Source organism: Aeromonas sp. QDB23, from assembly GCF_027707745.1.
GTDB lineage: Bacteria > Pseudomonadota > Gammaproteobacteria > Enterobacterales > Aeromonadaceae > Aeromonas > Aeromonas allosaccharophila.
Genome location: NZ_JAPCJA010000028.1, coordinates 1 through 57,671 on the forward strand (window position 1 = coordinate 1; position 57,671 = coordinate 57,671).

47 protein-coding genes (1 of these 47 running past the window's edge) are annotated in these 57,671 nt (G+C 59.4%); 25 read left to right on the forward strand and 22 right to left on the reverse strand.

The window, feature by feature from the left end:
* Positions 1-73 precede the first annotated feature (73 nt).
* The 24 genes from zorA (at position 74) to PG888_RS13100 (ending at position 26,855) form a co-directional block, all read left to right on the forward strand.
* Positions 74-1,573: an anti-phage ZorAB system protein ZorA gene (zorA, locus tag PG888_RS12985; protein ID WP_270693512.1), complete on the forward strand. Its 1,500-nt coding sequence runs from the start codon at positions 74-76 to the stop codon at positions 1,571-1,573.
* Between the two features lie 11 nt (positions 1,574-1,584).
* The gene (zorB1, locus tag PG888_RS12990; protein WP_024946483.1) at positions 1,585-2,328 is read left to right on the forward strand and encodes a type I Zorya anti-phage system protein ZorB1; all 744 of its coding nucleotides are present in this window, start codon (positions 1,585-1,587) and stop codon (positions 2,326-2,328) included.
* Positions 2,328-4,088: a type I Zorya anti-phage system protein ZorC gene (gene zorC / locus PG888_RS12995; protein ID WP_041999544.1), complete on the forward strand. Its 1,761-nt coding sequence runs from the start codon at positions 2,328-2,330 to the stop codon at positions 4,086-4,088. Before zorB1 ends, zorC begins: the two co-directional genes overlap by 1 nt.
* Positions 4,085-7,324: a type I Zorya anti-phage system protein ZorD gene (gene zorD / locus PG888_RS13000; RefSeq protein WP_201296179.1), complete on the forward strand. Its 3,240-nt coding sequence runs from the start codon at positions 4,085-4,087 to the stop codon at positions 7,322-7,324. The genes zorC and zorD overlap by 4 nt, the downstream gene beginning before the upstream one ends.
* Positions 7,325-7,880: 556 nt before the next feature.
* Positions 7,881-8,603 (forward strand): tRNA (cytosine(32)/uridine(32)-2'-O)-methyltransferase TrmJ, encoded by a 723-nt coding sequence (gene trmJ, locus PG888_RS13005; protein WP_182937704.1) that lies wholly within the window; start codon positions 7,881-7,883, stop codon positions 8,601-8,603.
* 92 nt (positions 8,604-8,695) lie between these two features.
* Positions 8,696-9,199, forward strand: a complete 504-nt coding sequence (iscR, locus tag PG888_RS13010; RefSeq protein WP_042063444.1) for a Fe-S cluster assembly transcriptional regulator IscR — start codon at positions 8,696-8,698, stop codon at positions 9,197-9,199.
* Between the two features lie 53 nt (positions 9,200-9,252).
* Positions 9,253-10,467, forward strand: coding sequence for an IscS subfamily cysteine desulfurase (locus tag PG888_RS13015; protein ID WP_058053760.1), 1,215 nt, complete (start codon positions 9,253-9,255; stop codon positions 10,465-10,467).
* 41 nt (positions 10,468-10,508) lie between these two features.
* Entirely contained in the window at positions 10,509-10,892 is a 384-nt protein-coding gene (gene iscU, locus PG888_RS13020) for a Fe-S cluster assembly scaffold IscU (protein WP_040094674.1), read from the forward strand.
* Positions 10,893-10,907: 15 nt separating this feature from the next.
* Positions 10,908-11,231 (forward strand): iron-sulfur cluster assembly protein IscA, encoded by a 324-nt coding sequence (gene iscA / locus PG888_RS13025; protein WP_005333812.1) that lies wholly within the window; start codon positions 10,908-10,910, stop codon positions 11,229-11,231.
* Between the two features lie 109 nt (positions 11,232-11,340).
* A complete protein-coding gene (gene hscB, locus PG888_RS13030; RefSeq protein ID WP_182937703.1) occupies positions 11,341-11,859 on the forward strand; it encodes a co-chaperone HscB in 519 nt (172 codons plus the stop codon).
* 28 nt (positions 11,860-11,887) lie between these two features.
* Positions 11,888-13,735 carry a Fe-S protein assembly chaperone HscA gene (gene hscA, locus PG888_RS13035; protein ID WP_182937702.1) on the forward strand — a complete coding sequence of 616 codons (1,848 nt, stop codon included), beginning with the start codon at positions 11,888-11,890 and terminating at the stop codon, positions 13,733-13,735.
* A 1-nt stretch (position 13,736) separates the two neighbouring features.
* Positions 13,737-14,075, forward strand: coding sequence for an ISC system 2Fe-2S type ferredoxin (fdx, locus tag PG888_RS13040; protein ID WP_005333808.1), 339 nt, complete (start codon positions 13,737-13,739; stop codon positions 14,073-14,075).
* 173 nt (positions 14,076-14,248) lie between these two features.
* Positions 14,249-15,553 carry an aminopeptidase PepB gene (gene pepB, locus PG888_RS13045; protein ID WP_182937701.1) on the forward strand — a complete coding sequence of 435 codons (1,305 nt, stop codon included), beginning with the start codon at positions 14,249-14,251 and terminating at the stop codon, positions 15,551-15,553.
* Positions 15,550-16,833 carry an aminopeptidase PepB gene (gene pepB, locus PG888_RS13050; RefSeq protein WP_182937700.1) on the forward strand — a complete coding sequence of 428 codons (1,284 nt, stop codon included), beginning with the start codon at positions 15,550-15,552 and terminating at the stop codon, positions 16,831-16,833. The genes pepB (PG888_RS13045) and pepB (PG888_RS13050) overlap by 4 nt, the downstream gene beginning before the upstream one ends.
* A gap of 268 nt (positions 16,834-17,101) precedes the next feature.
* Positions 17,102-17,530, forward strand: a complete 429-nt coding sequence (gene ndk / locus PG888_RS13055; protein ID WP_033136074.1) for a nucleoside-diphosphate kinase — start codon at positions 17,102-17,104, stop codon at positions 17,528-17,530.
* A 167-nt stretch (positions 17,531-17,697) separates the two neighbouring features.
* Positions 17,698-18,801: a bifunctional tRNA (adenosine(37)-C2)-methyltransferase TrmG/ribosomal RNA large subunit methyltransferase RlmN gene (locus PG888_RS13060; RefSeq protein WP_033136073.1), complete on the forward strand. Its 1,104-nt coding sequence runs from the start codon at positions 17,698-17,700 to the stop codon at positions 18,799-18,801.
* An 11-nt stretch (positions 18,802-18,812) separates the two neighbouring features.
* Positions 18,813-19,604, forward strand: a complete 792-nt coding sequence (gene tapF / locus PG888_RS13065) for a PilW family type IVa pilus biogenesis/stability lipoprotein TapF (RefSeq protein ID WP_270693518.1) — start codon at positions 18,813-18,815, stop codon at positions 19,602-19,604.
* Entirely contained in the window at positions 19,594-20,562 is a 969-nt protein-coding gene (rodZ, locus tag PG888_RS13070; RefSeq protein WP_182937699.1) for a cytoskeleton protein RodZ, read from the forward strand. Before tapF ends, rodZ begins: the two co-directional genes overlap by 11 nt.
* Positions 20,563-20,572: 10 nt before the next feature.
* Positions 20,573-21,688: a flavodoxin-dependent (E)-4-hydroxy-3-methylbut-2-enyl-diphosphate synthase gene (gene ispG, locus PG888_RS13075; RefSeq protein ID WP_182937698.1), complete on the forward strand. Its 1,116-nt coding sequence runs from the start codon at positions 20,573-20,575 to the stop codon at positions 21,686-21,688.
* A gap of 138 nt (positions 21,689-21,826) precedes the next feature.
* On the forward strand, positions 21,827-23,104 hold the full coding sequence (gene hisS, locus PG888_RS13080; protein WP_033136069.1) for a histidine--tRNA ligase: 1,278 nt from the start codon (positions 21,827-21,829) through the stop codon (positions 23,102-23,104).
* 3 nt (positions 23,105-23,107) lie between these two features.
* Positions 23,108-23,758 (forward strand): YfgM family protein, encoded by a 651-nt coding sequence (locus PG888_RS13085; RefSeq protein WP_182937697.1) that lies wholly within the window; start codon positions 23,108-23,110, stop codon positions 23,756-23,758.
* A complete protein-coding gene (gene bamB, locus PG888_RS13090) occupies positions 23,751-24,935 on the forward strand; it encodes an outer membrane protein assembly factor BamB (RefSeq protein ID WP_058053749.1) in 1,185 nt (394 codons plus the stop codon). Before PG888_RS13085 ends, bamB begins: the two co-directional genes overlap by 8 nt.
* Before the next feature lie 74 nt (positions 24,936-25,009).
* Complete coding sequence (gene der / locus PG888_RS13095) at positions 25,010-26,506, forward strand: ribosome biogenesis GTPase Der (protein WP_042063432.1); 1,497 nt, start codon at positions 25,010-25,012, stop codon at positions 26,504-26,506.
* 124 nt (positions 26,507-26,630) lie between these two features.
* The gene (locus PG888_RS13100; RefSeq protein WP_005344872.1) at positions 26,631-26,855 is read left to right on the forward strand and encodes a zinc ribbon domain-containing protein; all 225 of its coding nucleotides are present in this window, start codon (positions 26,631-26,633) and stop codon (positions 26,853-26,855) included.
* A gap of 372 nt (positions 26,856-27,227) precedes the next feature.
* Here PG888_RS13100 and mltF read toward each other — a convergent pair whose 3' ends face one another.
* Positions 27,228-28,712, reverse strand: a complete 1,485-nt coding sequence (gene mltF, locus PG888_RS13105) for a membrane-bound lytic murein transglycosylase MltF (protein ID WP_182937696.1) — start codon at positions 28,710-28,712, stop codon at positions 27,228-27,230.
* A gap of 149 nt (positions 28,713-28,861) precedes the next feature.
* On the opposite strand from mltF, the gene purL reads away from it, so the two are divergent.
* Positions 28,862-32,791 carry a phosphoribosylformylglycinamidine synthase gene (purL, locus tag PG888_RS13110; protein ID WP_182937695.1) on the forward strand — a complete coding sequence of 1,310 codons (3,930 nt, stop codon included), beginning with the start codon at positions 28,862-28,864 and terminating at the stop codon, positions 32,789-32,791.
* Positions 32,792-33,033: 242 nt separating this feature from the next.
* On the opposite strand, the gene nuoN is transcribed toward purL, so the two are convergent.
* The 21 genes from nuoN to PG888_RS13215 form a co-directional block, all read right to left on the reverse strand.
* Positions 33,034-34,497: an NADH-quinone oxidoreductase subunit NuoN gene (gene nuoN / locus PG888_RS13115; protein WP_139408725.1), complete on the reverse strand. Its 1,464-nt coding sequence runs from the start codon at positions 34,495-34,497 to the stop codon at positions 33,034-33,036.
* Complete coding sequence (gene nuoM, locus PG888_RS13120) at positions 34,494-36,038, reverse strand: NADH-quinone oxidoreductase subunit M (protein ID WP_182937694.1); 1,545 nt, start codon at positions 36,036-36,038, stop codon at positions 34,494-34,496. Before nuoM ends, nuoN begins: the two co-directional genes overlap by 4 nt.
* A gap of 98 nt (positions 36,039-36,136) precedes the next feature.
* Positions 36,137-37,984: an NADH-quinone oxidoreductase subunit L gene (gene nuoL / locus PG888_RS13125; RefSeq protein ID WP_182937693.1), complete on the reverse strand. Its 1,848-nt coding sequence runs from the start codon at positions 37,982-37,984 to the stop codon at positions 36,137-36,139.
* Positions 37,981-38,289 (reverse strand): NADH-quinone oxidoreductase subunit NuoK, encoded by a 309-nt coding sequence (gene nuoK / locus PG888_RS13130; RefSeq protein ID WP_005337247.1) that lies wholly within the window; start codon positions 38,287-38,289, stop codon positions 37,981-37,983. Before nuoK ends, nuoL begins: the two co-directional genes overlap by 4 nt.
* Positions 38,286-38,837 carry an NADH-quinone oxidoreductase subunit J gene (gene nuoJ / locus PG888_RS13135; RefSeq protein WP_111808375.1) on the reverse strand — a complete coding sequence of 184 codons (552 nt, stop codon included), beginning with the start codon at positions 38,835-38,837 and terminating at the stop codon, positions 38,286-38,288. The genes nuoK and nuoJ overlap by 4 nt, the downstream gene beginning before the upstream one ends.
* A gap of 10 nt (positions 38,838-38,847) precedes the next feature.
* Positions 38,848-39,390, reverse strand: a complete 543-nt coding sequence (gene nuoI, locus PG888_RS13140; protein WP_182937692.1) for an NADH-quinone oxidoreductase subunit NuoI — start codon at positions 39,388-39,390, stop codon at positions 38,848-38,850.
* 10 nt (positions 39,391-39,400) lie between these two features.
* Complete coding sequence (nuoH, locus tag PG888_RS13145) at positions 39,401-40,369, reverse strand: NADH-quinone oxidoreductase subunit NuoH (protein ID WP_005337244.1); 969 nt, start codon at positions 40,367-40,369, stop codon at positions 39,401-39,403.
* A complete protein-coding gene (gene nuoG / locus PG888_RS13150) occupies positions 40,366-43,122 on the reverse strand; it encodes an NADH-quinone oxidoreductase subunit NuoG (protein ID WP_182937691.1) in 2,757 nt (918 codons plus the stop codon). The genes nuoH and nuoG overlap by 4 nt, the downstream gene beginning before the upstream one ends.
* Before the next feature lie 41 nt (positions 43,123-43,163).
* The gene (gene nuoF / locus PG888_RS13155) at positions 43,164-44,549 is read right to left on the reverse strand and encodes an NADH-quinone oxidoreductase subunit NuoF (RefSeq protein ID WP_182937690.1); all 1,386 of its coding nucleotides are present in this window, start codon (positions 44,547-44,549) and stop codon (positions 43,164-43,166) included.
* On the reverse strand, positions 44,546-45,088 hold the full coding sequence (gene nuoE / locus PG888_RS13160) for an NADH-quinone oxidoreductase subunit NuoE (RefSeq protein WP_163129866.1): 543 nt from the start codon (positions 45,086-45,088) through the stop codon (positions 44,546-44,548). The genes nuoF and nuoE overlap by 4 nt, the downstream gene beginning before the upstream one ends.
* Positions 45,089-45,168: 80 nt before the next feature.
* The gene (nuoC, locus tag PG888_RS13165) at positions 45,169-46,974 is read right to left on the reverse strand and encodes an NADH-quinone oxidoreductase subunit C/D (protein WP_182937689.1); all 1,806 of its coding nucleotides are present in this window, start codon (positions 46,972-46,974) and stop codon (positions 45,169-45,171) included.
* A gap of 2 nt (positions 46,975-46,976) precedes the next feature.
* Complete coding sequence (locus tag PG888_RS13170) at positions 46,977-47,651, reverse strand: NuoB/complex I 20 kDa subunit family protein (protein WP_005344917.1); 675 nt, start codon at positions 47,649-47,651, stop codon at positions 46,977-46,979.
* Positions 47,652-47,680: 29 nt separating this feature from the next.
* Positions 47,681-48,085 carry an NADH-quinone oxidoreductase subunit A gene (locus tag PG888_RS13175; protein ID WP_005344919.1) on the reverse strand — a complete coding sequence of 135 codons (405 nt, stop codon included), beginning with the start codon at positions 48,083-48,085 and terminating at the stop codon, positions 47,681-47,683.
* A gap of 377 nt (positions 48,086-48,462) precedes the next feature.
* On the reverse strand, positions 48,463-49,032 hold the full coding sequence (locus tag PG888_RS13180; RefSeq protein ID WP_182937687.1) for an Lcl C-terminal domain-containing protein: 570 nt from the start codon (positions 49,030-49,032) through the stop codon (positions 48,463-48,465).
* Positions 49,033-49,045: 13 nt separating this feature from the next.
* Positions 49,046-49,342, reverse strand: coding sequence for a hypothetical protein (locus PG888_RS13185; protein WP_270806531.1), 297 nt, complete (start codon positions 49,340-49,342; stop codon positions 49,046-49,048).
* Entirely contained in the window at positions 49,330-49,860 is a 531-nt protein-coding gene (locus PG888_RS13190; RefSeq protein ID WP_270693522.1) for a hypothetical protein, read from the reverse strand. Before PG888_RS13190 ends, PG888_RS13185 begins: the two co-directional genes overlap by 13 nt.
* A 59-nt stretch (positions 49,861-49,919) precedes the next feature.
* Entirely contained in the window at positions 49,920-52,367 is a 2,448-nt protein-coding gene (locus PG888_RS13195; protein WP_182937685.1) for a proprotein convertase P-domain-containing protein, read from the reverse strand.
* Positions 52,364-54,370: a prolyl oligopeptidase family serine peptidase gene (locus tag PG888_RS13200; RefSeq protein ID WP_270693524.1), complete on the reverse strand. Its 2,007-nt coding sequence runs from the start codon at positions 54,368-54,370 to the stop codon at positions 52,364-52,366. The genes PG888_RS13195 and PG888_RS13200 overlap by 4 nt, the downstream gene beginning before the upstream one ends.
* On the reverse strand, positions 54,370-56,508 hold the full coding sequence (locus PG888_RS13205) for a TonB-dependent hemoglobin/transferrin/lactoferrin family receptor (RefSeq protein ID WP_182937683.1): 2,139 nt from the start codon (positions 56,506-56,508) through the stop codon (positions 54,370-54,372). The genes PG888_RS13200 and PG888_RS13205 overlap by 1 nt, the downstream gene beginning before the upstream one ends.
* 162 nt (positions 56,509-56,670) lie before the next feature.
* Positions 56,671-57,549 carry a flagellar motor protein MotB gene (locus PG888_RS13210; RefSeq protein ID WP_182932494.1) on the reverse strand — a complete coding sequence of 293 codons (879 nt, stop codon included), beginning with the start codon at positions 57,547-57,549 and terminating at the stop codon, positions 56,671-56,673.
* Positions 57,524-57,671 carry the end of a flagellar motor protein gene (locus tag PG888_RS13215; RefSeq protein WP_042658429.1) on the reverse strand. Its footprint extends 611 nt past the window's final position, so the window shows 148 of its 759 coding nt (coding positions 612-759); its start codon lies off the right edge, out of view — the gene reads right to left on this strand; it ends in the stop codon at positions 57,524-57,526. Before PG888_RS13215 ends, PG888_RS13210 begins: the two co-directional genes overlap by 26 nt.

The window sequence follows — 57,671 nt, forward strand, 5'->3', positions numbered from 1 at the left end:
TGCGATTAAATCAGATCACAAACGAAGCCTTTTTTCTATCTATTTCAATTGGTTGTAGCTAAAGATCCTGTACATGAAGGCCAGCAATGAAAGTGCAGTTAATGCACGACAACTGAAAGACAGCTTGGTCAGTGATCTACGCACCATGATGCAAAATCTGGTTGATACCCAGGTTCAGGAAAATCTCAAACTGGCCAATACCCTCTCAACCTCTTATCAAGAGGTTGGCACATCTTTGGCTACCCAGATCGGTCGCTCCATCGAAGATAGTCTTAAAGATCCCTTGGAAAAAATTGCTGGTTCAGTGAAGCAGGCAAGTGGCGATCAGTCAGGCCAAGTTCAGCATCTATTGACGGATGTACTGAGTGCCTTCATGAGCAAACTAGATGCATCTTTCGGTCAACAGTTCAGCGGTTTGCATGAAATGCTCGGTCAGTCAGTAACTGCAATGCAGTCCATGCAGCAAGGCTTTGTGGCATTGGTGGACGATATGCGGCGAGCTGGCGAGTCCTCTTCTCAGCAAAGTGCCACAGTCATCGCGCAACTGCTTACAGACATGCAGGCTGGTCAAGCCAGTATGCAGAATGGCATGAACGAGATGTTGTCAAAAATGCAGGCGGCGGTAGAGCGAATGGGAAGCTCGGGCGAGGATGCCAGTGAACGCATAGCTCACCAATTGGAGAGATTGTTTGCCGAGAGTGAGGCCCGTCAGCAACAGATAGCCGAACACCTGAATAGCTTTATTGAACAGAGCCAGCGGAGTATTGGCCAAGGGCAAGAAGAGGTCATGACCAACATGTCCACAAACTTGACTCAGCTGGGCTCACAACTTAATCAGATGTTCCAGACCTTTAACGCTAACCAAGAAGGAATGGATGCACAGCATCGCTTGGCACAGGCGGATATCAGGAATACAACTGAAACGGTTATTGGTGGGTTGGATAAGCAGCTTAGAGAGACGCTGCAATTGGTCGAGCAGCAGCGCAAAGAGGCACAGGAAGTCATTGACCTTCTTGGCTTGCAAACTAGAGAGCACTTGCAGCAAATGGCACAAGGGGCAGACAAGATGCGCCTTGCTGCGGATCGATTCGACACCGCGGGCAGCAGTGTGGTGCAAGCGGGTGAGACCACTGCCAAAGTATTGGGGTCGGTGCAGCAAGTCGGTGGAGAGCTGGCGGTAGCTTCCCGTGAGCTCACAACCATTATTGGTGAATACCGCAATCATCGAGAGTCTGCGGCCAAAGTTTTGGCCACCATCGAGTCCGTAGTCGCCGGAGCGCAGAGCGAACAAAGCCAGCGAGCACAACTAATTAACGATCTCAGGCAACACGGTGAGCGGATGCGTGACCTTAATCGTGAGGCCACAGAATATTTGGACCAGATTGGCAATGCCCTAGCGAAAGGGTTCAATGAGTTTGCCGATGGGTTGAATCGTAATCTGGTCAAGACCATGGGAAGTCTCGATAGTGAGCTAGACAAAGCGGTGAAGGGGCTTGCTGGTGGTATCGTTGATATGAAGGAAGGAATTGAGGATCTTTCCGAGTTGTTTGAGTCTATCAAGGTGCGGCGCTAAGGGGCTAACTTATGTTCGGGATGAAAGGCGCTCCGGCCTCGCGTCGCAACGATGAGGCGGAAAAGCCGTTTTGGATATCTTATGCCGATCTGATGACTGCCATGATGGTGTTGTTCTTGGTTGTCATGGTTGCTTCACTTGCGTCTGTGACCCAGCGTATTCGCGAAGTTGAGGCTGGAGAAAAGCAAAGAGGGCAGGATATTGCCCGTATCTGTCAAAGCTTGGAGATACTGGCGCGAAAGAAGAGCAACATCATTAAAGTTGACTGTCGTGACAACCGGATTAGCTTTGGGGAGGCCGGTCGCTTTGGTCACAACCAATATTTTCTAGACCCACAGGGTCAGCAGGCATTGCAGGACGTGGTGCCGTTGATCCTGGATGTTACCGATAGCCCAGAGGGGCAACGTTGGATGAAACAGGTGGTGGTTGAAGGTTTTACCGATACGGATGGTTCTTACCTCTATAACCTCCACTTGTCGCTACAGCGTTCCGAGTGGGTAATGTGTGCACTGCTTGACGGACGGAGCCAGTTGCAGCAATCCCTTTCTGCCGAACACCAGCAGCAGATCCGTAGCCTGTTTTTGGCTGGCGGTGTTTCTTTTAACAATGCCAAGGACAGCAAAGAGGCAAGTCGTCGAGTGGAGCTGCGCATGCAGTTTTATGGGCTCAAGGAAGACAAGCAGCAGGCGGCGGAGAGCGCACCTCAGTTTTCTGGTCTGATGACGGCTGAACGTTGTCAGTTGGAGATGCGCTGATGGTGGATGCAATTTCCCGTCTTACGGCGATCTTGGAGTCCAGTGTGGAGCGGGTCAATGGTCGCTATCAGGAGAGGACTCTGCATTCCTTTTCGGCTTTGAAGCGAGCTAGATCTGAGGTTGAGGCTAGGTTTGACCAAGCGGAGGCAGCTCCAGAACCACCGAAGGAGAAGCGTCATGCCGCTCTGGCGGCCTTCCTACGTAATGAACCGCTCACCCGGCGGCAGTGGCGGTTGGTATATGCAGGGCTTGTTGACTGCGTTGAAGCAGGCAAGCAGTTGCTAGATGATGAAAAGGTCTTTCCACGAGTGAGTAGGCATGTATCTGCTCACATCGATAGCCGTGAGTTGGTTCGCCGGGATTGGACTGCTCTCTGCTTCAGCTATTTTGGCTATGAGGCAATAGAGCCTGAGAAGAGCCAAAACTGGCAACAACTGCGCACTTATATCCGGGATGGTTATCGTGTACTACGGAATCCGGAGAAGCTTAAAGCTTGGATGCGGGTAGTTGATGAGCATCAAGAACTTTTTCAGAGTGAAGCAGGTTTACGGTTAGGACAGCAGGTATTTGAGGGGACAGTAACAGATCTTACTCAGCTACAGACTCTTGCCCAAATCCCAGCAGAAAGTTGGCTTTGGCATCAAGTTATCGCGGTCGTGCAGAAAAAAATTGCCGAACTTGATGAAGCTACGTTTTTAGACCGGTTATCAGAGTTGTTAGCGCTGATGGCTATCAATAATCGGCGTTATTCCGACGAGATCATGGCTGCTTGTCTCACTCGATATCATGGTTGTAGCTGTCATGTGCAGCCACAAGCCAACTTGATACAAGCTGGTCTGGAGATCTGGGGGAACCCCCAGTTGAAATCCGATCAAAATCGCTGGCGTCACCATGTGGATAAACCGGTATGTGACATGGTGGGGGCATGGCTTGCCAAGCAGGATTTACAGCACTTTTTTAGTTTGCTGAAAGGTGAAGGCGAGGTTGATCAGGCGCGTCTCTTCTATTGGCTCCGTTTTGCCGATCAGATGAGTTATACCCGTATCGTGATGGGACGTGATGCTCAATTAAACCGAGATGGAGAGTTTGTCCGTTTTCGTGATCAAAATAAGGGCCGCCTAGGAGATTTATCTGGGGGCTCGCCAGCTGATAACGCAGTAATCATGCAGATTGGCGATTACATCTTTGTCGAGTTTTCGCACACAGGAAACGCCTGTTATGTATATCGAGCTAACTCCTGCGGATTTAATCCTGATGCCAGTACATTGCACTTAACTCATGATTTGAAACAAAAAAACCTCGCGAAGGGGCGTTGGATACATGTTCCCAAACCATTAAAGCCCGATGCGATGGAGGGGTGGCAGCAAAAATATGATGATGAGTTACGGTTGCTTGGTATTGTTCCAAACCCACAGGGAGCCAATCAATTATGGAATCGTGTAGTTAAACCAAAAATTGTCAAACCAAGCGTTCCATCATTTCAAGCTCCCCTTGGCAACAATTCTGAATCAAAGAGCCAAGTTGTGAACACACCTGCTGATCGGACCGTTGTGATTCATTCAGGCGGTAAGGGGAAAGTTGATTTTGCTCTGTTGCTCGAACAGTTAGGCGAAAACCTGCGACATTATACGGATCATCGTGAAAAGGGCGGTGCTTTCCATATAGAGATCAAGCAGCGCAATACAGATGACATTTTGCTTCTGAGGCGCAATGGTTTTGTGGTCAAAACTGGCAGCCCGTTTATGTTTTGGAAAAAATGATGCTTGGACGTTGGTTTAGCAAATTTGGGAAAAATAAGCATGATCCGGTTGATCTCAGCCCATGTTGGCAGGCGGATGAGAGAGGGATCGTGTTTGCCGAACGTATACAGAGCGAGCCTGAGCGATGGGCCTTGGTTGCCTATCTGGAGCAGCTTGCCGAGGAGGAGTACGTTGCGGTGCTTAGCGACCGCTGGCTCCTGACATGGCGTGATATGTATCGATTAATGGCCGACGCCGATCATGAAAGTAGTCTGGCGTTGTTGTCGCTGCCTCACTGTACTGATCTACGCCCCAAATTGGAATGCAGAGGCAGCTTGGTCGATCCTCAGTTCACCGTTGCGATTACTCACTGGAGTGATGAAGTAACGGGAGAACATGTCGAGTTAAAACGTCAGGGGGCGTTGGTAACAACGAAGAAGGGACAACGTCTACTGAACGAAGCCAGCTGGCAGCTCTGTGAGTCTCTGCGTGACCTTGCTCGTTGTCAGAGGGATGAGCCGGGTGAGGCGACCAACTATGAAGGGTGGGCCGTTATTCGCAGTGTTGCCAAAGCGGCTAATGCCGACATGGATGGTTTTCTTGCCAAGACAGTGGTAGTTAAACCTCAGCGACTGGCTTTGCGACCACGTAAGGCAGAGATCGACTCTTGTCCTGTCATTGAGGTTGGCGTTGATTTTCCTGAACAACCAGTTGGGTTCCTTTCCTCATTTGATGCTACCCAACGGGTACAGGACAGATACCGTATCACGCAACCAGATGGCACCATCGCTCATGTGTTGATAGAGCCTGAGATCAAGCAAGTACTCGAAGCCATCAAGGCGATACCGGGGAGAAGGGTGGCTGGGGATTCGGCGTTGTCCCTGTTGCGCAATCCCTATGCCCTGCTGGGAGAAGTGACCAGCGTGGTACTCGATCCAGAGCAGCACGAGCAATCGCTTGTCGATGCGGGGATCTATTTTCATCATTTTCGTCTGGAACCTAAATGCGAGGCCGAAAGTGGGAAGATCGCCACCGTATTGCTGCATCTCTCCCCTATAAGCCGAGAGCCACTCCCTGATGAAACACTGAGTTTCAATTCACCTGGAATATTTGCGCCTTTTGTACAGGAGCTGCGCTTTAAGCTGGCTGCTGGTATGAGCGCAGGTTTCTGGCAGGGTTTTGAGCTGGAGTTAGGCGACTTTGACGAGCAGCAATTGTTGGACATCGAAAAGTTGCTAGATCGCTGGCAACGAGAGGTGTCCGGAGAGTTGTTCGATTCTTTGTTTGAACTCTCTCGCTATGGTGATCGCATTATCGGTCTCGGCGAGGTAGTGCCAGTATCATCTCCTTTCCTGACCCGAACAACCGGTCAGGATTGGCTTTCGAGCGAATCGAATGGAATTGAGGAGTCAGTGGGTGATGTTGTCGCACAGATCAATTTTGACGATGCAGCGGCGCTGGATGAGTTATCAAAGCGTATTGACGAGGCGTTTGCAGAGGGAGCAGGGCATCTTTGTTTGCCAGGATCTGAGCAACCCGTGCCATTGCGCTTGGCTGAGCAGATACAAAAGGAATGGCGAAAGCAGATCCGGAGCGAAGAGCCAACAGTTCAAGAATCCATGAGGAAAAACAGCATTGGTTTGCTGGTGGAAGAAAATATCGACGAGGTGGGTTATGCCAAGTGGCGACAAGATGCGATTCAACAGGCGCGTCTTTCCTCCCCGTCATTACCGGAGAGGCTTAAGCCAGAAATCTCGCTGCGTGAGCACCAATTACACGGTGTGGCATGGTTACAGCATCTGTTCGAGCTGTCACCAGAACATGTATCGGGTTGCCTCTTAGCTGATGACATGGGTTTAGGAAAAACGATCCAATTGCTTACCTTTGTGGTTGATTATCTGGAACGTCAACCAAGTGGTGATCCTGTACTTATCGTAGCCCCGGTTTCGTTATTGGATAACTGGGAAGCAGAATTGCGTAAATTCTTCTATGCCGATGACATTGCAGTCATGCGGCTCTACGGTGATGCTCTATCAGAGGCAAAGTTTCGCAGCTATGAAATCCCAGAATCATTGCGTCAGCAGGGTGTAACAAATCTGTTGCGTCCCGGTTGGTTACAGGAGGCTCGTATCGTGTTAACCACATACGAGACGCTGCGTTCCCAAGAGATCTCCTTGGGTCGTCAGTCATGGGCCATGGTGATCTGTGATGAAGCCCAAAAAATCAAAAATCCAGCAGCTATGGTGACTAGGGCTATTAAAGCCATGAAGTCCAGGTTTCGCATTGCTTGTACTGGTACTCCAGTAGAAAACACCTTGATCGATCTCTGGAGCCTGTTTGATTTTGTCCAGCCAGGTTTGCTTGGGGCCTTAAACCAGTTTGGTCGTGAATACCAAAAACCAATTGAAGAGGGGGAGTGCAAGGATCTAGAAGCTCTGGCTCGATTACGTTCCTTGATTGAGCCCCAGACCTTGCGGCGGACCAAGCAGGATGTGGCTAAGGATTTGCCTTCCAAGATAGAAGATCGCACTTGCCGCAATCTGACCATGGTTAGTCGGCAGCGTTCCCTCTATAACCAGCAGATTGGTGAATATCGACAGCGACAATTGGTGCAGGAGGCCGCAGGGAGTAAAGAGAGTTTCATCCTTCCTGTGTTGCATAAACTCAAGCTGGTCTGTGCTCACCCCTATTGTGTGGAGCCTGACCTTTGGTTACGTGAACATTCCCCTAAGATGAGGTGGCTGCTAGAACAACTGGATAACATCCGTTGCAGCGGGGATAAAGTTATCATCTTCACCGAACTACGGGATGTTCAGCGTGAAGTACAGCACGCGGTTAAGGTCCGTTTCGATATATCCCCAACAATCATTAATGGGGACACCAGTACAAGTAGCGATAGCCTGAATAGTCGCCAACGTCTGATTGATCGTTTCCAGGCAGTGTCCGGCTTTAATGTGATTATTCTTTCCACCGTGGCGGTGGGGTTTGGTGTCAATGTGCAGGGAGCAAACCATGTGATCCATTTCACCCGGTGCTGGAATCCGGCCAAAGAAGATCAGGCGACCGATCGAGCATACCGTATCGGCCAGACCAAGGATGTATTTGTCTATTATCCAACTATACGCGATGCTGACATTCAGACCTTCGAGGCAACGCTCGATGATTTACTGGACCAGCGTAGATCGTTAGCGAGCGATATGTTGCAGGGGAAAAATGACTTACAACTGTCGGAGTTTGATGGTGTGCTTAACAAATGATGTCATTACAAGGGGAGCTGCTAGGCTGACTTCCCGTGGTGTCATATACCTACAGCCACACCTTTCAACACCAGCATGTAGCCTCTCTGCTAACTGCGGACAAATGACATGCGTCTGCCTGCCACTGCTCATAAGAGGTAATTAGCTGTTTTGTAATTTAGTTACATGGTCACTATCATGGCAAACAGAGCTTGGTTTCCAACTTCAATGTCCTGCTTGTTCGTTGAGCAGGCGGAGGATTGCTATCGAGTTTCCAACTTAAATGTCACTTGTGGTGTCGCTAAGTTACTGAATCGATTGATCAGCTAGTTTCCAACTTAAATGGTCATGATCACGTGCTGATCACGGCCATTTAAGTTGGAAATTAAAAGGCCCTGCAACAGCAGGGCCTTTTAATTTTGTGCGGTGTCTAGGGAAGTGGGGGCGATTCAGTTTTATAAATCAATGCAGCTTGAATAGAATCAACTGAGGGCGATTCACTCAGCTTTTACGGTGCCAAAATAGCGTTCTCCTATGTTATAATTGCGCGCTATTTTTGACTGAAGATTGACTGGGCATGTTGGATCAGATTCGTATCGTTTTGGTAAACACCTCTCATACCGGCAACATGGGGTCTGCGGCGCGTGCCATGAAGACCATGGGGTTGACCCAACTGGTTCTGGTTGATCCGCAAGCCTTGCCGGATGACAATGCCTTCGCCCTGGCGGCAGGTGCCAGCGATGTGCTTGCCAATGCCCGTATCGTCCCGACGCTGGACGACGCGATCGCCGATTGTGGCCTGGTGATTGGCACCAGCGCCCGCTCCCGTACCCTGAGCTGGCCGATGCTTGACCCCCGTGAAGCCGGCGAGAAGGCGGTGGTTGAGGGGATGCAACACCCGGTCGCGCTGGTGTTTGGCCGTGAACGCACCGGTCTCACCAATGACGAGCTGCAAAAGTGCCACTACCACGTGGCCATTCCGGCCAATCCCGATTACAGCTCCCTCAATCTGGCCATGGCGGTGCAGACCCTCTGCTACGAAGTGCGGATGCGCTGGCTGCAGGGGCAGGCCGCCGAGCCTGAAGAGGAGATGGCCTATCCGAGTGCCGCCCAGCTGGAAGGGTTCTATCAGCACCTGGAACAAACCCTGATGAAGACCGGTTTTATTGCCGATGACCATCCGGGTCATGTGATGAGCAAGTTGCGTCGCTTGTTCAATCGGGCTCGGCCGGAAGCAGCTGAGCTCAACATTCTGCGCGGGATTTTGACCTCGGTGCAGAGAGCGCGCGTACCGGATTAATCCGACTGATTTACTCAACCATATACTTGACTGATTTGGTCGGGTATGTGACCATGTGCCCCATTAAATTGCTTCGCAAGACGGTAAGGCACATGAGACTGACTTCAAAAGGACGTTACGCTGTAACCGCCATGCTCGACGTGGCGCTGCATGCAGAGCAGGGGCCCGTCCCCCTTGCCGATATTTCCGAGCGCCAGGGCATTTCGTTGTCCTATCTCGAGCAGCTCTTTGCCCGCCTGCGCAAACATGGTCTGGTGAGCAGCGTGCGTGGCCCGGGTGGTGGTTATCGCCTCGGTCTGGCGCCGGACGAAATCTCGGTCGGTCAGGTGATCACCGCGGTCGATGAGTCGGTCGATGCCACCAAGTGTCTCGGCAAGGGCGGCTGCCACGGCGGTACCCAGTGCCTGACGCACTCCCTGTGGCGTGATCTGAGCGAGCGGATTTCCAGTTTCCTCGGGGATATCACTCTGGCCGAGCTGGTACGCCAGGCCGATGTGCGCCGGATTGCCGGCAAGCAAGATGAACAAATGAAGACCGTGTTGTCCCTGGTTGAACGGGCAGAACACGGCGATGTGAGCTTGAAAGTCCAACTATAAACGTGCTTTCCACAGCGGGATTCTGTATGACCCGGACTGTGACGGAGAAAAACATGAAACTGCCTATTTACCTTGATTATTCGGCAACCTGTCCGGTGGACCCGCGTGTCGCAGAAAAAATGATGCAGTGTCTCACCATGGATGGCCTGTTCGGCAATCCGGCTTCCCGTTCTCACCGCTTTGGCTGGCAAGCCGAAGAGGCGGTGGATCTGGCCCGTAATCAAGTGGCAGAGCTGATCGGTGCCGATCCCCGCGAGATCGTCTTCACCTCCGGTGCGACCGAATCCAATAACCTGGCCATCAAAGGTGTTGCCCACTTCTATGCCAGCAAGGGCAAGCACCTCATCACCTCCAAGACCGAGCATAAAGCGGTACTCGATACCTGCCGTCAGCTGGAGCGTGAAGGGTTCGAAGTGACCTACCTCGAGCCGATGCCCAATGGTCTGTTTACGCTCGAGATGATCGAGAATGCCATGCGTGATGACACCATTTTGGTGAGCCTGATGCATGTGAACAACGAAATTGGCGTGATCCAGGATATCAAGGGGCTGGGCGAACTGTGCCGCTCCCGCAAGATCCTGCTGCATGTGGATGCCGCCCAGAGCGTTGGCAAGGTAGAGATCGACGTCGAAGCGATGAAGATTGACCTGCTCTCTCTCTCCGCCCACAAAATTTATGGCCCGAAAGGGATCGGCGCGCTCTATGTTCGTCGCAAACCGCGCGTGCGTATCGAAGCCCAGATGCACGGTGGTGGTCACGAGCGCGGCATGCGTTCCGGCACCCTGCCGACTCACCAGATCGTCGGTATGGGCGAAGCCTTCCGCATCGCCAAGGAAGAGATGGTCAGCGAGGGTGAGCGTGTCATGGCACTGCGTCAGCGTCTGTGGGATGGCCTCAAGGATATCGAAGCCGTTTACCTCAACGGTGATCTGGAACATCGCGTCTGCGGCAACCTCAACGTCAGCTTTGCCTATGTGGAAGGGGAATCCCTCATCATGGCGCTGAAAGATTTGGCGGTCTCTTCCGGCTCGGCCTGTACCTCTGCCAGCCTGGAACCCTCCTATGTGCTGCGCGCACTGGGTCTGAACGACGAGCTGGCACACAGCTCCATCCGTTTCAGCATCGGTCGCTTTACCACCGAGGAAGAGATTGACTACGCGGTCAAGCTTATTCGTGACTCCATCGGTCGTCTGCGCGAGATGTCCCCCCTGTGGGAGATGTACAAAGACGGCGTCGATCTGAACACGGTCGAATGGGCTCATCACTGATCCACCGGGTCAGTGAGCAACAGAATTAGCAGGAGTGAGATATGGCTTACAGTGAAAAAGTAATCGACCACTACGAGAATCCTCGCAACGTCGGTGGTTTCGACAAGAATGATCCCAGCATCGCGACCGGCATGGTCGGTGCGCCTGCTTGTGGCGACGTGATGAAGCTGCAATTGAAGATCAGCGACGAAGGCATCATCGAAGATGCCAAGTTCAAGACCTACGGCTGCGGTTCTGCCATCGCCTCCAGCTCCCTGGTGACCGAATGGGTCAAGGGCAAGACCCTGGACGAAGCGGCTGGCATCAAGAACACCGATATCGCCGAAGAGCTGGCCCTGCCACCGGTGAAGATCCACTGCTCCATTCTGGCCGAGGACGCCATCAAGGCCGCCATCGCCGATTACAAGCAGAAGAAAGGTCTCTAAGCGCCGGAGAGCAGTATGGCTATTACCATGACAGATGCCGCCGCGGCACGGGTTTCCTCTTTTCTGGCTAACCGGGGCAAGGGCATTGGCCTGCGCCTCGGTGTCAAGACCACCGGCTGCTCCGGTCTGGCCTACGTGCTTGAGTTCGTTGATGAACTGACCGATGAAGATCAGGTGTTCGAGCAGCAGGGCGTCAAGATTATTGTTGATGCCAAGAGCCTGATCCATCTGGATGGCACCGAGCTGGATTTCGTCAAGGAGGGCCTCAACGAGGGCTTCCAGTTCAACAACCCCAACGCCAAAGGCGAGTGTGGTTGCGGCGAAAGCTTTAGTGTCTGAGATGTTTGATCCTTCGTCTGTGGTTGAGCGGGTCGCCCATGACCCGTTCAACCACATCTCATTTGCCAAGGGCGAGTGAGGTTGTGGCGAACGTTTCCAAGAGGTTTGCATGAATCATTTCGAGCTGTTTGGGCTGGTTGAAGGCTTCGAGCTCGATACCCGTCAGTTGGCTGATACCTACCGCCAGCTGCAAACCCAATTCCATCCTGATCGTTTTGCCACCGCCCCCGAACGGGAGCAGCTGGCTGCGGTGCAACGTGCCGCCCAGATCAACGAAGCATTCACCACCCTCAAGGCGCCGCTGCGCCGTGCCGAATATCTGCTCTCCCTGCGTGGCACCGATATCCGTGGTGAACAGCAGACCCTGCAAGATACCGCATTTCTGATGCAGCAGCTGGAGTGGCGCGAGCGTCTGGCCGATCTGAAAGATGACGCTGACCCTGAGCGCGCCATCAAGGATTTTCGCAGCGAGATCAGGCATGATCACCAGATGTTGATGCAGCAGCTGACCGAGTCTCTTACCGCCGGTAAAGATCTTGTTGCCGCTGATTGCGTTCGCAAACTCAAGTTTGTCGACAAGCTCCTCGAAGAGCTGGAACGATTCGAAGACTCGCTTCTCGAGTCTTGATCCTTTAACGCTGGAAGTTTCATTACCCATGGCATTACTGCAAATCGCCGAACCCGGCCAGAGCGCTGTACCTCATCAGCACAAACGTGCCGTCGGCATCGATCTCGGCACCACCAACTCTCTCGTCGCTGCGGTTCGCAGCGGTCACGCCGATACCCTTTGCGATGAGCAAGGGCGCGACCTGCTCCCGTCAGTGGTGCACTATCAAAGCGACGCCATTCGCGTGGGGATTGATGCCAAGCGTGAAGCGGCACTCGATCCTCACAACACCATCGTCTCGGTCAAACGGATGATGGGCAAGGCGCTGGCGGATATCGATACCCGCCAGCAGCCTTATCAGTTTGTTGCCGCCGACAATGGCATGCCGCAACTGCAAACCCGTCAGGGGCTGGTCAATCCGGTGCAGGTCTCGGCCGAAATTCTCAAAAAGCTGGCCGAGCGTGGCGCCGCCTCGCTCGGTGGCGATCTCGACGGCGTGGTCATTACCGTGCCCGCCTATTTCGACGATGCCCAGCGTCAGGGCACCAAGGACGCGGCCCGTCTGGCCGGTCTGCACGTGCTGCGGCTGCTCAATGAGCCGACCGCAGCCGCGATTGCCTATGGCCTCGACACCGGTCAGGAAGGGGTGATTGCGGTTTACGATCTGGGGGGCGGTACCTTCGATATCTCCATCCTGCGGCTGCACCGCGGCGTCTTTGAAGTGATGGCTACCGGCGGTGATTCGGCCCTCGGCGGCGATGACTTCGATCACCTGCTGGCGGACTGGATCAAGGAACAGGCGGGCCTATCCGGCGATCTGGATGCCCATCTGCAGCGCGAGCTGCTGGATGTGGCTGCTGCCGTCAAACACGGCTTGACCGATACCGACAGCGTTCCCTGCACCTTTGCTGGCTGGCAGGGTTGCGTGACCCGCAGCCAGTTTGATGAGCTCATTACCCCGCTGGTGAAACGGACCTTGCTGGCTTGCCGCCGCGCCCTGCGCGATGCGGGCCTTGAGCAGGTGGAAGTGCTGGAAGTGGTGATGGTCGGTGGCTCCACCCGGGTGCCGCTGGTGCGTGAACTGGTGGGCGAGTTCTTCCAGCGTACGCCGCTGACCAGCATCGATCCGGACAAGGTGGTCGCCATTGGCGCCGCCATCCAGGCCGATATTCTGGTGGGCAACAAGCCCGATGCCGAGATGCTGCTGCTGGACGTTATCCCCCTGTCGCTGGGTCTGGAGACCATGGGGGGCCTCGCCGAGAAGGTGATCCCGCGCAACACCACCATTCCGGTGGCCCGCGCCCAGGAGTTCACCACCTTCAAGGATGGTCAGACCGCCATGGCCATTCACGTGGTACAGGGTGAGCGCGAGTTGGTGGCCGATTGCCGCTCCCTGGCCCGCTTTACCCTGACCGGTATTCCGCCGATGGCTGCCGGCGCCGCCCATATTCGCGTCACCTTCCAGGTGGATGCGGATGGTCTGCTCTCGGTTAGCGCCATGGAGAAATCCTCCGGCGTGCAGGCCGAGATCCAGGTCAAGCCCTCTTACGGGCTGGCGGAGCAGGATATCCTCACCATGCTGAGTGCCTCCATCGAGAACGCCCAGCAGGATATGGATGCCCGCATGCTGGCCGAGCAGCAGGTTGAAGCCGACCGGGTGGTCGAGAGTCTCAATGCGGCGCTGGCCGCCGATGGCGATGCCCTGCTGAACGCAGCCGAGCGAGCCGAGATTGATGCCGCCATCGCCCATCTGCTGACCATGCGCAACGCAGGCTCAACCCATCAAATCAAAGAAGCCATTGAGGCGGCAGATGCTGTCAGTGGCGAGTTTGCAGCCCGCCGGATGGATGCCTCCATTCGCAAGGTGCTGACCGGACAAAACGTCAACAAGGTGTAATATGCCAAAACTGATCATTCTTCCTCATCCCGTACTCTGTCCGGATGGCGCCGCCCTCGAGGGGCAAAGTGGTGAGACCATTCTGGATGTGGCGCTGCGCAACGGTATCGAGATCGAGCACGCCTGCGAGAAATCCTGTGCCTGCACTACCTGCCATTGTGTGGTGCGCGAGGGCTTTGACTCTCTCGAGCCAAGCGACGAGCTGGAAGACGATATGCTGGACAAGGCGTGGGGACTGGAGCCGGAATCGCGCCTCAGCTGCCAGGCAAAACTGGCGGACGAGGATCTGGTGGTGGAACTGCCCAAGTACACCCTGAACCTTGCCTCAGAGCGCCATTAATTACACATGAGTGAATTGCACGTGCAGCATCCTGTGGTGCTTCGGTGATATGGTGGAAGGCCGTGACCCTCGGGGGCACGGCCTTTTTTGTATTCGTTATTCTCGCTTTGCCAATAAGCTCTTTCCCATAAAGAGTGCTTATAAATAGTGCCAGTAAAAAGGAAGCAAACACGATGGCTGACATGATGAAGGTAGCGTTATCCACCCAGGCTGCGGCCGCCCATTGGGGCGAGGGCGCCCAGCTCAGTTTCAATGGCGACGAGGCACTGATCCATCTCGGTGCAGCCGGTCAGGAGAAGGATGTTCTGCGCACCGTTCAGCGCGCCGCCCGTCGCCTCGAATCGAGCGGGATCAAGCGGGTGACGCTGGCCGGTGAGGAGTGGGATCTGGAGCGTCGCTATGCGTTCGCCCAGGGGTTCTACGCCGCGAAGGGTGCGCGTGAACTGGATTTCGGCCAGCAGCGCGATGCGGACGCCCGTGAACTGGATGCGCTGCTCAAGGCGGCCCGCTGGGTACGTGACATCACCAATGGCTGTCCAGAAGAGATCTACCCCATGAGTCTGGCGGAATCGGCCCTGTTGCTTATTCGTGGTCTGGCTGGGGATCAGGTTACTGCCCGCATCACCGCCGGTGAAGCGCTGCGCGAGTCCGGCCATATCGGGATCTGGTCGGTCGGCCGTGGCAGCGAGCGCGAGCCGGTGCTGCTGGAGCTTGACTACAACCCGACCGGTGATCGCCATGCGCCCGTGGTGGCGGCGCTGGTGGGCAAGGGGATCACTTTTGATTCCGGTGGCTACTCCATGAAGTCCTCTGACAACATGCTGCCGATGAAGTCCGACATGGGCGGTGCAGCCATGGTCACCGGCGCGCTGGCGCTGGCCATCAGCCGTGGTTTGAACCAGCGGGTGAAGCTCATTCTCTGCTGCGCCGAGAACCTGGTCTCCGGCCACGCCTTCAAGCTGGGCGACATCCTCACCTACAAGAATGGGGTTTCGGTCGAGATCCAGAACACCGATGCGGAAGGTCGTCTGGTGCTGGCCGATGGCCTGATGGCAGCCTCCGACAGTGGCGCGACTTATATCCTTGACGCTGCCACCCTGACCGGCGCCGCCAAGATGGCGCTGGGCCGCGATTACAATGCGGTGTTTTCCCTCGATGAGACCGAACAGCAGCGCGCGCTGGCCGCCGCCAAGGTTGAAAATGAGCTGGCATGGGCACTGCCGCTGGAGCCCTGGCATGCCAGCCAGCTCACCTCGGCTTTTGCCGATCTGGGCAATGTTGCTTCAGCAGAGGGCACGGCCGGTGCCACCACGGCTGCTGCGTTCCTCTCCCGCTTCGTGCGCGATGAGGGCAAAGGCTGGGTACACCTGGATCTGGCTGCTTCTTATCAAAAATCGGGCAACGATCTCTGGGCAACTGGCGCCAAGGGTCACGGTCTGCGCACCATCGCACGCTGGCTGCAGGAGGTAACCGCATGAATGTCTGGTTAAGTCGTGAATTTGCACCGGCCGAGTGGGGGGAGGGGGCGCTGCTCTCTCACCGCGCCGACGGCATGGTGATCCATCTGGTGACGGCCAATCCGCTACTCGATATCCAGCAGGCGGCGCGCCGGCTCTGCCTGCAGGGGATCCAGAAAGTGACGCTGGCTGGCCACTGGGAGCGCGAGCAGCAGTGGGCCTTTGCCCAGGGTCTGCAAACCCCCAAGGCGGAGGTGCAACTGCAGTGGGCCATGTCCTCGGAAGAGGACAGAGAGGAGCTGGAGGCGCGTTGGCTCTGTGGCCGCTGGGTGCGCGAGATGACCAATGCCACCCCGGAGCTGCTGGGCCCGCTGGAGCTGGCAGTGGAAGCCGCATCCTTTATTACCGAGCTGGCGCCGGACAAGGTGAGCCATCGCATTTTGAAAGGCGAAGCGCTGCAACAGGCCGGTTGGGTTGGCCTCTATCAGGTGGGCCGCGGCAGTGCGCGCGAACCGGTATTGCTGGAGCTCGACTTCAACCCGGGGCGCGATCCCAAGGCGCCGGTGGCAGCGGCGCTGGTGGGCAAGGGGATCACCTTTGACTCCGGCGGCTACTCCATGAAGAGCTCCGAGGGGATGCTCACCATGAAGTGCGACATGGGGGGTGCGGCGATTGTGACCGGTGCGCTGGCGCTGGCCATGCTGCGCGGGCTCGACAAGCGGGTGAAGTTGATCCTCTGCTGCGCCGAGAACCTGGTCTCCGGTCACGCCTACAAGCTGGGGGATATCCTCACTTACAAGAACGGCACCACGGTCGAGATTGTGAATACCGACGCCGAAGGGCGGCTGGTGCTGGCCGATGGCCTGCAACTGGCGAGCGAGTCCGGCGCGCCGCTGATCATCGATGCCGCCACCCTGACCGGCGCTGCCGTGATGGCGCTGGGGGGGCGCTACAATGCCCTGTTTGGCCTCGACAAGGGATTGGTGAGCCGGGCCATGACCTATGCCGATGCAGAGCAGGAGCCGGCCTGGCCGCTGCCGCTGGAGCCCTGGCACCGCCAGCAGTGCCCCTCCCATTACGCCGACACGGCCAACAGCCGTCCGGTGAAGGGTGGCGGGCCGGGTGGCGCTTCCAACGCGGCGGGCTTCCTCTCCCGTTTCGTTGCCAACGAAGGGATGGGGTGGCTGCATATCGATCTGGCGGCCTGCTTCAGTGACAATGGCGATGCTCTCTGGGCGCCGGGGGCCAATACTTTGGGGATGCGCACCATTGCGCGGGCCCTGCTGGCGGAAGCCAAATAGACGAGACAAGGCACCTTCGGGTGCCTTCTTTCATGCTGTTCGAATAGTGAGCAAAAGATAGTTTTTTGGCGGCTTAAGGTCACTATCGTGCGCAAGCGCACATATTTTCCGGCTCTGCTCGGTCAAGATGAGCGTGGATGTTGATTGCAAGGGAGTGATGTTTAATAAAAAGTTGCTTGTTTGTGTGTTTTTCCGGTTTTTGTTTACGTATAATCGCCAGCGAACATGGATTCTAACAATAAATCTCTGTAGTTAAGGAAAGATATCAATGGCCATCGAACGTACCTTCTCTATCGTCAAACCGGATGCTGTCAGCAAGAATCTGATCGGCGAGATCTACCACCGCATGGAAAGCGCTGGCCTGACCATCGTTGCCGCCAAAATGCTGCGTCTGACCAGCGAACAGGCCGCCGGCTTCTACGCCGAACATCAAGGCCGTCCTTTCTATGATGCACTGGTGACCTTTATGACCTCCGGTCCGGTCATGGTGCAGGTGCTGGAAGGGGAAAATGCCGTTCAGCGTTACCGTGATCTGATGGGGCTGACCAATCCCGAGCAAGCCCTGGCCGGTACCCTGCGTGCCTGCTTCGGCGAGAGCATCGACCGCAACGCGGTGCATGGTGCCGACAGCTTTGCTTCTGCCCAGCGTGAAATCGCTTACTTCTTCAGCGAAAACGAGCTCTGCTCCCGCGACTAATCTCGCGACTGATACCTGCAAGGGAGCTTCGGCTCCCTTTGTTGTTTTCGCCGTTTACGCAATATCCCTCTATTCTCCAGGTGGAAAGCCAGACCCATTATTTGTACAATGCCGCCCCCTGACGTCGTCAGCCAATAATTGATGAAGTGTTTGAACTGAGGCCATTGATGAGCGAAACAAAAATCAACCTGCTGGATCTTGATCGGGATGCCATGCGTGCCTTTTTCGTCGAACTGGGCGAGAAGCCATTCCGGGCAGATCAGGTAATGAAGTGGATCTATCACTTTGGGTGTGATGATTTCGATCAGATGACCAACGTCAACAAGGTGCTCAAAGAGCGCCTCAAGGCGATCGCCGAGATCAAGGCGCCCGAGATCAGCCGCGAGCAGCGCTCTGCCGATGGCACCATCAAGTGGGCCCTGCAGGTGGGTGATCAGGAAGTCGAGACCGTCTATATCCCGGAAGATGACCGTGCGACCCTTTGCGTCTCCTCTCAAGTCGGCTGTGCGCTGGAGTGCAAATTCTGCTCTACCGCCCAGCAGGGCTTTAACCGCAACCTGAAAGTCTCCGAGATCATCGGTCAGGTGTGGCGTGCTGCCCGCGTGGTCGGTGGCAAGCGCCCCATCACCAACGTGGTGATGATGGGGATGGGCGAGCCGCTGCTCAACCTGGCCAACGTGGTGCCCGCCATGCGTCTGATGATGGATGACTACGGTTTTGGCATCTCCAAGCGCCGGGTGACCATCTCCACTTCTGGTGTGGTACCGGCGCTGGACAAGCTGGGCGACCAAATCGACGTGGCGCTGGCTATCTCCCTGCATGCCCCGAACGACAAGCTGCGTTCCGAGATCATGCCGATCAACGACAAGTACAACATCGAGGAGTTCCTCGCCGGTGTCCGTCGTTACCTCGAGAAGTCAAACGCCAACGGTGGTCGAGTGACCGTCGAGTATGTGCTGCTCGATCATATCAATGACGATATGCAGCATGCTCACGAGCTGGCCAAGGTACTCAAGGACACCCCGAGCAAGATCAACCTGATCCCGTTCAACCCCTTCCCGGGCAACCCTTACGGCAAGCCGAGCAACAGCCGCATCGATCGCTTCTCCAAGGTGCTGATGGAGTACGGTTTCACCGTGATCGTCCGCAAGACCCGTGGCGATGACATCGACGCCGCCTGTGGTCAGCTGGTGGGTGACGTAATTGACCGTACCAAGCGAACTATCAAAAATCGGATGCAACAGGATGGGATTTCCGTCAAAATGGTTTAAATGCTAAGCCATTGTATAGACAGGGAATGGATACACGTACATTGATCGTAGTGGCAGCGCTCTGCGCGCTGCCTGGCTGTGTGACCGAGACCACTTACGCTGGCCAGAATTCGACCCAGCGTGAAGTGGGCCCCGACCTTAAGGCGGCTGCCCAGACCCGTCTCGACCTGGGTATTCAGTACCTGCGTCAGGGCAATGCCGAGCAGGCCAAGTTCAATCTTGACCGCGCCCTCCAATATGACCCCTCCAATCCTCAGGTGCAGATCGGTTTTGCCTACTTTTACCAGAAGGTAGGGGATTTCAAGGCAGCCGAGACCCATTACAAGAACGCCCTTGCCATGGATCCGTCCAATGCTGACGCAATGAACAACTATGGTGCCTTCCTCTGTGATCGCGGCCGTTATGACGAGGCAGATCAGGCGTTCAACCAGGCGGTTATTCAGCCAGGCTATGTAAAAATTGCCGATACCTATGAAAATGCGGCACTTTGTGCGCTGCAAAATCGCAGAAATGATAAAGCAGGCGAGTACTATCGCCTGGCCTTGGGGTATAATCCCCGCAATCCAGGGTTATTGCTGGACTTGGCCGAGCTTTCCATGAAAGCTGGCAAGCTGCCTGATGTGCAGTCCTACCTCGCCCGTTTTGCCGATGTGTCAGACGAGAATGAGGAGAGTCTCTGGTTGAGACTGCGGCTGGCACAGGCGATGGACAAGCCGGCATTACTTCACCAATTCGGGACTGAGCTGGTAAGGCAATATCCCACTTCGCAACAAGCCAAGCGTTATTTAGCCAATGACTATTGAACAGCCACACGATTTCCAAGACGACTCCCAGGCAGCAGGCCCAGGCCAATTGCTGCGCAACGCCCGTGAACAGCTTGGCTGGACACGAGAACAGGTTGCGTCCCGCATTCACCTTCGTCTGACCCTGATCGCCGCTATCGAATCGGATACCTACGACAAGCACACGTCCCATACCTTTATCCGGGGCTATCTGCGTACCTATGCCAAGCTGGTCGGGATCCCCGAAGAGACCATTCTGGCCGCTTATGACAAGCTGGGTCTGACCCCTCCCGACAATATCGACATGCAGAGCTTCTCCCGTCGCTCCCGCCAGCAAGCCAACGACAGTCGGCTCAAGGTGGTGACCTGGCTGGTGATCCTGGTGTTGATTGCGCTCTCGGTCGCCTGGTGGTGGCAGAGTACCGCCCGTCGCTCTGCCGGTGATGAAGCCCTGGCTGCCACCGAGATGAGTGCGACCAGCTCGACCCCGGCTGAACCCGCTATCACGCCGCCCGATGCGATCAATACCGATGCGGTGGAAGGGGCGACTGTCGCACCTGCCGCCACGGACGTGACTGCCCCTGCGGTGGTTTCCGAGGCGAGCGCCACACTGGCACCGGCCTCTGCGGCCGTGGCCCCGACCGATGTCAACGCTGATGTCGGCACAGTGACCGATGTTGCAGTATCCGGCGCCAATGGCACCGAATCTAATGAGGCTGTCGTTGATCCTGCGACGGCACCGCAACTGAAGATGAGCTTCACCGCCGATTGCTGGCTGGATGTGAAGGATGCCAACGGCAAGACCCTGTTCAGTGGTCTGAAGAAGGCCAACGACGAGCTGGTGCTGGAAGGCGCCGAGCCCCTGAAGTTCATCATTGGCGCGCCGATGGCCGTCAAGCTTGACTACAAGGGGCAGTCGTTTGATATGAGCCGTTACAACAACGGTCGTACTGCCCGCTTCTCACTGCCGCAGGAGTAACCTGTTTCTCATGTCTTCTCACGAATCTCCCATCATTCGTCGTAAATCCAGACAGATCATGGTTGGTAATGTACCGGTTGGGGGCGATGCCCCCATTACCGTGCAGACCATGACCAACACCAAGACCACAGATGTTACCGCCACCGTCGAGCAGATCCAGCGGATCGAGCGGGTCGGCGCCGATATCGTCCGTGTCTCCGTGCCCACCATGGAAGCGGCGGAAGCGTTCCGGCTCATCAAACAGCAGACCCGCATTCCCATCGTCGCCGATATTCACTTCGACTACCGCATCGCCCTGAAAGTGGCCGAGTACGGTGCCGACTGCCTGCGTATCAACCCGGGCAACATCGGCAACGAGCAGCGGGTGCGTTCGGTGGTCGATTGCGCGCGCGACCTCAATATCCCGATCCGTATCGGGGTCAATGGCGGGTCGCTGGAGAAAGATATTCAGGAGAAGTACGGCGAGCCGACCCCCGAAGCGCTGGTGGAGTCCGCCATGCGTCACGTGGACTATCTCGATCGCCTCGACTTCCAGGATTTCAAGGTGAGCGTCAAGGCTTCCGATGTGTTCCTGGCGGTCGGTGCCTATCGCCTGCTGGCCAAACAGATTGAGCAGCCGCTCCATCTGGGCATCACCGAAGCGGGCGGTTTCCGTGCCGGCGCGGTGAAGTCAGCCATTGGTCTGGGCATGCTGCTTACCGACGGCATCGGCGATACCCTGCGTATCTCGCTGGCGGCGGATCCGGTGGAGGAGGTGAAGGTCGGTTTCGATATCCTCAAATCCCTGCGCATTCGCTCCCGTGGCATCAACTTTATCGCCTGTCCCTCCTGCTCACGGCAGGAGTTCGATGTGATCGCCACCGTCAACGCGCTGGAAGAGCGGCTCGAGGACATCATCACCCCGATGGATGTCTCTATCATAGGTTGCGTGGTGAATGGCCCGGGCGAAGCGCTGGTCTCTGATCTTGGTCTGGCGGGTGCCGCCAACAAGAGTGCCTTCTATGAAGGGGGCCAGCGGGTCGATCGGCTCGACAACAAGGATCTCATTCCGGTGCTGGAGCGACGTATTCGCGCCCGGGCCGCCATGATGGATCCCGCCAACCGGATCCTGGTGGACAAGGATTGAGCAAATCGGGGCCACATCGGGTGGTCCTTTTTCCAGGTGACTGATTTTAAATCCCGCATCCGGATTCCCTGATTTTACCTTGGGGGGGAAAATCCCTATAATGCGGCCAAATTTTACCTCTTTTTCTCGAGTATCAACGTGGCAAAACAGATCCAAGCTATTCGCGGTATGAATGATTGCCTGCCGGAGCAGAGCCCGGTATGGCAGAAGGTTGAACAGATCCTGCGCCAAGTCGTTGCCAGCTATGGCTACAGCGAAGTGCGCATGCCGATTGTCGAGCAGACTCATCTGTTCAAGCGCGCCATCGGTGAAGTGACCGACGTGGTCGAAAAAGAGATGTACACCTTTGAAGACCGCAACGGCGACAGCCTGAGCCTGCGTCCGGAAGGAACCGCCAGCTGCGTCCGTGCCGGTATCGAACACGGTCTGCTCTACAACCAGGAACGCCGGATGTGGTACATGGGCCCCATGTTCCGTCACGAGCGTCCCCAGAAGGGCCGTTATCGCCAGTTCCACCAGTTCGGTGTCGAGCTGTTTGGCATCAACGGGCCGGATATTGACGCAGAATTGATCATGCTGACCCACCGCCTGTGGCGTCTGTTTGGCATCAGCGAGCATGTCACTCTGCAGCTCAACACCCTGGGCCAGAGCGCCGAGCGCGCCGCTTACCGCGATGCGCTGGTGGCCTATCTGGAGCAGTACAAGGATCAGCTGGACGAAGAGAGCCAGCGCCGCATGTACAGCAACCCGCTGCGGGTGCTCGACTCCAAGGATGAAAAAGTACAGGCCATTCTGGTGGGTGCTCCGCGCCTGTTCGACCATCTGGGCGAAGAGAGCCTGGCCCACTTCGAGGGGCTCAAGCGCCTGCTCGAGTCTGCCGGTATCAAATACGAAGTGAACGAGCGTCTGGTGCGTGGCCTTGACTACTACAACCTGACCGTGTTCGAGTGGGTCACCAGCAGTCTGGGTGCCCAGGGCACCGTCTGTGCCGGTGGCCGCTACGATGGTCTGGTGGAGCAGCTCGGTGGTCAACCGACCCCGGCCGTGGGCTTCGCCATGGGCATGGAGCGTCTGGTGCTGATGCTGGAGACCCTCGAGCTCAACGCCGATATCCGCCCGGCGGTGGATGTCTATCTGGCGATGGTGGGTGAGGGGACCGAGCAGGCTGGCTTCCAGTTGGCCGAGCGTCTGCGCGATGCCCTGCCGGACTTGCGCCTGATGAGCCACTGCGGTGGTGGCAACTTCAAGAAACAACTCAAGCGTGCCGACAAGAGCGGCGCGGCAATCGCCCTGATCCTTGGTGAAACCGAGGTGCAAAACGGGGAGATCACTATCAAATATCTGCGTGGTCAGGCCGAGCAACAGACCGTCAAGGTTGACGCCGCCATTGCCCTGCTGGCAGCCAAAGGAGAGTAAGCTGTGGAAGTCTATACCACCGAAGAACAACAGGTTGAGGTTATCAAGGAGTGGTGGAAAGAGAACGGAACCTCGGTGATTGCCGGGACCGTGATCGGTCTGGTCGGCCTGTTCGGCTGGCGCTATTACAACCAGCACCAGCAAGAGACCATGGAGGCCTCCTCCCAGGCTTACAATCAGGTGATTGAACAGCTGGCCAAGGGCGATGCCGCCGGTTTCGAGCAGGCGCAGCAGTTTGTCACCGCCAACAAGGGCGACTCCTACGCCGAGCTGGCCGCCCTGCAACTGGCTGCCGCTGCCGTCAAGGCGGGCAAGCTGGATCTGGCTGCCGAACAGCTGAATCTGGTGGCGACCACCGGCGACGAGAGTATTCGCCCCATCGCGGCCCTGCGTCTGGCTCGTGTGCTGAATGATCAGGGCAAGGCGGACGAAGCGCTGGCCAAGCTGGCGACCATCCAGAATGACGCCTTCAAGGCGCAGGTAGCCGAAGCCCGTGGCGATGTGCTGCAAAAGCAGGGCAAGACCGAAGAGGCTCGTGATGCCTATCAGGCGGCGGCCGATGCCGGCGGCCTGCAGGGTAGCGCCGAGCTCAAGCTGAAAATGGACGATCTGGCCCTGCCGGCCGTTGCGACTGGTGAGGCACCGGATGCGTAATCTATTCAAGATGGTAGCGCTGGGGGCTGCGGTCTCCTTCGCTCTGCAGGGTTGCTCCCTGTTCAGTTCGGAAGAGGATCTCAACCCGATGGCGCCGCTGCCCGTGGTTGAATCTGCCTTCACTGCCGACACCGCATGGTCATCTACCGTAGGTGATGGCATCGGTGACTTCTACTCCCAGCTCAAGCCGGTGGTGGAAGAGGATCGCATCTATGCGGCCGCCCGTGATGGTGATGTCACCGCGTTCGATCGGGCCAGCGGCGATCGCCTCTGGACCGTCGATCTGGCTGACCTGCCGGTCAATGCCGACAAGCGCAGCGCCCGCCTCTCCGGTGGCCTGGTCTCCCGTTACGGCAAGCTGTTCCTCGGCTCCGAGAACGGGGTGGTCTATGCCCTGAACGAAGAGAACGGTGAAGTGCTATGGCAGACCAATGTGCCCGGCGAAGTGGTGGCGAGCCCCGCGGTGGAAGATGGCCGCGTGGTGGTGCTGACCACCTCCGGTCGCCTGATCGCGCTCGATACTGACGAAGGCAAGCTGCAGTGGTCGCTCTCCGAAGAGCAGCCGCCGCTGACCCTGCGCAGTGCCGGTGCGCCGGTGATCACCAACGGCGCCGTGATTTACGGGCGTGCCGATGGCAAGGTGGGCATTGCCCTGCTGAGCAATGGCCAGCCGGTGCGTCAGTCCAAGGTGGCTGATGCCCGCGGTGCTACCGAACTGGACCGTATGGTCGACGTCGATGCCAGCCCGCTGATCGCCGGTGATGAGCTCTATGCCATCGCCTACAACGGTCAGCTGATGGCTCGCAAACTGATGACCGGCGACGAAGTGTGGAAGCGCAAGTATTCCGGCTATCGCGACCTGGCGATGACTGGTAATGCCATCGTGCTGACCGACAGCCGCAGCCATCTGTTTGCGGTCGATCGTCGCAATGGTCTGGAGCTGTGGTCCAACACCCAGCTGGAGAATCGTACCGTCACTGCACCTGTCATCTTCGGTGACTATGTGGTGGTGGGTGATGTGGAAGGATACCTGTATTGGCTTGATCGTACCGACGGTACCATCAAGGCGATGCAGCAGCTCGATAGCAGTGGCCTCTACGCCGCCCCGCTGGTGGATGGCGAGACCCTGTATGTGCAGAGCCGTGACGGCAAGTTGTACGCCCTCAAGCGTCCTTGATCGTCCGATAATGTGAATATCCGGCTCCTGGTCTTCGGACCCGGAGCCTTTGTCGTCTTGAGAATGAGGCTTTTATGACTCCTGTAGTAGCCCTGGTGGGCCGCCCCAACGTGGGGAAATCCACCCTGTTTAACCGCTTGACCCGTACTCGGGATGCCCTGGTTGCCGATTTTCCCGGTCTGACCCGGGACCGTAAATACGGTCAGGCGAAGTTGGGCGAGCTGGAATTTATCGTGGTCGATACCGGCGGTATCGATGGCACCGAAGAGGGGATCGAGCTGAAGATGGCCGAGCAATCCCTGCTGGCCATCGAAGAAGCGGATGTCGTGCTGTTCATGGTGGATGCCCGTGCCGGTCTGACCGCGGCGGATCAAGCCATCGCCGAACACCTGCGCAAGGCCCACAAGAAGGTATTTCTGGTGGCCAACAAGACCGATGGCATCGATGGTGATTCCGCGGTTTCCGAGTTTTACGGTCTGGCGCTGGGCGAGGTCTACCAGATCGCGGCCGCCCACGGTCGTGGCGTGCTGAGCCTGCTGGAACTGGCCCTGGCTCCCCATCTGGAGACCCTGGTCGAAGCCGCTACCGATGAAGATGCGCAGGATGAGGAAGAGGAGGACTTCGACGAAGAAGCCCTGCTGCGCATGGTAGCTGCCGGTGATCTGGACACCCGGGAAGATACCAAAGAGACCCCGTTTGCCGACCTGCCCATCAAGTTTGCCATCGTCGGTCGTCCCAACGTCGGTAAATCGACCCTGACCAACCGCATGCTGGGTGAAGATCGGGTCATCGTCTATGACATGCCCGGCACCACCCGCGACTCCGTCTACATTCCGATGGAGCGTGACGAGCAGAAGTACGTCATTATCGACACCGCCGGTGTGCGTCGTCGTGGCAAGGTACACGAGACGGTGGAGAAGTTCTCCGTCATCAAAACCCTGAAAGCCATCGAAGATGCCAACGTCTGCCTGCTTGTGATCGACGCCCAGGAGACCATCACCGATCAGGATTTGAGCATCCTCGGTTTCGTGCTCCACTCCGGCCGCTCCGTGGTGCTGGTGGTGAACAAGTGGGATGGTCTGGATCAGAAGGTGAAAGAGGATGTGAAGAACGAGCTGGATCGTCGCTTGGGCTTCATCGACTTCGCCCGCGTCCACTTCATCTCCGCCCTGCACGGCAGCGGTGTTGGCCACCTGTTTGAATCCATTCAGGAGGCTTATCAGTCCGCCACCCGTCGTACCAGCACAGCGATGCTGACCCGCATCATGCAGATGGCGCAGGAAGATCACCAACCGCCGATGGTCAACGGTCGCCGCGTCAAGCTCAAGTATGCGCACGCCGGTGGCTACAACCCGCCGCGCATCGTGATCCACGGCAACCAGCTGAACGATTTGCCGGATTCCTACAAGCGTTACCTGATGAACTACTTCCGCAAGTCCCTCAAGATCATGGGCTCGCCGATCCGGGTCGAGTTCCAGGAGTCGGTCAACCCGTTTGAAGGCAAGAAGAACACCATGACCCTGAGTCAGGAACGTCAGCGCAAACGCCTGCTGAAAATGAAGAAGAAATAAGTCCTTGCGGCTGCCCTCACCGGCAGCCGCTTTGTTATTCCCCCTGCAGTGGCGTGATGTCCGGCGGGGAGGGGAACCCGCCATGGGCAAGCCCATCGCAGGTTCACTTTATGAGGAGTCGACAATGGAAGCGCTGCTTTGCCCATCATGCCAGGCTGAACTGGATACCCGCAGCAAGGAACAGACCTGTGGTCAGTGCCAGGCCCCTGTTCGTGTCACTGCCATCTGTCCCACCTGCCAGCAGGAGCTGGAGCGTCTCAAGGCGTGTGGTGCGGTGGATTACTTCTGCAACCACTGCAACTCGCTGATCTCCAAGCGGACGGTGCAGTTCAAGGCGGCGCTGGTGTAAGACGGTAGTCAGGTGAGAAAGAAGATAAAAAAACCCGGCGAATGCCGGGTTTATGCTGTGTGCTCTGCAATAAGCAGGGTATAGGATCGATTTCTGCGCCACAAGTTGCGCTTGATGTCATTAAGCTTGAGTTTGCGTCTGGGGCTCCAGCTGCACTTCGCTTTTCTGACCAGACTGATTTTTCTACGTTTTTGCATCTTGGTCTCCTCCCAACTGGGTGGCCGTCCCGGCCTTGGGTCATTGATGGAGCCCATCCGAAATTGCTGTTATTTAATCTCTCAACATAATGAAAACAATGCGATTTCGGATAGGCTCCGATGTGAATCGATGGTAACAGAGAAATTTGCGTGACAACAGCCGAATAATGGCTGGTTAGCGCAAGGTGATCTGATTGACCACCTCGGCGATGATGGTGGGGCGCTCGGCCAGCTCCGGCTCGCTGTCGTTGTCGAGACTCTCCCGCTGGTGTGCCTTCTGCTGCTCGTTGTCGAGCCACAGCAGGCTCTGGTAGTACTGGCGCACGTTGTTGACATAGTTGCGCGCCTCGCTGCCACGGGCATAGCCGTAACGCACCTTGCGATGCCAGCGCGCCTGTTGCAGCAGCGGCAGCACCTCTTTCACGTCGCTCCAGGCGTCGGGATTCTTGCCAAGATCCTTGGCCAGGCGGCGGGCATCCATCATGTGGCCGTAACCGATGTTGTAGGCGGTGAGGGCAAACCACACCTTCTCGTCATCGGGCACCGAGTCCGGCACCTTCTCCATCATCTGTTGCAGATAGAGGGAACCCCCCTTGATGCTCTCTTCCGGATGGAGCCGGTCGTTGACCCCCATCGCCTTGGCGGTGGGCTCGGTCAGCATCATCATGCCGCGCACGCCGGTGTAGGAGCGGGCCTGCGGGTCCCAGTGGGACTCCTGATAGCTGATGGCGGCGAGCAGGCGCCAGTCGATATTCTTGGCGTGAGTCTGGAACAGCGGCTGGTACTTGGGCAGCAGGCTCTTGGCGCGCTTGAGGAAGGTGCGGGTATCGACAAAGTCGAAGTTCTGCACGTGGCCGAAGTACTTCTCGTCCAGCTTGGCGATGGCCCCATCCATGAAGCGCTGGCCGAAGAAGTCGATCACGCTGGCATAGAGGCTGTCATCGGGCAGCTTGCTCATGGCCCAGGCGACGGTCTGCTTCTGGGCCAGGGTCAGCCCCTCGGTGAGCTCCGGGTAGTAGCGCTGGGTACGGGCCAGCACGGTATCCTGCACCACCGTGTAGTCAATCTTGCCATCCACCACCTGCTTGAGCAGCTCCTCCACATCGGCATTGTGGCTGGTGCTCCACGTCAGTCCCGGATTCTCCTTGCTCATCTCTTTGAGCAGATCTTCCCCGGTGGAGCCTGCGGCGACGACCAGTTTGCCCTTGATGTCGTTCAACGAAGCCGGCTTGGGTTTGCCGTTGCGGTAGACCAGCTTGGGGGAGACCTGATAGAAGCCAGGGCCAAAGCGAAACAGCTCGCGCCGCTCGGGGGTGACCATGATGGCGGCGGCGGCCAGATCGAGTTTGCCCTTTTTCAGCAGGGCGACCAGTTCGTCAGTGGTGTCGACCGGAATGATGGTGAGTTTCACCCCCAACCAGTCGGCATAGTTTTGCGCCAGCTCGTAATCGAACCCCTGGGCGAGGTCATCACGCTGGTAATAAGAGGTGGGACCATAGATGGTGCCAACCCGGATCTCGCCTCGCTGGCGGATCTGCTCCAGCTGGCTGGAGGGGCTATAGAAGTCGCAGCCAACCAGAGTCAGCGTCAACAACAGCCCGATAAACAGTCGAAAAATGCAGCGCAAGTAGGTGAGTACCTTTGTTGAAAAAATCGGCATTTGTCAAAAAAGAGGCACCTTTATACCAGAGAGTGTGCGCAGAGTCACACTGCACGAAGTGAGAAAAACGTTTGTCCGGCGTGAGCCAGATCCCTATAATACGCGCGTCTCAATTCCCCCCCACTTTAAAACTTGGTGAGAAAGGTCATATGGATATCTTGCGTGGTGCCCCAGCACTGTCTGATTTTCGTGTCCAAAAACTGCTGCAACGCTTCGCACAGATGAGAAATGAGAGTGGTACGGAGAGTGGAGTAGAGAGCGGAGTAGAGATAGAGGATGTCTATGCCGAGTATGTGCACTTTGCCGAGCTGACAAGCCCCCTCTCTCCCCCCGAGCGAGCGACCTTGGGCCAGCTCTTGCGCTACGGCCCGACCATCCCCGAACACACCCCCAGCGGTCAGCTGTTTCTTGTTACCCCCCGCCCCGGCACTATCTCCCCCTGGTCTTCCAAAGCAACCGACATTGCCCACAACTGCGGCCTGAAACAGGTCAAGCGGCTGGAGCGTGGTATTGCTTATTACCTGACGATGAAGGGTGAATTGAGTGCCGCCCAGCGCAGCGCCATTGCCGCCGTGCTGCATGATCGGATGATGGAAGTGGTGTTTGCCGACATGGACGCGGCGAGCGCCCTGTTTGCTCACCACGAGCCGCGCCCCTTCACCCAGGTCGATGTACTGGGCGGTGGCCGTGCCGCGCTGGCCGAGGCCAACGTGGCGCTGGGTCTGGCGCTGGCCGATGACGAAATTGACTATCTGGTGGAGAACTTCACTAAGTTGGGTCGTAACCCCAACGACATCGAGCTCTATATGTTCGCCCAAGCGAACTCCGAGCACTGCCGTCACAAGATCTTCAATGCCGACTGGACCATCGATGGCGAACAGCAGCCCAAGTCGCTGTTCAAGATGATCAAGAACACCTTCGAGCAGACGCCGGATTATGTCCTCTCTGCCTATAAAGACAACGCCGCTGTGATGGAAGGGAGCCAGGGTGGCCGCTTCTTCCCGAGCCCGGCCAACGGCGAGTACCAGTATCATCAGGAGCAGGTCGACATCCTGATGAAGGTGGAGACCCACAACCACCCGACCGCCATCTCTCCGTTCCCGGGGGCGGCCACCGGCTCCGGCGGCGAAATCCGTGACGAGGGTGCCACCGGTCGCGGTGCCAAGCCCAAGGCGGGTCTGGTCGGTTTCTCCGTATCCAACCTGCGGATCCCCGGCTTCGAGCAGCCCTGGGAGCAGGATTTCGGCAAGCCGAGCCGCATCGTCAGTGCCTTTGACATCATGCAGGAGGGGCCGCTCGGCGGCGCCGCGTTCAACAACGAATTCGGCCGTCCGGCCATTCTCGGTTACTTCCGTACCTTCGAAGAGGAGGTGCCGAGCCACAACGGCATCGAGGTGCGTGGTTATCACAAGCCCATCATGCTGGCGGGCGGCATCGGCAACATCCGCACCGAACATGTCCAGAAAGGGGAGATCCCGGTCGGCGCTGCGCTGATCGTGCTGGGTGGCCCGGCGATGAACATCGGTCTGGGCGGCGGCGCGGCTTCATCCATGGCCTCCGGCCAGTCGGCCGAAGATCTCGATTTTGCCTCGGTGCAGCGCGACAACCCCGAGATGGAGCGCCGTTGTCAGGAGGTGATCGATCGCTGCTGGCAGCTGGGTGACGACAACCCCATCGTCTTTATCCATGATGTGGGGGCGGGTGGTCTCTCCAATGCCATGCCGGAGCTGGTCAACGACGGCGAGCGCGGCGGTCGCTTCGATTTGCGCGCCATCCAGAGCGACGAGCCGGGCATGAGCCCGCTGGAGATCTGGTGCAACGAATCCCAGGAGCGTTATGTGCTGGCGGTAGCGCAGGACAAGCTGCCGCTGTTCAAGGCGCTGTGCGAGCGTGAGCGAGCGCCTTACGCCGTGATCGGCACCGCGACCGAAGAGAAGCATCTCACCCTCTCTGACAGCCACTTTGACAACCAGCCCATCGATCTGCCGCTGGATGTGCTGCTCGGCAAGGCGCCCAAGATGCACCGCGATGTGGTGACCCTGCCTGCCCAAGGCAAAGCACTCCAGCTCGATGGCATCACTTTGAGTGACGCGGCCGAGCGGGTACTGCGCCTGCCGACCGTGGCGGAGAAATCCTTCCTTATCACCATCGGCGATCGCAGCGTGACCGGTCTGGTTAACCGCGACCAGATGGTTGGCCCCTGGCAGATCCCGGTGGCCGATTGCGCCGTCACCGCCGCCACCTACGACAGCTATCACGGCGAAGCCATGTCGATGGGCGAGCGCACCCCGGTCGCGCTGCTCTCCCACGCCGCCTCTGCTCGTATGGCGGTGGCGGAAGCGCTCACCAACCTGGCGCCAACCCACATCGGGTCACTGAAGCGGGTCAAGCTCTCCGCCAACTGGATGGCCGCTGCCGGTCACCCGGGTGAAGATGCCGGTCTCTATGAGGCGGTCAAGGCGGTGGGCGAGGAGCTCTGCCCGGCCTTGGGCATCACCATTCCGGTGGGCAAGGACTCCATGTCCATGAAGACCCGCTGGCAGCAGGATGGCAAGGAGCAAAGCGTCACCTCGCCGCTCTCTCTGCTCATCTCGGCGTTTGCCCGGGTCGAGGATGTGCGCAACACCGTCACCCCGCAGTTGCGTACCGATCTCGGTGAGACCGACCTTATCCTCATCGACCTTGGCAACGGCAAGCAGCGCCTCGGCGCCTCGGCGCTGGCGCAGGTCTATCGCCAGCTGGGCGACAAGGCGCCGGATCTCGACAATCCGGTTCAGCTCAAGGGCTTCTTCAACGCCATTCAGGCGCTGGTGGCCGATCGCAAACTGATCGCCTACCACGACCGCTCTGACGGCGGCCTGTTCGTCACCCTGACCGAGATGGCGTTTGCTGGTCATTGCGGCCTCGACATCCAGCTCGATCGCATCGGTGGCGATCTGCTGCCGGCGCTGTTCAACGAAGAGTTGGGCGCCGTCATTCAGGTGCGCCGTGAAGATAAAGAGGCGGTGATGACCCTGCTGGCCGGTCACGGCCTGGCGGCCTGCTCTCATGTGCTCGGCACTGTGCGCGAAGGGGATCTCATCACCCTGCAGCGCGCCGGTCAGGAGGTCTATCGCGCCAACCGCACTGCGCTGCGCACCATCTGGGGCGAAACCAGCTGGCAGATGCAGCGTCTGCGTGACAACCCGGCGTGCGCCGACAGTGAGCACGCGGCCCGTCAGGACGCCACCGATCCGGGTCTGCATGCCAAGCTGACTTACAACCCGTCCGAGGATGTGGCTGCCCCCTATATCGCCCGTGGTGTCTCCCCCCGTCTGGCGGTGCTGCGCGAGCAGGGAGTCAACTCCCACGTGGAGATGGCGGCGGCGTTCGACCGTGCCGGTTTCGCGGCGGTGGACGTGCACATGAGCGACATTCTCTCCGGTCGTATCAAGCTGGAGGAGTTCCAGACCCTGGTGGCCTGTGGCGGCTTCTCCTACGGTGACGTGCTGGGTGCCGGTGAAGGCTGGGCCAAGTCCATCCTGTTCAACGACAACGCCCGCGAACAGTTCCAGCGCTTCTTCGAGCGTGGCGATACCCTCTCTCTGGGTGTCTGCAACGGTTGTCAGATGATGTCCAACTTGCGAGACCTCATCCCGGGTGCCGATCTGTGGCCGCGCTTTGTGCGCAACCGCTCCGAGCGCTTCGAGGCACGCTTCAGTCTGGTAGAGGTGCAAGACTCTCCGTCCGCCTTCTTTGCCGGCATGGCAGGCTCCGTGATGCCGATTGCCGTTTCCCATGGGGAAGGGCGTGTCGAGGTGCGCGATGCCGCTCACCTGAGCGCGCTGCAAGCCAGCGGTCTGGTGGGGCTGCGTTTCGTGGACAACCGTGGCAGCGTGACCGAGCAATACCCGGCCAACCCGAACGGCTCGCCGGATGGTATCACCGCCGTGACCACCATCGATGGTCGCGCCACCATCATGATGCCGCACCCGGAGCGGGTGTTCCGTACCGTGGCCAACTCCTGGCACCCCGACAACTGGGGCGAAGATGGCGCCTGGATGCGGATGTTCCGCAACGCCCGGGTCCGTCTGGGTTAATAGAGACGACGCTAGCGCGTAACAACAGAAACCGGCCAAATTTGGCCGGTTTTTTTATGGTTCAACTGAGTGGGTCAGGCAGGCAAGGTGCCAAGTCAACCAATGGCTTCGTCGCCCAGTACGTTGATGAGGGGAGAATCGATTCAAGCCCTGCAAATGGTTTAAGGGGAAGGGGTCGATAAAAAAAACGGCAGCCTTGGCTGCCGGTTTTGACGGGTAATGATGAGGGGTAACGACGGAGGTTATTGCAATACCACGTGCTGGAACCCTTGTACCAGGCTGATGACCGGCTGGGGATAGAGCCCCAGCAACACCACCAGAGCGGCAGAGAGCAGCACTACCACACCACCGGAGGAGAGTGCCCAGTCGGCGCTGGCATCGCGCTGCTGCATGCCCGGTTCGCGCAGATAGAGGGTCACCATCACCTTGAGGTAGTAGTAGAGACCCAGCGCGCTGCCGAGCACGATGGCACCGGAGAGCCACCAGAGCTGCGCCTCGACGGTGACGCCGATGAGGTAGAACTTGCCGATAAAGCCGAGGGTCATCGGGATACCCGCCAAGGAGAGCATCATCACCGTCAGCACGGCAGTGAGGTATGGGCGCTTCCAGAACAGGCCGCGATAGCTGTGCAGGGAGTCTGCATCCTTGCCGCGATAGGGGCTCGACATCATGCTCACCACGCCAAAGGCACCCAGGCTGGTGAACAGATACATCAGCAGGTAGACCCCGGCCGCTTCCACCGGCATCTGGCCGATGCGGCTCGCCACGATCACCGCCAGCAGGTAACCGAAGTGGGAGATGGAAGAGTAACCCAGCATCCGTTTGACGTTGGTCTGCACCAGTGCCAGCAGGTTGCCGACCAGGATGGAGATGACCGCCATGGCCGCCAGCAGCCAGTGGATCATGGGATCGCTCGCCGCCGGTACCGCCAGATAGAAGCGCAGCAGCACGGCAAAGACCGCCACCTTGCTGACGGTCGCGAGGAAGGTGGCGACCGGAGCCGGCGCACCTTCATAGACATCCGGTGTCCAGAGGTGGAAGGGGGCGAGCGACAATTTGAAGGCAAAGCCGACCAGCATTAGCCCCAAACCGCCCATCAGCAGCGGATGGTGAGCCGGGCTCTCGGCCAGGGTCTGCCCTAGGGCGGCAAAGCTCAGGCTGCCTGCCTGTGCATAGAGCAGCGCCATGCCAAACAGCAGGAAGGCGGTGGCGGCGGCAGAGAGCACCATGTATTTCACCGCCGCTTCCAGCGAGTGGCGCTCGCGGTAGGCGTAGCCCACCAGACCGAACATCGGCAGGGTCAGCATCTCGATCCCGATAAACAGGGAGGCGAGATGGCGGGAGCAGGCCAGCACCAGACCACCGGCGGTGGCGATCAGCAGTAGTAGGAAGAACTCTTCCCGGTTGTCCGGGTAGGCTTTCAACCATGACTGGCCGAAGGTACAGGTGGCCAGAGCGCCGATCAGTACCAGTCCCATGTAGAAGACGGCGTAACTGTCGACTTGCAGCAGCGGGGTGACCCCTTGATCACCCTGCGCCATCACGATGGGCAGCGAGAACAGCGCCAGATTGAGGCCAACAATGGTCACGGTAAAGGCGGTGGTGACACAGCGGCGCCAGGCGATGGCCAGCATCAGGGCCGCCATGGCCCCGGTGGTCAACAGCAGGGGAAGCAGTGCCAGCAGTTGGGAAGCGGAGAAAGTCATTGCAGGGCTCCAGCAGTTGGCAGCAGATACCAGTGCAGCACGTTGATAAGGCTGCTGCTGGCGGTATCAATCACGGGTTGGGGATAGAGGCCAAGCAGTACCAGGAGACCGGCGATCACCATCATCATGGTCAGCTCGCGGCGATCCAGTCCCTTGAGCACGCTCTCATCCTTGGCGGGGCCAAAGCAGGCGCGCTGCAGCATGATGAGGGAGTAGACCGAGGCCAGCACCAGACCGAAGGTGGCGACCGCCGTGATCACCGGGGCCACCTGGAAGCTGCCGACCAGGATCAGGAACTCGCCGACGAAGTTGCCAGTGCCTGGCATGCCGAGTGACGCCACCGAGAAGAACAGCATCACGCCCGGCAGATAGCGCAGGCGTCCCCACAGGCCACCCATCTGGCGCAGATCCCGGGTGTGCAACCGCTCGTAGAGCTGACCGCAGAGGATAAAGAGACCGGCAGCAGACAGCCCGTGGGCGATCATCTGTACCACGGCGCCTTGCAGCGCCAGCTCGCTACCCGAGTAGATGGCGATCATCACAAAGCCCATGTGGGAGATGCTGGTGTAGGCCACCAGCCGTTTGATGTCGGTCTGACCGAACGCCACGATGGCCCCGTAGACGATGCCGATCAGGCCCAGCACCATGGCGTAGGGGGCAAATTCGGCAGAGGCTTCGGGGAAGAGCGGCAGGGCAAAGCGCAGCAGACCGTAGGCGGCGGTTTTCAGCAAGATCCCGGCCAAATCCACCGAGCCTGCGGTCGGTGCCTGACTGTGGGCATCCGGCAGCCAGCCGTGCAGTGGCACCAGCGGCATCTTGACCGCAAAGGCGATAAAGAAGCCCAGCATCAGCAGCCACTGAACGCCCTTGCTCATCGGGGTGTTGAGCAGATCCAGATAGTTGAAGGTGAAGACACCGGTGGCATGCTGGTGGGTCAGCACCAGCCCGATGATAGCCACCAGCATGACAAGGCCCGAAACCTGGGTGTAGATAAAGAACTTGGTCGCGGCGTTGATCCGTGATTTTCCGTCAGTGACCGAGTGGCCCCAGAGCGCAATCAGGAAGTACATGGGGACCAGCATCATCTCCCAGAAGAAGAAGAAGAGGAACAGGTCCAGCGCCATGAAGACGCCGAGCACGCCGCCCAGGATCCAGAGCAGGTTGAGGTGGAAGAAGCCGATGCGCTGCACGATCTCTTTCCACGAACAGAGGATGGCCAGCACCCCGATAAAGCAGGTGAGGATCACCATCAAGAGCGACAAGCCATCCACCGCCAGATGCAGAGAGATGCCAAAGCGGGGGATCCATGGCAGGCGCCACTCGGCGGCCCAGGCGGAGGCGGCACCGGTGACGCCCGCGCTGTCGAGACCCGTCGTGGCAAGCGAGAAGTCACTGCCGAGCCAGATGGCACAGGAGAGCAGCAGGCTGGCGCTCATGGAGAGCAAGGCAACCCAGCGGACAAACTGCCCGCCGAGACGCTCCATCTGCCAGCAGAGCAAGCCGCCGATGAAAGGAATTAACAAGATCCAGAGTAAGGTCACGGTATCAGCTCTCGTTCAAGTTCATATGAGATTGCGCTCCCTGTTCCATCAGGGAGAGCAAACAGCCTGGCTGTATGATTGTCCGGTTGTTCATCGCGTTACCCCAGCAGCAATAGCGCCAGCACCAGCACGGCGCCGATGCCCATGGAGGCAGCATACCAGCGCAACTTGCCGGTCACGGTCCAGGCCAGCAACTGGTTGCCACGCAGAGCAATCCAGGCAGGCAGTCCCATCATCCAGTCCAGCGGGTCGCGGGCCAGCAGCCGGGTCGCCAGCAGATAGGGTTTGACCCACAGCTGGTCATAGAGCCAGTCAAAGCCCCAGGCGTTGAACCAGAGGGTGCTGAGCAGACGGCCCGGCGCGCTGTTGGCAATGGAGGTGGCCAGACGGCGCTCACCAAGGAACAGAAACGCGGCCAGCGCAATGCCAGCGATTGCGATGATGCCGGAAGTTATCTCCAGCGCATGGCGACCCTCTTCGATATGATCCCCCGGGCCTGCAGGCAGCACCCCGGCCAGCGGCGGGGTGATCAGTGCGCCTATGCCGGTAGAGAGCACCAGCAATACCTGCAGCGGCAGGTGATGAGCCAGACCGTGGCCCGCATGGGCTTTGGTCTGCTCTTTGCCATGGAAGGCGATAAAGATCAGCCGGAAGGTATAGAGCGAGGTGAGGAATGCCCCCACCAGACCGGCCCACAGCAGTGCGCTTTGGCCAGAGGCTTCTACTTGCCACAGGATGGCGTCCTTACTGTAGAAACCGGAGGTGACCAGCGGCAGCGCGGCCAGGGCCGAGCCCCCCACCAGGAAGCAGGCATAGACCAGCGGCAGACTCTTGCGCAGCCCGCCCATCTTGAAGATGTTCTGCTCATGGTGGCAGGCAACGATAACGGCACCGGCGGAGAGGAACAGCAGCGCCTTGAAGAAGGCGTGGGTCATCAGGTGGAAGATGGCCCCTTCCCATGCGCCGACACCGAGTGCCAGAAACATATAGCCAATCTGGCTCATGGTGGAGTAGGCGAGGATCCGCTTGATGTCGGTCTGAACCAGCGCGGCAAAACCGGCCAGCACTAGCGTGATGGCGCCAACCAGCCCGACCAGATGGAGGATCTCCGGCGCGAGCAGGAACAGGCCGTGGGTACGGGCAATCAGGTAGACACCGGCGGTCACCATGGTGGCGGCGTGGATCAGCGCTGAGACCGGGGTCGGGCCTGCCATCGCATCCGCCAGCCAGGTTTGCAGCGGCAACTGGGCCGATTTGCCGACCGCACCACCCAGCAGCATCAGGCAGGCCAGCGACAGGGCAGGGGAGCCTTCGGCAAACAGGGTGGGGGCGCGCACCAGCAGATCGTGAATATTGAGGGTGCCTAGTTCGCGATAGAGGATAAACAGGCCGATGGCGAGGAAGACATCACCCACCCGGGTCACGACAAATGCCTTGAGGGCTGCCGCGCCGTTGTTGCGATCCTTGTAGTAGAAGCCAATCAGCAGGTAGCTGCACAGCCCCACCCCTTCCCAGCCGAGGTAGACAAACAGCAGGTCATCTGCCAGCACCAGAAACAGCATGCTGGCGATAAAGAGGTTGGTGTAGGTGAAGAAGCGGGAGTAGCCCTCTTCCCCGCGCATGTACCAGGAGGCGAACAGGTGGATGAAGAAACCCACCCCGGTCACCACCCCCAGCATGGTCAGCGACAGGCCATCCAGTGCCAGCGAGAAGCTCGGGGTAAAGTTGCCCACCGCCATCCATTGCCACAGGCGCTGGACATAGACGCCCCCCTCGGGCGGGTTGGCCAAAAAGTCGATGCCCACCCACAGGGTAGTGAGGGCCGACAGGCCAATGGAGCCTACCCCGATCAGTGCCGAGGTACGCTCGCCAAACCGGCCGAGGGAGAAGGCCAGCACCAGCCATCCCAGCAGCGGAAATAGAAAAGTCAGATATAAGAGGCTCATCCGCGCATCTCGCTCACAGTGTCCACGTTCAGGGTGTGGTAACGACGATAGAGCAGCAGTAACAGGGCGAGGCCGATACTGGCCTCTGCTGCCGCCAGAGAAATCACCAATATGTACATGATCTGGCCATCGGCCTGCGCCCAGCGGCTACCCGCCACCACAAACGCCAGTGCCGAGGCATTCATCATGATCTCGATACTCATCAGGATGTAGAGCAGGTTGCGGCGGATCAGCAGACCGCACAAGCCGATGCAGAACAGCACCGCGGCCAGCAGGAGGCCGTGCTCCATAGGGATTCCATTCATTGCTGACCTCCTTCTTGTGCAGAGCGGGATGCGGAGCGCGGGACGGAGAGCACTTCACCACTCTTGTCTTCCCGACCCAGGTGATAGGCGGTCACCAGACCCGCCAGCAGCAGGATGGAGGCGAGCTCCACCGCCAGTACATAGGGGCCAAAGAGCTCGACACCGACCTGCTTGGCGGTCACCTCGGTCACTCCGATAAGGCCACCGGTCACCCCGAGAATGCCGTGGCCCAGGAAGCCCAGCAGGATCAGCGAGAGCAGGGCAGGGCCTACCCAGGTCATGGGGGTGAGCCAGTTTTTCTCCTGCGCCTGGGCACTTCCCAGGTTCAGCATCATCACCACAAACACGAACAGCACCATGATGGCGCCAGCGTAGACGATCACCTGCAGGGCGCCCGCAAAGGCGGCGCCCAGGCAGAAGAAGATCATGGCCACGGCGATGAGGGAGATGATGAGATTGAGCAGCGCATGCATTGGGTTGCTGGTGCTGATCACCCGCAGCGTGCTGTAAATGGCCACCAGGGCCGAGGCATAAAATGCCAGTTCCATGATTGACTCCTCAGGGCAGCAGGCTCTTGACATCGATGGGCTTGGCTTCGTTTTCGGCATCCCCTTTCGGCTTGCCGTTGATGGCCATCCCGCTCATGCGATAGAAGTTGTAGTCCGGGTATTTGCCGGGCCCGCTGATCAGCAGATCCTCCTTCTCGTACACCAGATCCTGGCGGCGATACTCACCCATCTCGAAATCCGGCGTCAGCTGGATGGCGGTGGTGGGGCAAGCCTCTTCACACAGGCCGCAGAAGATGCAGCGAGAGAAGTTGATGCGAAAGAACTCCGGGTACCAGCGGCCATCTTCCCGCTCGGATTTTTGCAGCGAGATGCAGCCGACCGGGCAGGCAACCGCGCAGAGGTTGCAGGCCACGCAGCGCTCGTCCCCGTCGGGGTCGCGGGTCAGCACGATGCGACCGCGGTAGCGGGGGGCCGCATAGACCGCCTGCTCCGGATAGTTGAGGGTTTCACGGGGCCGCCAGGCATGGGAGAAGACCATGGCCAGGCTGCGTAACTGGGTGCCGACACCCTGAATAATGCTAACAATTTTCATATTGAGTGCCTCACTGCGTACTTATCAGTACAACTGCCGCGGTGACCAGCATATTGATCAGGGTCAGCGGCAAGCAGACTTTCCAGCCAAACGACATCACCTGATCAAAGCGCGGGCGAGGCAGGGAGGCCCGCAGCAGGATGAAGAACACCATGAAACAGGCGGTCTTCAGGGCAAACCAGATGAAGGGGGGCAACCAGGGGCCATGCCAGCCACCGAAGAAGAGGGTCACGATGAGTGAGGAGATCAGCACGATGCCGATATACTCGCCCACGAAGAAGAGACCCCACTTCATCCCCGCATACTCGATGTGATAGCCGTCGGCGAGCTCCTGCTCGGCTTCCGGCTGATCGAACGGGTGACGGTGGGTGACGGCGACACCGGCAAACAGGAAGGTGACAAAGCCCAGGATCTGGGGCACCACGTTCCACAAATCTGCCTGTGCCTCGACGATATCCCGCAGGTTGAAGCTGCCGGTCTGGATCACTATCCCCATCAGGGAGAGCCCGAGAAACACCTCGTAGGAGAGGGTCTGAGCCGAGGCGCGCAAGCTGCCGAGCAATGAGTATTTGTTGTTGCTCGACCAGCCGGCGAACAGCACCGCATAGACCGCCAGCCCCGCGATGGCCAGGATATAGAGCAGCCCGACGTTGAGATCCGCCACGCCCCAGGTAGGGGTGATGGGCACCACCGCAAACGCCAGAATAAAGGCGGTGAAGGCGATGATGGGGGCCAGGATAAAGATCCGGCGATCGGCGAACGGCGGGATCCAGTCCTCCTTGAAAAACATCTTGATCATGTCGGCGGCCAGCTGGAGCAGACCAAACGGCCCCACCCGGTTGGGGCCGTAGCGATCCTGCCACAGGGCCAGCAGGCGGCGCTCGATGAAGCTCATGAAGGCGCCAGCCCCCACGATCCCCACCAGCACGATCAGTGCCTTGCCCACCTCCAGCAACAGATCGATTAGCGACTCGCTCATGCGATCACCTCCTGCAGGTTAGTGATTGAGGCTTGTTGCAGGGCCGTCGGCAGGCCGTTCACCCCAAGGGGGAGCCCCACCAGACCGGCGCTCAGCTGTTCGCTCAGGCGCAGGCGCAGTTGCCAGTGGCTACCGCCCCAGGAGAAGGAGACCTGATTGCCGGCATGCAGGGCCAGACGCTCAGCATCAAGGGGATTGAGCACCAGCTCGGGTTCGTTCATCCGGGCCTGAATGACCGGGCTGCGAGCGGAGAGCTCATCGCCGCCAAACAGCTGGGCATAATTGACCACCTGCAGCGCCTCTGATGCCTTGAAGGGGGTGGGGATGGTGGCGAACCAGCCGAGCGGCTCCTTGCCTTCTGCCTGCGGGTCTGTTGCTTCCAGCAAGCGGCGACCCGGATCGCCAGCGCGCAGATGACCACCGACTTCATCCTGGAACTTGTTCCAGGCGGAGGGAGAGTTCCAGCCCGGCGCCCAGGCAAAGGGCACTTGCGGCATGTTCTGGCGGGCACCGGCATACCCTTCCATGGAGAAGTTGAAGGGGGAGTCGGGATCCTGCGCCACCCGTGGCTCGCTGACGTTCTGATCCGCCAGCATGGAGGTGCGACCGCTGTAGCGGTGCGGCTCGCGGGCCAACCGCATGCCACGGATCCGCAAGCCCGCGTTGGGCGCCGCTTCCAGCATGGTAGCCAGCAGCGGATGGCTGCTGGCGCAAGCGTGGCTGATCTGATCGAAGTTCTGCCAGCGCAGCGGCTTGCGTTCGAGCGCCCCTTGCAGCGCTGCCAGCCAGCGCCACCCTTCACGCACCTGAATGTCGGCGTTGTAGAAGGCGGGTGCATAGACCTGGAAGAAGCGCTGGGCGCGCCCTTCCATGTTGACCAAGGTGCCATCGGCTTCGGCAAAACTGGCCGCTGGCAGCACCAAGTCAGCCTTGTTGGCGGTCAAGGTCGCCTGATGGTCGATGACCAGCAGGTGCTGCAGTCGGGCCAGCGCAGCATCCACCCGGTTGCGCGGTGCGCGGCGGTAGAGATCGTTCTCCAGGGTGACCAGCGCCAACCCCTCTTCGGACTCGATACGCGCAAGGGCGGCTTCGAGCGGCTTGTCTGACAAGGTTTGAGCGCCCAGCATGGCCAGACCCAGCGAGTTGGCCTCCTGGCCAACCAGCGCGATGCTGGCTTCCAGCCCACGGCCTTTCAGGGCGCGGGCAATGTTGCTGGCCGCGTCGACCAGCGCCACATGCCGGGCACTGGAGCCTGCAATGATGAGCGGCTTCTTGGCGTTGCCCAGCAGTTCGGCCCAGCGAGCCGCTTGTGCCTGCTGCTCGGGGCCGAGATCGGTCACGGCCGGTGCACTCGGGTCGAGCTGGTTGGCGATGGCAAAGCCAAGGCGCGCCTGATCGGCATAGGGGGCGTGCAACTTGTCGGCTGCTACATCGTCAAGACGGGTGGTGTCGAGACTGGTAATGAGCAGCGGGTAGCGCTCGTTCTGCCCCAGGGTTTGAACGGCGGCAACTTGCCACAGATCGACCTTCATCTTGCGGGCCAGTTCGCGGGCCTTGCCCTTGACGGCTTGACGCAGCGCCAACGCGATACGGGCGGCGCTCATGGTGACATCTTCGCCGAGCACCAGAATGGCGTCGGCCTCTTCCATGTCCCGCAGGCTCGGGGTCGGCACGCCGCCCTGTTGCAGGATCTGCAGTATCTTCAGCTGACAGGCCCACTCGGCCTGCTCGACGCCAGCGTAGAAGTTGGCTTCACCCACCAGCTCGCGCAGGGCAAAGTTGCTCTCGAGCGAGGCGCGGGGCGAACCGATGCCGATGAGGCCGCGGGCACTGCGCAGGGCATCGGCGGCGCGGTTGAGGGCGCCATCGACCGTGATGGTCAGCTGGTCGTTGCCATCTTTGAGCAGCGGCTGACGCGGGCGGTCCGCCAGATTGACGTAGCCATAGCCAAAGCGGCCACGGTCACAGAGGAAGTAGTGGTTGACGCTGCCGTGGAAGCGGTTCTCGATGCGGCGCAGTTCGCCATAACGTTCACCCGGGCTGATGTTGCAGCCCACGGAACATTGCTGGCAGATGCTGGGGGCAAACTGCATGTCCCACTTACGGTTGTAGCGCTCGGAGTGAGTCTTGTCGGTGAAGACGCCGGTGGGGCAGACCTCCACCAGGTTGCCGGAAAATTCGCTCTCCAGGGTGCCATCCTCGACCCGGCCGAAATAGACGTTGTCGTGGGCACCGTAAACCCCGAGATCCTCGCCACCGGCATAATCCTTGTAGTAACGGACGCAGCGGTAGCAGGCGATGCAGCGGTTCATCTCGTGACCGATGAAGGGGCCCAGCTCCTGATTCTGGTGGGTGCGTTTGGTGAAACGGTAGCGACGGCTGTTGTGGCCGGTCATCACCGTCATGTCCTGCAGGTGGCAGGCGCCGCCCTCTTCACACACCGGGCAGTCGTGGGGGTGGTTGGTCATCAGCCACTCCACCACGCTCTTGCGAAACGCTTTGGCCTCTTCATCCTCGATGGCGATGTAGCTGCCATCGGTGGCCGGGGTCATGCAGGACATCACCAGACGGCCACGCTTGTCATCGGCATTCTGATACTGTTTCACCGCACACTGGCGGCAGGCGCCAACGCTACCCAGCGCCGGATGCCAGCAGAAATAGGGGACGTCCAGACCCAGCGACAGACAGGCTTGCAGCAGGTTATCTGCTCCGTCTACCTCGTACTCTTTGCCGTCTACATAAATGGTTGCCATACAACTTCCCTGAAACCTGTTTTGTGAAATCTGTGGTGTCGTTACCAGCGCTCGCCCAGCAGATTGGGCTGGATCCCTTTGACCGGCTTGCGGTTGTCGCCGCTGCCTTTGATCCCGGCCTCGAATTCGGAGCGGAAATATTTGATGGCGCTGGCCAGTGGTTCGACGGCGCCCGGCGCGTGGGCGCAGAAGGTCTTGCCCGGGCCAAGGAAGCCGCAGAGTTGCTCCAGAGTCGCCAGATCGCCGGATTGACCTTCGCCACGCTCCAGTGCCCGCAGCAGCTTGACGCTCCAGGGCAGGCCGTCGCGGCAGGGCGTGCACCAGCCGCACGATTCGCGGGCGAAGAACTCCTCCATGTTGCGCAGTAAGGAGACCATGCTGATGGAGTCATCCACCGCCATGGCGAGTCCGGTTCCCATCCGGGTGCCCACCTTGCCGATACCGGCGGTATACATCTGGGCATCGAGGTGCTCCGGCAGCAGGAAACCGGTGCCCGCGCCGCCCGGTTGCCAGGCTTTCAGGCGATAGCCGCTTCTCATGCCACCGGCGTAGTTTTCAAACAGCTCGCGGGCGGTGATGCCAAAGGGCAGCTCCCAGACGCCCGGGTTGTTCACCTTGCCGGAGAAGCCCATCAGCTTGGTGCCGTGATCTTCCGAGCCCGGCAGCGCCAGCCCGTGATACCAGGCGACCCCGTTGCCGATGATGGCGGGCACGTTGCAGAGGGTTTCGACGTTGTTGACGCAGGTGGGTTTGCCCCAGACACCGGAGACAGCAGGGAAGGGGGGTTTGGCGCGCGGGTTGGCGCGGCGCCCTTCCAGCGAGTTGATCAGCGCCGTCTCTTCGCCACAGATGTAGCGACCGGCGCCGGTGTGGACGAACAGCTCGAAATCAAAACCCGAGCCCAGAATGTTCTTGCCCAGCAGACCGGCGGCCTTGGCCTCTTCCACCGCACGGCGCAGGTGGATGGCGGCATCCACATATTCGCCACGCAGGAAGATATAACCGCGATAGGCTTTGAGCGCCCGGGCACTGATGATCATCCCCTCGATCAGCAGATGGGGCAGCTGCTCCATCAGCAGCCGGTCTTTCCAGGTGTTGGGCTCCATCTCGTCGGCGTTGCAGAGCAGGTAACGGATGTTCATGCTCTCGTCTTTGGGCATCAATCCCCACTTCACACCCGTGGGGAAGCCCGCGCCGCCGCGCCCCTTGAGGCCGGCATCTTTGACGGTGCTGACGATCTCGTCCGAGCTCATCTGGCCGAGCGCCTTGCGGGCCGCGTCATAGCCCTGTTTGGCCTGATACTCCTCCAGCCACACCGGCTGGCCGTCATCCCGCAGTCGCCAGGTGAGCGGGTGGGTCTCGGCCGCACGCGGGGTGCGGTTGGCTGTGCCAAGAGAGGCGAGAATCTTGTTCTGCGGCAGGCTCATGGGTAAGCCTCCAGGGTTTTCAGCAAGGTCACCGGATCGAGGCCGCCATAGGTGTCGTCATCGATCATGATGGCTGGCCCCTTGTCGCAGTTGCCAAGGCAGCAGACCGGCAGCAGGGTGAAGCGGCCATCCGGGGTGGTTTGACCGGGGCCGAGGTTCATCACCTCCTTGAGACCGGCCATCAGATCTTCATGGCCATTGATGTAGCAGACCATGCTGTCGCAGACGCGGATGATGTGGCGCCCCACCGGCTGGCGGAAAATCTGGCTATAGAAGGTGGCGACCCCCTCCACGTCGCTGGCGGGAATGCCGAGCTCGGCGGCGATGGCATGAATGGCGCCGTCGGGTACCCAGCCTCTGGCCTGCTGCACGATCTTGAGCGCTTCGATGCTGGCGGCGCGGGGATCTTCGTAGTGGTGTTTCTCGTGTTCGATGGCATCGCGTTCAGCCTGGCTCAGAGCGAAGTCGCCCTGTTTGCTGCTGCATGCCCCTTGCCCCTGTGGGGTCTGATTATTGTGACACTGACATTGCTGGCTCATGACTTGACCTTTGGTGGCTTGTCCTTTTACTTCTCGTCCGGCGATCCCAATTCCCGACCATGGCCGGGAGGCGGGATCACTTAACGGTCCACATCCGACATAACGAAATCGATACTGCCCAGATAGACGATGAGGTCCGACACCATGCTGCCCTTGATTACCGAGGGGATCTGTTGCAGGTGAGCAAAGCTCGGGGTGCGGATCCGGGTCCGGTAGCTCATGGTCGAGCCGTCGCTGGTCAGGTAATAACTGTTGATACCCTTGGTCGCCTCAATCATCTGGAACGACTCGGCAGCGGGCATCACCGGACCCCACGACACTTGCAGGAAGTGGTTGATCAGGGTCTCGATGTCTTGCAGGGTGCGATCTTTTGGCGGCGGCGTGGTGAGCGGGTGATCCGCTTTGAAGGGGCCTTCTGGCATGTTCTTCATGCACTGCTCGATGATCGACATGCTCTGGCGGATCTCCTCGATCCGCACGGTGGCTCTGTCGTAGGCATCGCCATTGCTGCCGACCGGCACTTCAAAGTCGAACTGGTCATAGCCCGAATAGGGGCGCCACTTGCGCACGTCAAAGTTGAGGCCGGTGGCGCGCAATCCGGCCCCCGTGGTGCCCCAGGACAACGCCTGCTCGGTGGTGTAGGCAGAGACCCCTATGGTACGACCGCGCAGTATGCTGTTGCGCATCGCCGCTTTTTCGTAATCCATCAGCCGCTTGGGCAGCCAGCTCAGCAGGTTGTCCTGCACCAGTCGTTGCCATCCCTTCGGCAAGTCATGGGCCACACCGCCGATGCGGAACCAGGCCGGGTGCATGCGGGCACCGGTGATCGCTTCGATGATGGTGTAGATCTTCTGCCGGTCGGTGAAGGTGAAGAAGACCGGGGTCATGGCCCCCACGTCCTGAATATAGGTACCCAAGAACAGCAGGTGACTCTGGATGCGGAACAGCTCCGCCATCATCACCCGGATCATGTCGACCCGCTGCGGCACCTTGATGCCGGCCAGCTTCTCGACCGCCAGCACATAGGGGAGGTTGTTCATCACCCCGCCCAGATACTCGACCCGATCGGTATAGGGGATATAGCTGTGCCAGGACTGGCGCTCGCCCATCTTTTCGGCACCGCGATGGTGATAGCCGATGTCAGGCACGCAGTTGCGGATCTCCTCGCCATCGAGCTGCAACACCAAGCGGAAGGCGCCGTGGGCAGAGGGGTGGTTGGGGCCGAGGTTGAGGAACATGTAGTCCTCGTTCTCGTTGCCGCGGGCCAGACCCCACTCTTCCGGTTTGAACAGCAGGTTCTCCTGCTCCATGTCCTGTTTGGCGGCATCGAGCATGAAGGGATCGAATTCGGTGGCGCGCGCCGGGTAATCCTTGCGCAGCGGGTGACCCTGCCAACTCTTGGGCATCATGATGCGAGTCAGGTGAGGGTGCCCATCAAAGGTGATGCCCAGCAGATCCCACACTTCCCGTTCATACCAGTTGGCATTGGGGAAGTGGTTGGTGATGGTGGGCAGATGCAGGTCACTCTCGGCCAGCGCCACTTTCAACATCACATCGGCGTTACGGTCGATGGAGATGAGGTGATAGAAGACGGTGAAGTCGCTCTGGGGCAGGTCGTCGCGATGGCTGCGCAGCCGCTCGTCGGTGGCGCTGAGATCAAACAGCATCACGAACGGGGAGGGCACCTTGCGCAAAAAGCCCATCACATCCTGCAGCAGTTCGCGGGGGAGCCAGACCACCGGCACGCCGGTACGCGTGGTCTGCACGGTGAAGTGCTCGGCCCCGAAATGAGCAAACAGTTCGCCAATGACTTTGGCATCCAGGTGGTCGCTGGGCTGCCACTGGGCCATGGCGTAATTGCTGGGAAAATCACGAGTCAGTTTCATGGTCAGATCTCATCCGGCGTGCGCAGGTTGGTCACATTGATCCGTTCGCCGCGCTTGCGCTCTTTTTCGGCCTGCATCTGGGGACGATAGATCCCCTGATCGCCCACCACCCAGGAGAGGGGACGGCGCTCTTTGCCGATGGAGTCTTGCAGCAGCATCAGGGCTTGCAAAAAGGCTTCGGGACGGGGCGGGCAACCCGGAATGTAGACGTCGACCGGCAGGAATTTGTCGACGCCCTGCACCACGGAATAGATGTCATACATGCCGCCCGAGTTGGCACAGGCCCCCATGGAGATCACCCACTTGGGTTCGAGCAACTGTTCATACAGGCGCTGGATCACCGGTGCCATCTTGATGAAGGGGGTCCCTGCAATCACCATGAAATCGGCCTGACGCGGCGAGGCGCGGATCACTTCGGCGCCGAAGCGGGCCACATCGTGGGGGGAGGTGAAGGCGGTACACATCTCTACGTAGCAGCAGGAGATGCCGAAGTTGTAAGGCCAGAGGGAGTTTTTGCGGCCCCAGTTGACTGTGTCTTGCAGCACCTCCTCGAGACGGCCCATCATGATGCCGCGCGTCGCTTCTTGCGCCAGTGGGTCATCGACGGTCTGGCGCTGCTCCTGGGGGTAGCGCTCAACGGGTGCATCCGGGTCAATCCGGGTCAGGGTGTACTTCATGGTGCAACCTCAAGGAAAGGGTCTGTGGTTCAATCACTGTTTTTGTTGTTCAGCTGCGGTTTGCGCGGTGACCAGTCCAGTGCGCCGATGCGCCAGAGGTAGATCAGGCCGATAAGCAGCAGTCCGATGAAAATGGTGGCTTCAATAAAGCCGACCCAGCCGCTTTCGCGCACGGAAACGGACCAAGCAAACAGGTAGAGCGCCTCGACGTCGAAGATGACGAAGAACATAGCGACCAGATAGAACTTGGCGGAAAAACGCAGACGGGCACTGCCGACCGAGTCGACACCAGATTCGAATGGTTTGTTCTTGGTACGGCCGTAGGCACGGCCCCCCAACAGGGCGGCGAGACCTATCATCACCAGACAGATGGTGATGGCACCGATGACATAAATGGCAAAAGCCCAATGTTGAGCAGAAATATCAGCAAACATAGAGGTTTTTCCTAACCAATTTAATCAAGTGACTTAACAATAATGTTACGCATTATGACACTTTCGTACTGATTTACATGTCATTTTTATGGGTTAATTATTAATCGGTTAACTGGTAATTAAATTTTGTTAAGAAGCGCACTTTTTTGTTGGTTATGGCGGGCGGGAAAGGCTTGGAAAGTGCAGAACCCTGCTCCTTGCCATCACCTGAAAGGGGTAAATGCCGAGAGTGAAGCAAGGTCTGATCGGTATTACGGGTAGGGAAAGCCGGGGTGAGAAAAGTGGGGTCGGGTGAGACGGGCACGATCAAAAAGCAATAAAAAGAGAGGCTCGCAAGCCTCTCTTGTCATCACGTTCCGGTTTCGAGCGTGGGGCGGTCAGGGTTTATTGGCGACCAGCAAGACCTGATCCGGGTAGGCGCCAACGACGCGAAGACCGATATCTCCCGAGGTGATATCCAGATACGCCCGCTGACCATTGCCGGAGGTCACCGTGCTGCTCATCAGATAGACATAGCCCTCATTGACCTCTTTACCGCCCCCCGCCATGGCGCGCGGGAAAATGGCTTCATTGAGGGAGGGTTTGTAGCAGGCATGCTCGACCAGGGTCGCCAGCTCCTTGATGTCGGGCAGGCGCCACTGGCTGACACCGCCGAAGTGATAGAGTGCATGGCTGCTGTCACTGCGGATCCGCTCCGCCACTTGCAGCCCCTGCTGCCAGTAGTAAACGGTCGGTTCCCCCAGGCAACTGCTGCCATTCCATGTTTGCCCCAGTTTGCAGCGCATCCAGGTGAGGCCGGTGTGTTGATCGGTGACGGTGCCGTTGCCATGGTCAAGAAAACGGGCAGAGGGGGCGGTGCGATCCATGGTGTCATCACAAATGGCAGCACCGTGGGCCAGGGGGGCCAGCAGTGCCAGCATGGCGAATGAAAAACGATAAAGACTCATGATATTCCTCGGATTATTGGGGAGTGGCGACCAGTCGTACCTGCATCAGTTCGATATAGGTATCTTGCTGCACCAGCGCGGGATAGGTGGTGCCCGCATCGTCTCCCAGGAGCAGGGCCGTGCGTTTGCTGATGGGGCCACCGGAGAAGCGCTGGGCGGTGTTGCTGGTGGCGCTCCAGAAGTAGCCATGGAAGAAGCCATCCTCCGAGGGGGCGATATCAGGGAAGTAACGGGTGTCCACGATGATGCGCTGACCCAGCGGATCCTTGGCCAGGCTGCCGTAGTGCATCAGTGACATCAGCTCGCCCATGGTGGGCAGCCGCCACTGGCTGATGCCGCAGCGCTGCTCGCCACCTGCTGCAGCGCCTGATCAAACTGGCCGAGACCCGCGAGGGCCGCGCGGTCGCTGCCCGGTTGCAGCGGGGCGAGATCGGCCAACAGCTGCGTCAGTGCGCGCTCGGCGGCCACCCCTTCGGCAATGCGGCTCTGCCACAGGGTGCTGAGCAGGGTCGGTTGTAGCCGTTGTGGCTCCCCTTTGGCGGCCGGATGTGCCAGCAGCAGCCCTCCGCCCCGCGGTACGAACAGCAGGGGCGAGTTGACGATGTTGGCCGAGCGGCTGACAAGGGCCACCGCTCCTTCGCCGCTGACGGCAGGATCGGCGGGATCACACTGCCAGTTCTGATCCAGATCGGCACACAGGGTACCGGCGGTCGGCAGGGCGACATCGACCCGGTAGTCCGGGATCGCCAGTGGTGCGTTATCTTCCCCGCCGCCACAGGCGCTGAGCAGGGCTGAGAGGGTGGCAATAACCAGTACGGATGGTTTCACTTCACATTCCTTGATTCGGTCACAGGTTCACGGGGGCGGTAACCCCCGAGGTACAGGATTCAGCGGCGCGGGGTGCTACGGCGCCAGAGGCGGGGCCACAGGGCCAGCAACAGCAGCAGGGGGGAAGTCGTGCCGCCACCCCCTTCATCCTGCTCAAGGGGGATGATGCCGGTGTTGGGAAGGGCTTCATCCTTGTCGCAGCGGGCGCCGACTTGCTGGGCTACACGCCAGCTGCGCAACTGACCGGTGTCACCGGCGCTGGTGTCGTTGATCTCCAGCAGCCAGCGGCCAGCGAGCGGTTCGCCGTGCAGCTTATCCAGCGATTCGAACGGTACCAGTTCACGGGGGAACTCCCCCTTGAGCCGGGTATGACTGGCGTAGCCCTTGTTCCACAGGCTGATCCGGGTGCCGTAAGGGGAGGTGAGCCAGATCTCCAGCTGCTCCAGCTTGCTGTGCTCCAGATCGAGGGCAACCACGAATCCGCTGTCGATGCGGGCCTTGCTCTCGGGCAGGGTGAGGGTGAAGCGGGACAGGCCGTGCCGTTCACTGCTCACCGCATCCTTGATCTGGCCACCCTGGCCGATGGCCCGTTGCCAGAGCGGTTCACCGATCGGCAGTTGCAGGTCAAGGCGGGTCTGGCGCTCGGTGGGACTGGGCAGGGTGAGCTGGAACTGCAGCGGCAAGGTGACAGCCTCGCCACAGGTCAGGTTGCTCGCCGCTTCCAGCGGCAGGGTCCAGCGGGCGGTGCCATCGGCGTTGAGCTCTCCCTGCCAGTGACCGTCACCCATGATCCCCTTGGTCGGCAGCAGGCTGGCGTCGGCCACGGTCAGGGGGCGGCCGCTCTGGTTGGTTAGTTCAATGGCGAGGCTCTTTTTCTCCCCGGGCAGCAGGTAGCTGTCATCGGCAAGGCGGGCCGCGATGGGAGTGGGCAGCAGGGCGTGGTGGCGGAAGGCCTGCTCCAGCAGCTTGCCATAGCTGCGATCCGGATAGAGACGGTTGGCGGTATCCACGGTGACGCGCGCCAGCTGGGGCATCCGCACCTGCGGGCCGAGGCCGAAGTGGGATTCAATCAGCAGGGTATCGAACTCGTTACGGGCTACCTCGCCATACTGTTCAACGGCCTGGCGCAGCGCGGTGAAGAGCGGGGTGCCCCACAGCTGGTCGCCGTTGCTGCCGTTGATGGTGAGGTGCGCCGGATAGAGGAAGCCCGGGTGATAGCGCGCCCGCAGATCATCGAGCTGACGGGGCATCCGGCCGCTGATCCTGGCATCCCAGTTGAAGACCATGAAGGGCTCGAACTGGCGAGCCTCTGGACTGCGCTGGCGCCAGCTGGCGGCCAGATAGTCGCTAAAGCCCTCACCGATGGCGCCCCAGTCACCCTCGTCTCCCATGTCGGGCAGGATATGGTGTTGCACCGCATGGCCAAACTCGTGCCAGATCACCATGGGATCTTCTGCATCGGGCACGCCGACCCGGCCAATTTCCAACCGGCGCAAGAAGGGATCATAGAGTGAGTTGTCCTGCTCCCCGGCATCGGTATCGATGGCCAGGGGGCCGCCCATCAGCGTTGGGTAGCCCAGGGATTCTACGTGGCGCTGGGCCAGATCCAGATGGTAGTAGCCATTGATATCGAGGAAGGCGGGCTGCTGGTGATCCAGCTGGAAGCCATCGGCATCAGGGCTGCTAAAGGGAACGGTTTCCGGCGCCGTGCCGTTCACGACCCGGGCGCGAGGGCCGCTCAGCAGGTAGGTGTCATCCACCTTTTGTACCGTGAGCGGGACGGTGCGATAGGCCCCGTTGTCCAGCACCAGATCATGGCGCCACAGCAGGTTGCCATCTTTCAGCTGGGTGCGTGGGTCGAGGGCAAAGATGCGGGCTTGCACCGTGGCCGTTTCCCCTGCCAGCGGGGCCGCTTCGGCACGGGTGCTGGCCTCTTGCAGCGTGCGCCCCAGCAGGGCGCTGCCATCGCAAGTGACAAACAGTTGCCAGTGGCTGCTCTTGCTGTTGCCCGGCTGGCTTTCTACCGCCAGCAGACGCCAGGCGGGGGTCAGGGTGTCGCCATCCTGCCAGTACCAGGGCTGGGCCTCGTCACTGCCGGCGAATTGCCACACAGCGCCATCCAGCGTGGCGGTATAGGCATCCACCCCGGTGCGGCTGGCGTCGTCACATGGCGTCGCCTGTGCCTGCATCAGCCGGGTATTGTGATAGAGACGCCACGGGCGACCCTGCTCATCGAGACTGACTGCGGCCATCAGGCCGGCGATCGGTGCGCCATTGAGCTGCTGGCGATAGTGCAGATAGTGGCCCAGCTTGCCTTGGCGCTGATAGGCCGGGGCATCACTCAGGGTGACGCCGAGCTGCTGTTCGAGCCAGAGGCGGGGATCGGCCGGGGCGTCCTGTTCGACAAAACGCAGTTCGGCGGCCTCGGTGGCAAAGCCAGCCAGCCCCAGCAAGAGGGCGGGCAACAGGGGTTTCATAGTGGTACTCCCAATCAGCGGTAGGGTCATTGGTTGATCCCCGCCAGATGCAACAAGAAGGCAAATTCACGAGCCCGATCGCCACCACCGGCGCGGTGGCCTCCCTCCAGTTCGGTCAGCAGCAGGTAGGGGCCGGAGCCCGTGCTGTGCTCCCGCAGGCGAGCCAGCCACTTGACTGGCTCCCAGTAGGGCACCTGGCTGTCGTGCAGGGCGGTAGTGACCAGCAGGGGCGGGTAGGGGGCGCGGTGCAGGTTGTCGTAGGGGCTGATGCGGCGCATCGCCTGATACTCTGCGGGCTTGGCCGGGTTGCCCCACTCCTGGTACTCCTGACGGGTCAAGGGGAGGGCGGGATCGCTCATGGTGCCGAGCATATCGACGAAGGGAACCTGCAACACGGCGCCGCTAAAGAGCGTCGGTTGCTGGTTGAGGGCTGCCGCAACCAGCGTGCCCCCCGCACTGCCACCCATGGCAAACAGGGGCAGAGGGGCTGTGTCGGGCGACCAGTGGCGCAGGGTGCTACCTGCGGCGATAAAGTCGCTGATGCCGTTCTGCTTGTGGATGCCCCGTCCATCGCGGGTCCACTGCTCCCCCAGCATGCCGCCGCCGCGCACATGGGCGATGGCGTAGACAAAGCCCCGATCCAGCAGGCTCAGCAGCTCTTTCTGGTAGTAGGGGCGCATTGGCGTGCCATAGGCGCCATAGCCGTAGAGCAGCACGGCGCGGGGGGCCAGATCCTTGCGCCACACCAGCGAGACGGGTACCCGGGTGCCATCGGCAGAAGTGATCCAGCGCCGCTCGCTCTGATAGGGCAATGGTTTATTGTCTGCGGTGTGCTGGTCGTTGATCCACTGACTGCTGGTCAAATCCAGCCAGCGCTGTCCGGGGGGCTGGCTCAAGCCCTGACTGCGCACCAGAATGCGGTCGCTGGCCGGGTCATGTTCTCCTTGTAGCCAGCCGGTACCGGCGCCACTGGCCAGCGGCAGGCGCTGGCGTTCATGGCCGTTGCGATCGAGCAGGGCGAGCCAATCCTCCCCCTGCTGGCGAAATTGCACCACCAGATGGCGATCAAACAGTCGCCACTTCTCGGGATCGCCGAGATCTTCCCCTTTGGCGGGCCATAGGCGCTGCCACTCACCGAGCGGCGTGTTGGCTGAGTAGAGGGCAAATGCCCCCTCCCGGTTGCTCTTGATCACCCAGCCGGATTGACTGTCCAGATAGTATTCCACCCCGCGCTGGCGGGGTTTGACCTGCTGCGGCTTGCCCGAGTCGAGCAGGTACTGCTCCGAGCTGTCGTGGTTGTTGCCCTGCAACACCAGATGCTGGCCATCCGTGGTGCGATATAGGCTGAGCAGCCAGGCGGGATCCTGCTCCTCATAGAGAGTCTGCTCTTGGCCATCCTGCCAGCCACGCAGCTGCCAGGGGCGCAGGGTGTCGCGCTCGTTGGCGATGGTGTAGAGGGTGCGACCATCTTGTGACCAGGCGAGATCGGCGCTGCGCTGCGCCAAACTGGCCAGCGCCTTGCCGCTCTGGAGATCGAGCAGGGTGACCTGATAGTCGAGATCGCCGCGTCTGTCTTCTGCGATGGCCAGCGTGCGGTTATCCGGGCTCAGGGCCCAGCCGCCCGCGTCGTAATAGCCCTCACCCGCTCTGGCGGGAAGCCGTTGCTGAACCTTGCCCCCGTGGCGTTGCCAGAGGGAGCCGTCCGGGCGCAGCTGCCATGCCTGATCGCCGCGCACAAGCCAGTTGTCCGGTACGGGTTCCCCCGCCGGATGGTTGGCAAACTCGGCGCGCAGGATCGCCTCCAGCGGCTGCTGCGCGGCGAGCTGCTGCTCGCTCCAGCGATTGTGCTGCTTGAGCAGAGCGAGTATGGCCGGGTTGCTGCGGCTCTCGTCCCGCAACCAGAAGTAGGGATCCTGGCGTACGGGATTGCCCGAAATCAGGTGTGATTGGGATGGGATCGGCGGTGGCAGGGCCTCTTGCGCCCACGCCAACGGGGCGGCCAACAGGGCCGCCATGATTGCATGATGCTTCATCACATCCCCACGAAACGGTAGCTGAGGCTGGCTGACAGATAGCGGCCGCTCTGGCTGTAGAGGGAGGTGTCGCTGCCAGCCGGGAGTCCGGCCACATCCTGATAGCGGACGTAGCGGGTATCGAGCAGGTTGCCGATGGTGGCATTGACCTTGAGCGCGTCGGTGATCTGCCAGTCGCCGGTGAGATCCAGGCTGAACCAGCCCGCGCTGCTCTGGCAGGCACCGCTGTAGCCAGTCTGGGCACTGGCGCACTGGGGCACCTTGGTCATGGCGGCGGCATAGTTGCCACTGAGCTCAACACCCCAGTCGAGCTGCTGCCAGCGCAGGGTGGTGTTGCCTTCCCGCGGTGCCTGGGTTCGCAGCGGCTCGCCGCGGTGATCCTTGCCATCCATCCAGGCCAGATTGGTCGAAAGCTCCCACTCGTCGCTCAGCCAGAGGCTGGCGGCCAGCTCGGCGCCCCAGGTTTCTGCTTTGGCGACGTTGCGATACTGGCGCAGGAAGACACCGTCATCGATGCGGAAACCGGTCTGGCGCCAGTCGATGAAGTTGTAGTAGCGGTTGTAGAAAACGGCCGGTTTGACGCTCCAGTTGTCGCTTTGGCCATTCACTCCCCACTCCAGACTGTGGCTGGTCTCCTCCTTGAGGTTGGGGTTGGCAATGATCTCGAACGGCGGCATGGCAAAGTAGTGGGGAATGTTGCCGTAAACCTGATCGTAAGCGGGGGCGCGGAAGCCGTTGGCATAGCTGAGCCAGCTGCGCCATGTCTCGTTGAAGCGGTAACTGGCCGCCAGACTGGGGGAGATGTGGTCGCTGTGGTTCTCGGCCAGATTGCTGTCCGGTGCGCGCAGGCGCTGGCGGTCAAAGCGCAGGGTCGGGGTAAACTGCCAGCTGCCCAGATCGATCACATCGCTCAGCCAGATGCCATCGCGGCGGGTCTCGGCTTTGCTGAAGGGGGCTTTCTGTCCCTGGGCGGTGATGCCATCTTCCAGGGTCAGATTGCTGACCGGCCGCTCGTGGTTGGCCTGCTCCACTTCCACACCGTAGCTGAAGGTGTGATCCAGCGAGCCGGTGGTCAGCTTGCTCTGCAGCTCCAGCTCACTGCCAAGGCGCAGCTCCTCGAACGTGGAGAGGGTGCGCTGGCTGCGATATCTGGGATAGCCGCTCAGGGCATCGTTGCGCAGCAGCTGGCGCTGGTTGGCCTCGTTGCGTGACTGGTTGCCAAACAGGCTCCAGTTGAGGGTATCGATCATGCCCAGATCGTTGGCTTCCCAGCTGAACTTGCCGCCCTGAGTACGTTGATCACTGTTTTCCTGAAAGCCGACCACATTCCAGCTGCCATCGGGTTGAGGCACCGCCTTGGGGCCCATCAGGCGTTTGGCGTGATCTTCGTAGTAGTCCAGCTCCAGTCGCAGGGCGTGATGGGCATTGAGGGGGAGGCGGCTGCTGGTGGAGGCACTCATGCCATCCAGATCCGCCGGAATGCGACTCTCCTCAAAGTTGGCCGTTTCGTTGCCGCGCCAGCCGGAGAGGCGCAACAGATGTTCGCTCTCCAGCGCCCGCGCCGCGCCGGTCATGCTGAGCTTCTTCTTGTTGCTGTCGCCACCGTAGAGGGTCTTGGCCGCCAGATAGCTATCCTGCTGTTGCAGATAATCTTCTGGCTGCTTGGTGTTCATCACCACGGTGCCACCGATGGCATCCGAGCCATGCAGGGAGGAACCGGCCCCCTTGGCCACCTCGATCTGCTTGATGTCATCAAGGTCGAAGTTGAAGCGCCCCACCTTGTCATTGATGTTGTCGGCGCCAAAGCCGTCGCTGACGCGCACCCCATCCTTGATCAGCAGGATGCGGTTGCCCCCGATGCCGCGCACGCTGATGTTTTGCGGTCGCCCGGCAGAGCCGGTGACCGAGACACCGGGGATCTTGCGAAACACATGGGTCAGCTCGCTGGCGACCTGACGGTCCAGCTCTTCCTGGGTGATGACGGTGATGGATCCGGAGACATCGGAGAGTTTCTGTTGTACCCGTTGTCCGGTAACAATGATGGTGTCGTCGCTGCGCGCCTTCTCCACAGGGGGAAGATCGGCCGCGCCAGCGGAGGCACACAGGAGTGCCGGCCATGCCTGAAACAGTTTGTTCATAATGATAATTGTTTTTATTTGAGCCTGAGGGGCGGCATTATTGCAGAGGCCTGACCACTTGACAATAAATGGAAATCATTATCATTAAGATCTTATGGTGTTGATATTATTGAGTTATTTGTTTTTAAAAAGAAACTCCCGCGCGAGGCGGGAGCAGGGTGATCAGGGTTTGAGCAGTTGCAGCGACTCTTCTGCTGCCTTGCCTTGGGAGAGGGTGATATCGACCCGGCGGTTCGCCTGGCGATGTTCGGGGGTGTCATTGGCGAAACGGGGCTGGGTGTCGGCAACTCCCTGGGCAATGACCCGTCTGGCATCCAGCTGGGGGTTGGCCAGCATGGTCTGCACGATGGAGGAGGCCCGCAGCACCGAGAGCTCCCAGTTGTTGCGATAGAGCTCCACCGGCGCCTGGGAGTTGTCGGTATGACCGGTGACCACCACCTGTCCCGGAATGTTGGCCAAAATGCCGGAGATCTTGTGGACCAGCGGGACGAACTGGGGTTGCAGGAACGCCGAGTCGGAGGGGAACAGCGCCTTCTCGCCGATGCGGATCACCAGCTGACTGCCAAGCTGCTCGACCTCGAGATCCTTGGATTCGATCTGTGCCTTGAGCTGCTGTTCCAGCTTCTGCTTGGTCACCTGCACCCACTCCTGCTCCTTGGTCTTGTGGGGCCAGGCTTCGGTGGCGCTCGGTTTTTCCGAGGCACCTATGGTCTCGTTGAAGGGGTCCGATGCTGCGGGTTGCGCCTCTTTATCCAGCAGGGTCTCTTTTTCCGAGCTGCTTGGTGTGGTCTTCGATTCCGGTTCAAGAATGCCGGTACCGCCCTGCATCACGGGTGAGCCAGCAGGAGGGGAGATGAGGCCGATTTTACCCAGTGACTCGATAAAGCCCTGGATAAGCACCCGGGTTTCGGACTGCTTGGCCATGGCAAAGGAGTAGAGCACCACAAACAGGGCAAACAGCAGGGTCATGAAATCGGCATAGGAGACCAGCCAGCGTTCGTGGTTCTCCGGCGCTTCAGCTTTTTTCTTTTTGGCCACCATGGCCTCCCAGATAAGGTTCGAGGGTAACTTGCAGGCGCGCTTGGGACTCGCCATCCACGATGCAGAGAATGCCGGTCAGGGTCATCTCCTTGTAGTGGCGGATCTGGTGGGCAAACCCCTTG

Excerpts from the sequence above, each read along its gene's own strand:
- nuoG (WP_182937691.1), bottom strand. The coding sequence starts at position 43,122 with ATGGCAACCATTTATGTAGACGGCAAAGAGTACGAGGTAGACGGAGCA.
- pepB (WP_182937700.1), top strand. The coding sequence starts at position 15,550 with ATGAATGTCTGGTTAAGTCGTGAATTTGCACCGGCCGAGTGGGGGGAG.
- PG888_RS13060 (WP_033136073.1), top strand. The coding sequence starts at position 17,698 with ATGAGCGAAACAAAAATCAACCTGCTGGATCTTGATCGGGATGCCATG.
- PG888_RS13205 (WP_182937683.1), bottom strand. The coding sequence starts at position 56,508 with ATGAACAAACTGTTTCAGGCATGGCCGGCACTCCTGTGTGCCTCCGCT.
- PG888_RS13200 (WP_270693524.1), bottom strand. The coding sequence starts at position 54,370 with ATGAAGCATCATGCAATCATGGCGGCCCTGTTGGCCGCCCCGTTGGCG.
- nuoN (WP_139408725.1), bottom strand. The coding sequence starts at position 34,497 with ATGACTTTCTCCGCTTCCCAACTGCTGGCACTGCTTCCCCTGCTGTTG.
- ispG (WP_182937698.1), top strand. The coding sequence starts at position 20,573 with ATGTCTTCTCACGAATCTCCCATCATTCGTCGTAAATCCAGACAGATC.
- PG888_RS13175 (WP_005344919.1), bottom strand. The coding sequence starts at position 48,085 with ATGTTTGCTGATATTTCTGCTCAACATTGGGCTTTTGCCATTTATGTC.
- der (WP_042063432.1), top strand. The coding sequence starts at position 25,010 with ATGACTCCTGTAGTAGCCCTGGTGGGCCGCCCCAACGTGGGGAAATCC.
- nuoE (WP_163129866.1), bottom strand. The coding sequence starts at position 45,088 with ATGAGCCAGCAATGTCAGTGTCACAATAATCAGACCCCACAGGGGCAA.
- trmJ (WP_182937704.1), top strand. The coding sequence starts at position 7,881 with ATGTTGGATCAGATTCGTATCGTTTTGGTAAACACCTCTCATACCGGC.
- hscA (WP_182937702.1), top strand. The coding sequence starts at position 11,888 with ATGGCATTACTGCAAATCGCCGAACCCGGCCAGAGCGCTGTACCTCAT.
- PG888_RS13180 (WP_182937687.1), bottom strand. The coding sequence starts at position 49,032 with ATGAGTCTTTATCGTTTTTCATTCGCCATGCTGGCACTGCTGGCCCCC.
- PG888_RS13100 (WP_005344872.1), top strand. The coding sequence starts at position 26,631 with ATGGAAGCGCTGCTTTGCCCATCATGCCAGGCTGAACTGGATACCCGC.
- PG888_RS13210 (WP_182932494.1), bottom strand. The coding sequence starts at position 57,549 with ATGGTGGCCAAAAAGAAAAAAGCTGAAGCGCCGGAGAACCACGAACGC.
- nuoK (WP_005337247.1), bottom strand. The coding sequence starts at position 38,289 with ATGAATGGAATCCCTATGGAGCACGGCCTCCTGCTGGCCGCGGTGCTG.
- iscA (WP_005333812.1), top strand. The coding sequence starts at position 10,908 with ATGGCTATTACCATGACAGATGCCGCCGCGGCACGGGTTTCCTCTTTT.
- purL (WP_182937695.1), top strand. The coding sequence starts at position 28,862 with ATGGATATCTTGCGTGGTGCCCCAGCACTGTCTGATTTTCGTGTCCAA.
- PG888_RS13185 (WP_270806531.1), bottom strand. The coding sequence starts at position 49,342 with ATGGGCGAGCTGATGTCACTGATGCACTACGGCAGCCTGGCCAAGGAT.
- nuoL (WP_182937693.1), bottom strand. The coding sequence starts at position 37,984 with ATGAGCCTCTTATATCTGACTTTTCTATTTCCGCTGCTGGGATGGCTG.
- fdx (WP_005333808.1), top strand. The coding sequence starts at position 13,737 with ATGCCAAAACTGATCATTCTTCCTCATCCCGTACTCTGTCCGGATGGC.
- PG888_RS13195 (WP_182937685.1), bottom strand. The coding sequence starts at position 52,367 with ATGACCCTACCGCTGATTGGGAGTACCACTATGAAACCCCTGTTGCCC.
- zorB1 (WP_024946483.1), top strand. The coding sequence starts at position 1,585 with ATGTTCGGGATGAAAGGCGCTCCGGCCTCGCGTCGCAACGATGAGGCG.
- nuoJ (WP_111808375.1), bottom strand. The coding sequence starts at position 38,837 with ATGGAACTGGCATTTTATGCCTCGGCCCTGGTGGCCATTTACAGCACG.
- nuoC (WP_182937689.1), bottom strand. The coding sequence starts at position 46,974 with ATGAAACTGACTCGTGATTTTCCCAGCAATTACGCCATGGCCCAGTGG.
- zorC (WP_041999544.1), top strand. The coding sequence starts at position 2,328 with ATGGTGGATGCAATTTCCCGTCTTACGGCGATCTTGGAGTCCAGTGTG.
- PG888_RS13170 (WP_005344917.1), bottom strand. The coding sequence starts at position 47,651 with ATGAAGTACACCCTGACCCGGATTGACCCGGATGCACCCGTTGAGCGC.
- PG888_RS13015 (WP_058053760.1), top strand. The coding sequence starts at position 9,253 with ATGAAACTGCCTATTTACCTTGATTATTCGGCAACCTGTCCGGTGGAC.
- ndk (WP_033136074.1), top strand. The coding sequence starts at position 17,102 with ATGGCCATCGAACGTACCTTCTCTATCGTCAAACCGGATGCTGTCAGC.
- iscU (WP_040094674.1), top strand. The coding sequence starts at position 10,509 with ATGGCTTACAGTGAAAAAGTAATCGACCACTACGAGAATCCTCGCAAC.
- nuoH (WP_005337244.1), bottom strand. The coding sequence starts at position 40,369 with ATGAGCGAGTCGCTAATCGATCTGTTGCTGGAGGTGGGCAAGGCACTG.
- hscB (WP_182937703.1), top strand. The coding sequence starts at position 11,341 with ATGAATCATTTCGAGCTGTTTGGGCTGGTTGAAGGCTTCGAGCTCGAT.
- iscR (WP_042063444.1), top strand. The coding sequence starts at position 8,696 with ATGAGACTGACTTCAAAAGGACGTTACGCTGTAACCGCCATGCTCGAC.
- rodZ (WP_182937699.1), top strand. The coding sequence starts at position 19,594 with ATGACTATTGAACAGCCACACGATTTCCAAGACGACTCCCAGGCAGCA.
- nuoF (WP_182937690.1), bottom strand. The coding sequence starts at position 44,549 with ATGAGCCTGCCGCAGAACAAGATTCTCGCCTCTCTTGGCACAGCCAAC.
- zorA (WP_270693512.1), top strand. The coding sequence starts at position 74 with ATGAAGGCCAGCAATGAAAGTGCAGTTAATGCACGACAACTGAAAGAC.
- bamB (WP_058053749.1), top strand. The coding sequence starts at position 23,751 with ATGCGTAATCTATTCAAGATGGTAGCGCTGGGGGCTGCGGTCTCCTTC.
- mltF (WP_182937696.1), bottom strand. The coding sequence starts at position 28,712 with ATGCCGATTTTTTCAACAAAGGTACTCACCTACTTGCGCTGCATTTTT.
- nuoI (WP_182937692.1), bottom strand. The coding sequence starts at position 39,390 with ATGAAAATTGTTAGCATTATTCAGGGTGTCGGCACCCAGTTACGCAGC.
- pepB (WP_182937701.1), top strand. The coding sequence starts at position 14,249 with ATGGCTGACATGATGAAGGTAGCGTTATCCACCCAGGCTGCGGCCGCC.
- zorD (WP_201296179.1), top strand. The coding sequence starts at position 4,085 with ATGATGCTTGGACGTTGGTTTAGCAAATTTGGGAAAAATAAGCATGAT.